Here is a 57,671-nt window from a genome sequence, read left to right on the forward strand (position 1 = left end):
GCTCATTATTGCTTTAAGTTCTTAGAACTTATTGTACTTGACTTAAGTCAAGTGCTGGCTTAAATTCTTACACTGTGTAGTTTTCAAAGATCAAATATTTTGTCCTAAACAAGCGACATCTAATATATTATCACATAATAAGTTTTGTGTCAACTTCTTTTTAAATATTTTAATGAACTATTCTTTATCGTTAAAAAAGCCGAATGAAAAATATTATTTGTTTCTATTCTCCAATAACAGTACATACTATATCATAAATCTCTAAATCATTCAACACTTTTTTAAGCTTCCATTTATAATTATATGTAATTTCCTAAAAAGTATTCCTGTTTTCTCTATTTTTCTATCTTTTTTTGTTAAAAATAAAAACCATAGGAAAATTCCTATGGTTTTTATTTTTTATTTATCAATAGGTTTCATCGTTGGGAAGAAAATAACATCTCTAATGGTTGGCGAATCTGTAAGAAGCATTACAAGTCTGTCAATACCAATTCCGATTCCACCGGTTGGAGGAAGTCCTACTTCAAGAGAATTTAGGAAATCTTCATCCATCATAGCAATTTCATCCTCTCCTAATTCTTGTTTCTTTATTTGCTCTTCAAATCTTTCTTTTTGATCGATTGGATCGTTTAATTCTGAGAATGCATTTGCAATTTCCCAAGTGTTAGCAAACGCCTCAAATCTATGTGTATAATGTGGATTTTCTGGATCTCTCTTAGAAAATGGTGAAATTTCAACTGGATGGTGCGTAACAAAAGTAGGCTGTAATAACTTTTCTTCACAAAATTCTTCAAAGAATAAATTAATTACTTCACCTTTGCTTCTTATTTTATCTACATCTAATCCTTTTTCTTTTGCAATTTTTATTGCTTCTTCATTTGTTTCTATTTCTTCAAAATTTATGCCTGTTTCTTCTGTTACCATATCTACCATTCTTATACGTCTCCATGGCGGTGTAAAATCAACTTCTTTTCCTTGATATGTAAGTTTTGTTGTTCCTGTTGCTGCCATAGCCATTTTCGCTACTACTTCTTCACACATCTGCATCATCACTTCATAATCAGCATAGGCCATATACCATTCAATCGTAGTAAACTCCGGATTATGCTTCGGAGACATTCCTTCATTTCTAAATAATCTTCCAATTTCATATACGCGATCAATACCACCTACAACTAATCTCTTTAAATGTAGTTCTGTTGCAATTCTCATATACATATCAATATCTAAGGTATTATGGTGTGTAATAAATGGCTTTGCAGTAGCGCCTGATGCTACAGTATCAAGTATCGGCGTCTCTACTTCTAAGAAATCTTTATCATCTAAGTATTTTCTCAACGCTTTTATCGCTTTTGTTCTCGCTATGAAAGTTTCTTTTACCTTTGGATTTACAATCAAATCTACATATCTTTGTCTATATCGAAGTTCCTTATCTTTCAGGCCATGCCATTTTTCTGGAAGTGGCTGAAGAGACTTTGAAAGTAACAATATATCTGTAGCTTTCACAGATATTTCTCCTTTTTGCGTTCTAAATACATTTCCTTTAACCCCTACAATATCTCCAATATCATAGGTAACAACGATATCGTATTCTTCTTCCCCTATTGCATCTTTACGAACATAGGATTGAATTCTTCCTTGTTTATCTTGTATATCAAGAAATGCCGCTTTTCCCATTGTACGTTTTGCCATAATTCTTCCTGCAATAGATACAACTTGACCTTCCATCGTTTCAAAATTGTTTTTTATATCTTCGCTAAATGCTGTTTGTTCATATCTTTCGATTTTAAAAGGATCTCGGTTTAAATCTCTAAGCTTTTTAAGCTTATCTCTCCTCACCTGCAGCACTTCACTAAGATTCATTTCTTCACTCATCTTTTGTACACCTCCAAATTTATCTTTTAATTTCTAAAATTTCATATTGAATCGTTCCATCTGGTACTTGTATATCTACGACATCTCCAACTTTATTCCCTAATAATCCTTGTCCAACAGGAGATTCATTTGATATTTTAGCGTCATAAGGGTCTGCTTCCGCAGAACCAACAATCGTATATTCTACAATTTCATCAAATTCTAAATCTTTAACTTTCACAGTAGTTCCGATATTTACAATATCTAACGATATTTGCGTTTCATCAATGATTCTTGCTTTTCGTAGGGTCATCTCGAGCTTTGCAATTCTCTCTTCTACTTGAGCTTGTTCATTTTTAGCTTCATCATACTCTGAGTTTTCACTAAGATCTCCAAAAGCAATTGCTTCCTTTATCCTTCCAGCTACTTCTTTTCTTCTAACTGTCTTTAGTTGTTCATATTCGTCCTCTATCTTCTTTAAACCCTGAGGCGTTAATAGAATTTCCTTCTCACTCATTTTTTTCTCTCCTTTTCCCTATTATTTATGAAAGTTTTGTTAATAATTATATGTCTATCTAGAAAATTTATGCTCGAACGTTCCTGGAAATCATTTCTATTGTACTACAATAAGCACTGCTTATACAGTGCTTTTTATGACACGCAGAAAATTTTAAAAATTTCTTATGCATTTTTCATTATATGCGAAACATTATAATGTAGATGTTTCCTATTGTCAAGTTCTCTTGTACACATTTATTCTTCATTTTCATCCATGAGTCCCTTTAAAAATGTTTCTAGATTTTTTTTTATTTCTTCTTTGCTTTGTATTATATTTATTTGGGCACGAATTTGGGCCGAATTTCTGATCCCCTTTAAATACCATCCTATGTGTTTCCTAATTTCTCTGATGGCAATATATTCCCCTTTATTCTCAATAAGCATATCTAGATGCCTAATAGCTGTCTGGATTTTTTCTGATATACTAGGCTCTGAAAGTATCCTCCCTGTTTTCATATAATGCGCAACTCTTTTAAATATCCAAGGGTTGCCTTGTGCCCCTCTCCCAATCATAATCCCATCACAATTTGTAATTTTTTTCATCTTTATGGCATCTTCCATAGTAAAAATATCACCATTTCCAATAACAGGAATAGATACACCTTCTTTTACATCTTTAATAATCTGCCAATCTGCCTTGCCACTATAAAATTGTTCCCGTGTTCTTCCATGGACAGCAATAGCTTTTGCACCATTTTCCTCTGCAATCTTGGCAATATCTACTGCATTTACATGTTCTTCATTCCAACCTTTTCTGATTTTTACAGTCACAGGCTTGTCTGTAGCAGCTACTACAGCCTTCACAATTGTCCCTACTAACTTTGGATTTTTCATAAGCGCTGAACCATCCCCATTTTTAACAATTTTAGGCGTGGGGCATCCCATATTAATATCGAGTATGTCATTGTCATATCCATTCAATTTTTCAGCAGCTTTTGCCATAATATCAGGATCTGAACCAAAAATCTGTAATGCTACAGGTTTTTCACTTTTATCAATCTGCAGTAATTTTTCTGTCTTTTTATCATTATAATATAATCCTTTTGCGCTAACCATCTCTGTGTAGACTAACCCAACACCTTGTTCCTTACACAAAAGTCGAAATGTTAAATCTGTCACACCTGCCATAGGACCCAGAGATACATTATTCTCCAAATTTATGTTTCCTATTCTCATTCTTGTCACCACCTATTTTGTTATTAATCTATTAAATCTACTTAACTCTTTTATATTAATAGACAACACCAACCTTTGATTATGAAATATAAAAAGATAAGAAAATGACTTTGATAACTTTTATAAAAAAACTTACTGAATGGAATGAAAAAAACGTTAAGAACTTTCACTGTTTGAGCGTAGCGAGTTTTGAAAGTTTAGTTTTTTTCATGTAATGAAGTTTAGTTTTTTCAAAAGTTATCAGGCATGAACGTTCTTTTTATATTTCATTTTTTGATTATCCCTAATAGTATAATTAGGGTCATTCTTAGAAATTATTCTAAAAAATGACCCTAACTATATTATGCTTTATTTCTATCGTATATAATTCTTAGACCTTCAAGGGTAAGCAACTTATCAATCTCATCAATGGTTTGCGCTTCACTCATAATAAGACCAGCAAGTCCTCCTGTAGCAATTACTTTAGTATTGGGACATCCTAATTCTTCTTTCATTCGATGCACAATATAATCCACCAACCCAACATATCCATAAATCATACCTGATTGCATACTATTTACTGTGTTTTTACAGATAACCTTCCCAGGTTTTACAAGCTCTACTCTCGGTAGTTTGGCAGCATGATGAAATAATGCTTCACTAGATATTTTAATTCCTGGAGCAATGGTGCCTCCTAAATATTCTCCTTTTTTTGAAATGGCACAAAAAGTTGTAGCTGTTCCAAAATCTACAATCACCAAAGGGCCTCCATACTTTTCATATGCGGCAACCGCATTTACAATTCTATCTGCACCTACTTGCTTTGGATTATCATATTTTATATTCATCCCCGTTTTGATACCAGGCCCTATTACAATCGCTTCTTTATTAAAGTATTTAAATGATGTATGCTCTAATGTATACATAATAGGCGGTACAACAGATGAAATAATGACATCCTCCACATCTTTAATACACAAACCCTCATACTCAAATAATTGATGGATTAACATACCATATTCATCTGAGCTTTTAGATTTATCTGTTGCAAATCTCCAAGAATTCAATAATTTTTTTCCTTTATATGCACCTAAAACAATATTCGTATTCCCTACATCAAATGCCAATAACATATCTTCGCTCAACCTTTCTCTCTTGTTCTTTGAGTGTTGGATAGAAACTAACTTTTTTTCCTTATCTATGTTATCATCTGCGTATTCATTTTGCAATATAAAAGTAAAGTTTATACATAATCCGTTAACCCTCTTACAGATACTTCTCCAGATAAAACTTTTTCAATCTCTCCCAATTCATTTTTAATGAGAAGTTGTCCATCTTCTGTTAAATCTATTGCCTGCGCGATTATTTCTTTGTTTCTATTCTTTATCTTTACCTGGTTCCCCAAAGTTACTGAATATTTTTTGCAAATATTCATGCTCTTTTCGATATTCTTATGCACTACAAAATCTAAATATAGTTCCTCAAATTTATGCAATATCTCCGTAACAATTTTTTTCCTAGAAACACTTTCTCCAACACAACTCTTAATAGATGTTGCAATAGGCCTTATTTCTTCTGGAAAATCTAATAAATTCATGTTTACATTAATACCGATCCCTACAATAATATAATTTACGCAGTTCAATTCAGCACTCATTTCTGTAAGTATTCCACACACTTTCTTCTTATTAATGATAATGTCATTTGGCCATTTTATCCCCACATCGCACCCGGTCACCTTTTTAATAGCAAGGGCAACCGCTGCTGCTGTAATCTGTGTAATTTTAGTGGCTTCCATCGGTTCAATATTGGGTCTTAAAATCATAGACATCCAAATCCCCGTACCATTAGGGGATACCCAATTTCTCCCAAGCCTACCTCTTGCACCACTCTGTTCTTCTGCAATAATAATTGTCCCCTCAATAGCTCCCTCTGTTGCTAGTTTCTTTGCTATTGTATTTGTAGAATCAATAGATTCAAAATGATAGATCTTATTGCCAATATGTTTACTTGCTACTTCTATTTCAAGGACATTTGCATCTAATGTGTCCGGCTCTGTAGTCAACCGATATCCTTTTCTTGAAACCGATTCTATTTCATATCCCTCTTCTTTTAATTGTTTTATATTCTTCCATACAGCAGTTCTTGTTACCCCTATTTTCTTACTTAACTCTTCTCCTGATATAAAAACATCTTTATTGTTTTTAAGTGCCTCTAAAACATCTTTTTTCATTAATCCACAGCCCCTTAATCCTTACATTTTAATAAGAATATTATACTATATATACAGCCAATACCAAAATTCAAATAAAAAATAGAAGCATATTTTTAAATATGCTTCTATTTTTCATTTAAATGGATTTATTTTTTATGAAACCAAACCTGCTAGCACAGAGGCACGAACAGTAATTCCTAAAAGCTTTTCATTTTTATCTACAACAGCAATAGGATATTTTGTATCTGTAGCCATAGGAATCAAGTCTTGTATATATGTATCAGGATCCGTCTTAAAATAATCCTGCTTAATAATATCCTCTAACTTTCTATTTTCATGTATAGCTTTAATGGTATCATCTATCGTAATGATTCCTTGCAATATTCGTTCCTTATTCACAACAAATATACTAGATATACCATTAGACTTCATTTCTTTTATAGCTACCTTTAAACCATCTTTATTGAACAATAATGGTGATGGCTTAAACATTACATGCTTTGCTTGAACAACCTTTGAACGGTCAATATCTTGGATAAATTCTTCAATATATTCATTCGCTGGCTCTGCTAAAATTTCTTCTGGTGTACCGATTTGTTCAACTTGCCCATCTTTCATGACTGCTACACGATCTCCTAGTTTAAAGGCTTCATTGACATCATGCGTAATAAAAATAATGGTTTTTTTTACCTTTGCCTGAATGTCTAAAAGTTCAAGCTGCATATCCCTGCGAATAAGTGGATCTAGCGCACTAAATGGTTCATCCATCAATAAAATATCTGGATCATTGGCAAGCGCTCTAGCTAATCCTACCCTTTGCTGCATACCACCACTAAGCTCATGTGGCATTTTTTCTCCCCAGCCTCCCAAACCTACTGTTTCTAATATATCATTAGAAATTTTTAGTCGTTCTTCTTTGGCTATCCCCTTTACTTCGAGACCATATGCTGCATTTTCAACAACTGTTTTATGACTGAATAGTCCAAAATGTTGAAATACCATAGCAATATTGTTTTGCCTAAAAGTTCTTAATTCTTGTTTATTAAACTTTACAATATCTTTTCCCTCAAAAAATATTTGTCCACTAGTAGGTTTATTCAATAGATTCAAACATCGAATCAATGTAGATTTACCACTACCTGATAATCCCATGATTACAAATATTTCGCCTTCATTGACTTCAAAAGATACATCATTTATACCCACTGCATGTCCTGTTTTTTCTAATATTTCTTCTTTAGATATTCCTTTTTGTAATTTTTTCAATACACCCTTTGGATTACGTCCAAATATTTTTGTTAGTTTTTCAACTTTTATTTTGACTGCCATATCAAACGCCTACTTTCCTTTATTCAGGTATTTTAAACCGCTCTGCAATACCTTGTGTAATTCTATCAATAATAATAGCAATAACCACAATCGCTAGCCCTGCTTCTGTTCCTTTTGCAATATCAATTCTATTAATCGCAATCAATACTTCTGCACCTAATCCTTTTGCACCAATCATAGAAGCAACAACCACCATTGACATGGCCATCATAGTCGTTTGATTGACACCTGTCATGATTGTCGGCAATGCCTGTGGCAATTCTACCTTTAGAAGGGTTTGCCAAGGACTAGAACCAAAGGAGTGCGCGGCTTCTACCATTTCTTTTGATACATTACGAATTGCTAGATTTGTTAATCGAATCACTGGAGGTACAGCATAAATCGTTGTAGCAAACACCCCTGGTACCTTTCCAAGTCCAAATAACATAATAGCTGGTATCAAATATACAAAACTTGGCATAGTCTGCATGGCATCTAAAACTGGCTTCATAAATGTCTCTATTTTTCTACTATAAGCCATCACTATTCCTATTGGTATTCCTATAAGTAAAGATATAACCACAGAAGTTAAAACTACTGCTAATGTTGACATCATTAATGCCCAAAGACCAAAAGTCCCTATAAAAAACAACATGATCCCATAAGTAATCCCTGATGAAAGTTGTTTTTTAACACGCCATCCTACTAAAAAAACAACCGCTATTGCAACCCACCATGGAATCCACTGTAAAAAACTTTCTACGGTCACTAAAAACCATAAAATTCCTGACTTCATAGCATCAAATATCTCACCATAATTTGCGGTAAGATATTTAACAAACATCTCTACATATTTTCCTAGCTCAATGCGTAATGTTTCTGGAAATTGATTCATATTTTTTCTGGTTGCTATAGAACATATGGCAACCAGCATCACCTCGTTCCTATTCTGATTTTATTCTCATCTATTGAAGTGCATCTTTTACTTTTTGTGCTACATCCTTCTCTACCCACTTTGTCCATAAATCTTGATGCGATTTTAAAAACCATTGTGCAGCTTCTGATGGTTCCACTTCATTCTTTTGCATATAGGCTAATGCATCACTCGTAAGCTTACTACTTGTTTTATATTGCTTTAAAAATTCTACTACATCTGGAGCCTTCTCCGCCATGCCTTTGTTTACTACTACCTCAACAGGTACAGTCGCAAACTCACAAGCATATCCATTATTCCATAATTCTTCATTATAAGGTTCATCTGAAAGCAAAGTCATGTCATACTGTCCTATAATCCATGTAGGCTCCCAATAATAACCTAACCAAGGATCTCCTTTTTCATAAGCCCCTGCTATGGAAGATGCAAGTGCTGCATCAGAACCTGGACTAAAATAATTGAATTTTTTATCTAACCCATACGTTTTCACTTTTGTTGCTAATATAGTATCTACTTCCCAACCTGGTATGGCCCCATAAATTCGTCCTTTACTTGGATCTTCTTCATCTTTAAAGATTTCCCAATATTTTTCTAAATCTTTAACTGTTTTTAAATCAGGTGCCATAGGTTCAACCCCTCGTTTAGGATCTCCTTTAATCACATAAGTTGGTACATACAATCCTTGTGCATTGTCTCCATAGTTTAATGAAAGTTTCACCACATCTCCACGCGCGAGATCTTCCTCATATCCTGTGATATTAGTGCCCCATGTTTCCATATAAATATCAATATCGCCATTTTTAAGTCCTGTATATGTTATAGGCGTCGAGCCCGTTGTTACCTCTGTATTATATCCATATCCATTTTCAATGATAAATTTTGCTACTTCATTGTGAAAAGTAAAGCTATCCCACCCTGCATTTCCAAGGATCAATTTTGGTTTTGATGTAGCTGCTTGACCTTCTTTTCCCCCACAAGCAGTTAGTCCAAGCATACAAACTGCTACCAACAATATAAGAAGCAGTTTCATCATTCTGTTTTTCTGAAAAACATTCATTTTTCAATTTCCTCCTTAATAATAGTCCAATAAAAATTGTTCTTTTATTGTAATATTGTTTGATGTACACAAAAAAGTATACGCTAAAAAAACAAATCCATTTCCCTGCGTTGTTGTCTATATATTTTAGACAACACAAATAAATGTTAGAGAAATTTTCTAACATATGTAATGCAAAACTTAAAGTATAAACTACCATCTCCTTTGTTTAAAATCATTAAAATCCACTTATACACGAGGGCATGCTAAAGAATTAATACTTTATAGATTTTTCATAATAGGTTTTATAAGAAGGTTTTATAATCTTTATTTCAAAATAGAAAAGTATATGATTTGAAAAAGTTAAACAGAAGAAAAATCTGAAGTGTTAAAATATCAAAGAAATCATTAACGGATCATTTATGGGATCATTATGATAAGTTAGTAAAGGCTATCTTATAGATAATTAGATGCAAAATAAAAAAGTATTTGACAACACAAAAGAATGTATCCCATATACCCTTCATTCATGATTGCTTTTATATATTGGGATTTAACAGTTATAAGATTATACCCCCTCATGTTTTTTAGTATATCATATAAGTCCATCTTTGTCAAAATATTCATACTCTCCATCAGAACAGTCATCCATTGAATCTATATATAATTAGGCTCCTTTTCTATTTAAATTTTCATAATAAAAAAACAGGCAGAGCTCTCTGCCTGTTTTTTTATTTAGGTCCGAACAATGAAAGCATAACCCCTGCTGCAACAGCTGAACCGATAACCCCTGCAACGTTAGGTCCCATTGCATGCATAAGTAAAAAGTTTGAAGGATTTTCTTTTTGTCCAACAGTTTGAGAAACTCTCGCTGCCATCGGAACAGCTGAAACACCTGCTGAACCAATCAGTGGATTAATTTTACCACCTGATAGTTTGTTCATAACTTTTGCAAGAAGAACCCCTGCTGCTGTACCTACACCAAAAGCAATTACTCCTAATACGATGATTTTAATTGTTTCCCATCTTAGGAATGCACTTGCTTCTGCAGTAGCCCCTACTGAAAGTCCTAGTAAGATTGTTACGATGTTGATTAATGCATTTTGTGCAACATCTGAAAGTCTTCCTGTATGACCACTTTCTTTAAATAAATTTCCAAGCATCAACATTCCGATTAATGTAGCTGCCGGCGGTAACATTAATGAAACGACTAATGTAACCATAATAGGGAATAAAATCTTTTCTGTTTTCGAAACGTTTCTTAACTGATCCATTTTGATCATACGTTCTTCTTTTGTTGTAAGCGCCTTCATAATTGGCGGCTGAATAATCGGTACTAAAGCCATGTATGAATAGGCAGCAACCGCAATGGCTCCTAATAGTTCTGGTGCCAATCTTGAAGCTAGGAATATTGCTGTAGGACCATCTGCTCCTCCGATAATTCCAATCGCAGCTGCTTGCTGTCCTGTAAAATCTAAAAGGATTGCGCCTATAAAAGTTGTAAAAATCCCAAACTGAGCTGCTGCTCCTAATAGTAAGGCTCTTGGATTAGCAATAAGTGGACCAAAGTCTGTCATTGCCCCTACACCCATAAATATAATCGGTGGGAAAATTCCTAATTCATCTCCTTGGAAGAAATACCACAAAAGTCCCCCAGGCTGCCCATGTCCCCCATGTGGTGTCATCATCCCTGCAAGAGGTAAATTTGTTAAGAACATACCAAATGCAATCGGTATTAACAATAATGGTTCAAAGCCTTTTTTGATGGCTAAGTATAAAAGTAAAAAAGAAACTAGGATCATAATAACATTTAAAGGAGCATCTCTAAATCCATAGAATCCTGTGCTTTTTAAAAAGTCTATGATAGTCTGTACCATTCGTATATCTCCTTTCTTTTGAGTTTAAAGGGTACTAGAAACTATCCTAATACTATTAGTACATCTCCTGCACTTACAGAAGCACCCTTGCTTGTATGAATAGAAACTACCTTGCCACCTGCAGGTGCCATGATTTCATTCTCCATTTTCATCGCTTCTAGAATTAATAATACTTGACCACTCTCTACAGTATCTCCTTCGTTTACTTTAATATCTAAAATGGTTCCTGGCATTGGTGCAGTAACACTATTTCCACCTGCTGGTGCTGCTACTTTTGGCGCTGCCTTTTTGGGTGCTGCTTTTGGCGCTGCTGCTCTTGGTGCAACTGCCGGTCTAGCTACAGGTGCGGGTGCTGAAGCGCCTCCAATTTCTTCTACTTCTACTTCATATGCATTTCCATTTACCGTTATATTAAATTTTTTCATTTTTATAATCCTCCTTCATGATCTTTTTAGATGATTTCACAGTATCAATGATTAAAATCTACTATTCATCTGCTCCACTCTACCTGTTCTTCCCCACGTCGGTGTAGCATCTATGACTCTCGTAATATTTCTAACGACAATATTATGCGTAGAAGTTTGTAGACTTGCAGCAATAGCCGCAGTGATTACCGCTACTAATTCCTCTTGGTTATCTTCTTCCACTGCTACACTTGGTACAGCAACCTCTACTGGTGTTTTAACAACTTTTGTAGCTTCCGTTGGTGTACCATTGATCATTTTCGTCATGATTACAATTAATCCCCATAAAATACATAATGCTACGAACGTTACACCCATCCCTAAAATCATTATCTGTAAAGAAGCTACCATCTTATCTCCTAGCGATAAACTTCCTATGATCTCAGGATCTTTAAATTTATCTAACAATGATAATTTATCCATATTCTCACCTCTCTTTTTAAGCGTCTAAAACATTATAGTATAGGATACTTAGTTCATTACTTTGCTAAGTGAGTGATAAACCCCCAACTAAAATTTAGTCTACTTATAGAGGAATATTTCCATGTTTCTTAGCAGGTCTTACTTCTCTCTTTGACGCAAGCATATTAAATGCATCTACAAGTCTAGGTCTTGACGCATTTGGCTCTATAACATCGTCAACATATCCTCTTTCTGCAGCTTTATAAGGTGTAGCAAATTCAGCTGTATATTCTGCAATTTTCTTTGCTCTTTCTTCTGCAGGATTTTGCGCATTTTTAATATCATTTCTAAAGATAATATTCGCAGCCCCTTGTGGTCCCATAACAGCAATCTCAGCACTTGGCCATGCCATTACAATATCTGCCCCTAATTCTTTTGAACACATCGCAAGGTAAGATCCACCATACGCTTTTCTTACAATCAATGTAACCTTAGGAACAGTTGCTTCACTATATGCATAAAGCATTTTTGCACCATGTCTAATGATTCCACCATACTCTTGATTTGTTCCTGGTAAGAATCCTGGAACATCTACAATGTTAAGTAGCGGGATATTATAAGCATCACATGTTCTTATGAATCTAGCTGATTTATCAGAAGCACTAATATCTAAACATCCTGCCAAGAATTTAGGTTGGTTTGCAATAATACCAACACTTTCACCATTTATTCTTGCAAAACATGTAATGATATTTTTTGCAAAGTGAGGTTGTACTTCATAGAAATCTCCATCATCAACAATTTTTCCAATCACATCAAGCATATCATATGGCTTGTTTGGATTATCTGGTAATATATCATCAAGTTCTGGAATCAATCTATTTACATCGTCTTCTGTTTCAAAAGCAGGCGCCGTTTCCATATTATTTGATGGTAAAAAGCTTAATAATCTTCTGATTTGTGCAATACACTCTTCATCATTTGCATCTATAAATTGTGCACAACCACTTACTGAGTTGTGTGTCATTGCGCCACCTAGCGCTTCTGCTGTAACTTCTTCCCCTGTAACTGTTTTAATCACTTGAGGGCCTGTAATAAACATTTGACTTGTTTTATCTACCATGTAGATAAAATCTGTTAATGCAGGTGAATATACTGCGCCACCCGCACATGGTCCCATAATTACAGAAATTTGTGGGATTACACCAGATGCAATCGTATTATTATAGAATATTCTTCCATATCCTGAAAGCGCATCTACAGCTTCTTGGATTCTTGCACCCCCTGAATCATTCATTCCAACAATTGGTGCGCCTACTTTCAAAGCATTTTCTTGTACTTTACAAATTTTCGCAGCATGCATTTCCCCTAAAGAACCACCTACTACTGTAAAATCTTGTGCAAATGCGTAAACCAATCTTCCATCCACCATACCATATCCAGTAACAACACCTTCTCCTGGATTGTCTTGTTTCTCCATGCCAAAGTTTGTGCATCTATGTTTAACAAAAGCATCCAATTCAACAAAAGTACCTTCGTCAAATAATAAATTCATTCTTTCTCTAGCTGTTAACTTTCCATTTGCATGTTGTTTTTCAATTCTTTTTACGCCACCGCCCATATTAATTGTTTCTCTGCGTTTACGCAAATCTTCTATTTTGTTATTTGCCATTTGTCCAACCTCCTATCGCTTATGAAACTGCCAATCTTAGGCAGTTTTACCTCTATACTCTTTCGCTTAGCTCTAATAAAACGCCGTTTGTACTCTTTGGATGACAAAATGCAATCTTCGCTCCACCAGCACCATATCTAGGTTTTTCATCAATCATTTTAACACCTTTTTCTATCATTTCCGCAATCGCTTCTTCAATGTTTTCTACTCTTAATGCAACATGTTGAAGACCTGCTCCTTTTTTCTCGATAAACTTTGCAATCGGTCCATCTGGATCTGTTGATTCTAAAAGTTCAAGTTCACTATCCCCTACAGGTAAAAATGCTACTTTTACTTTTTGTTCTTCCACAACTTCAGTTCCTTGTAAGTCTAGTCCAAGCATATCTTGGTAGAATTTTAAACTTTCATCAAGACTTTTAACAGCGATACCAATATGGTCAACCTTTAATACTTTCATTTTTGTCCTCCTTAATATATTTAAGTTTGTTCTTAATATTGTTAATATATTTAAAGTCATTTTTAAATGTACTTAATATATTCAAAGTTATTCATTTAAAGTACTTAAACTACTACGCAACTATAATACACTTTTATTTTCAAATTTGCAATACAAATTTCTTTTTTCTTTATTTTCCGATTTCTTTCTACGGTTTCATTATTTTATTCTATCTAATATAGATTCTGCCGCAGAATATGGATCACAATTTCTCAGTGCAACTTCCTCTGCTAATTGATTCACCTTTTCTTCTTTACTAGATTTATCCAATATCATTTCCATGAGGTTTTGCTGAATTAAATCAATAATTTCAATTTTGCTGTTTTCGGTTCTTCTTTTTTGAAGTTTCCCTGTATCTTTTAAATGATTCATATGTGTCCTTATATGGTCAAGTAATTCATCAATGCCTTTGTTATCTACCGCGATTACTTTTTGTACAGGAGGTCTCCAGTCCGTTTTATTAAAATCAAGCATCATTTCAATTTCTGTTGCAGTTCTTTTTGCCCCATCTCGATCCGCCTTATTTACTGCAAATACATCTCCAATTTCCATGATACCAGCCTTTATTGCCTGAATATCGTCTCCGAGCCCTGGTACCATCACCATAAGCGTTGTGTCCGCATTTCTAGCAATATCTACTTCTGACTGTCCTACCCCTACTGTTTCAATAAATATATAATCAACACCATAAATATCTAAAATTTTAACAGCAGCAGCCGTTGCCTTAGAAAGTCCTCCTAAGTGTCCCCTTGTTCCCATACTTCTTATAAAAACCCCTGGATCTGTACTCAATTCATTCATTCTTACACGATCTCCAAGAATAGACCCCCCAGTAAAAGGACTTGTTGGATCAACAGCAATAACACCAACCGTTTTCCCTTCTCTTCTTAAAGCTTTTACAAGTTTATCAGTTAAAGTGCTTTTTCCTGCTCCAGGAGGTCCTGTAATCCCAACAACATGAGCATTTCCTGTTTTTTTATAAAGTCTTTTTAATATATCAATCGCTTCCGTATCATGATTCTCAGCCATTGAAATCAGTCTTGCCGCAGCGCGCTTTTCTCCTTGCAATAACCTTTCTTCTAAAACCACTTTTCTCACCACCTATTTAAACAATAGACCATAAGCACAGAAACAAACCAAAATATCTGTATCTGCACTTATAGTCTAGATTTTATTTGTCTCTTTTAAGGTTTTCTTTTATATAATCAATTGTTACTGTAGTTGGTGTTCCAGGAGTGAAAATTTCTGCAATTCCTTTTTCTTTTAGGAAAGGAATGTCCTCATCTGGAATAACCCCTCCACCAATTACTAAAATATCCTCTACTTTTTCTGCTTTAAGAAGTTCAGCAACTTTTGGAAGTAATGTATTATGCGCTCCAGATAAAATACTCATAGAGATGCAATCTACATCTTCTTGAATCGCAGCATTTACGATTTGCTCTGGTGTTTGTCTAAGTCCAGTATAAATCACCTCCATACCTGCATCTCTTAGTGCTCTTGCGATTACTTTTGCTCCCCTATCATGACCATCAAGGCCTGGCTTTGCAACTAATACTCTAATTGGTCTATCCATAAATTTTTCCTCCCTCATTTAATCTTTCCTCAAGCTTTATCTATTTCAAAATATATCGTTTTTTTCTAATTTTTATAATTGTACACTTTGTTGATATTCACCAAATACTTCTCTCATTACACCACAGATTTCTCCTAAAGTACCATACGCTCTTACAGCATCTAATATCAGTGGCATTAAGTTTACTTCTGTTTGACAAGCAGCTCTTAGTGCCTCTAATTTTTCTGTTACGAGTGCATTATCTCTTTTTCCTTTTAAGGCTTGAATCTTCGCCTTTTGTAATTCCCCAACTGAAGGATCTACTCTTAATAATCCTTTAGGCGCTTCTTCTTCAATTTGGAATTTGTTCATACCAACAATAACTCTCTTACCTGATTCAATATCTTTTTGGTAGTTATATGCTGCATCCATAATCTCTTGTTGGATATATCCATTATCAATCGCTCTTGGTGCGCCACCAATTTCATCAATCTTTTTGATGTATTCCATTGCTTCTTCTTCAATTGCTTTTGTTTTTGCTTCTATATAGTATGAACCTGCTAATGGATCTACTGTATCCGCAGCACCACTCTCATGTGCTACAATTTGTTGTGTTCTAAGTGCTACACGAACTGAATCTTCTGTAGGAAGTGCTAATGCTTCGTCTTTTGAGTTTGTGTGTAATGATTGTGTGCCACCTAAAACAGCTGCAAGTGTTTGAATTGCAACACGAACAATATTGTTTTCTGGTTGTTGTGCTGTAAGCGTTGACCCACCTGTTTGTGTATGGAATTTAAGTGCCATTGACTTCGCTTTTTTTGCGCCAAATCTTTCTTTCATAATTCTTGCCCAGAGTCTTCTTGCTGCTCTATATTTCGCAACTTCTTCTAAAATATCATTGTGTGCATTGAAGAAGAATGATAGTCTTGGTGCAAATGTATCAACATCTAATCCCGCTTTAATGGCAGCATCTACATAAGCAATCCCATCAGAAAGTGTAAACCCTACTTCTTGCGCAGCAGTAGAACCTGCTTCTCTGATGTGGTATCCAGAAATTGAGATTGTATTCCATAGTGGTACCTCTTTTGAACAGTATTCAAATATATTTGTAATTAAACGCATAGATGCTTCTGTTGGGAAGATATATGTTCCACGCGCAATGTATTCTTTTAAGATATCATTTTGTATCGTTCCTCTTAGTTTATCAGCACTTACACCTTGTTTTTCTCCAACTGCAATGTACATCGCTAAAAGTACAGATGCGGGTGCATTAATTGTCATACTCGTTGAAACCTTGTCTAGTGGAATCCCATCAAATAAGATTTCCATATCTGCTAATGAGTCAATCGCAACACCAACTTTTCCAACTTCACCTTCTGATAATGCATGATCTGAGTCATACCCAATTTGTGTTGGAAGGTCAAATGCAACAGAAAGACCCATTGATCCTTGTTCAATTAAGAATTTATAACGTTTATTGGACTCTTCTGCTGTAGCAAATCCTGCATACATACGCATTGTCCAAAATCTACCTCTATACATATTCGGTTGAACCCCTCTAGTATAAGGGAAACTTCCTGGCAACCCTAAATCTGTTTCATAATCAAAATCTTCAATATCGACAGGTGTATAAAGTCTATTTACAACTGCTCCTGAACCAGTTTCAAATACTTCTTTTCTTTCAGGTCTTTTTTGTAACCCCTCTACTGTTTTTGAATCAAAAGCATTAAAATTCTCTTTGATTTTGTCTAGCTTGTCTTTTTCAAACATTTTTCTCCTCCTCATAAACAATAAATAATTATCTATTATTATATTTTATAGAATACCATAAATCGAAAACTTTTGTATGCAGTTTTCGGAAGTATATGTGTATACATTCTGTACTATAACATACATGTAGATCAATATAATCTATTTTTTGTAATTATTTCATTTTCATACTTCCTGTTTCTAGGAATCTTTCATGCCAAGAAAGGGCTTCTCCAATTACATGTGGCTGATGCTTTGTCTTTTTCTCAAGTGCTTTTTCTAAATAAGCATGTAGCATCGGCCTATAATCTGGATGTGCACAATTATCAATAATTTTTCTCGCCTTTTCAGTTGGCGCTAATCCTCTTAAGTCAGCAATCCCCTGTTCTGTAACAACTACCATCACATCATGCTCTGTATGATCTACGTGAGACACCATAGGCACAATAGAAGAAATATCTCCATTTTTTGCAGTTGAAACAGATGTATAGATTGAAAGATAAGCATTCCTAGTGAAATCCCCTGATCCCCCTAAACCATTCATCATGCGCGATCCCATTATATTCGTTGAATTCACATGGCCATAAATATCTACTTCTATCGCAGTATTCATCGCAATTACACCCAATCTTCTTGCAACTTCTGGATTATTACTGATTTCCATAGGTCTTAATACACAATGCTTTGCATAGTGCTCCATATTATCAAGTAGTCTTACAAGTCCCTCTTCTGATGGTGTAAAAGATGTCCCTGAAGCAACGGTTACTTTTCCTGCATCTATAAGGTCAAACATAGAATCTTGAATCACTTCTGTATAACAAGTTAAATTTTCAAACTTAGAATCAACAAGACCTCCAAGTACTGCATTCGCAACAGAACCTACACCTGATTGAAGTGGCAATAGATTTTGAGGAAGTCTTCCCATTTTCACTTCATTCTCTAAAAACTTGATGATATGTTCTGATATCTTCTTAGAATTTTCATCAATTGCACCGAGCGGTCTCACTTTGTCTGGTTTGTCCGTAACAACAATTGCTACTATTTTTTCAGGATCACAAGGTATATATGTCGTTCCTATACGGTCTCCTGAATTTTCAATTGGAATCGGTTTTCTATGTGGGGGTTTCTCTGTCATGTATATATCGTGTACGCCTTCTAATGCCATTGGTTGACTCGTATTAATCTCAATAATTACTTTATCTGCATTTTTTACAGCCTGTGGTGAAATCCCTACGGATGTAGTAGGAATAATTCCCCCATCTTCTGTTATTGCTAAAGCTTCAATAATTGCTACATCTATTTTTCCAAAAAATCCATAATCAATATATTGTGACACATGACTTAAATGCATATCTTGATACATAACAGTCCCGTTATTTATAGCATTTCTAGAATCTTTATTTGTTTGATAAGGGAATCTTCTTTTTAAAACGCCTGCTCTTGTTAAAGCACCATCTAATTCATCTCCTACAGACGCACCCGTTATAAGTGTAATCCCTATTTTTTCTCCATCTTCTGCTCTTTTCGCAAGCGCTAGTGGCACTGCTTTAGGATACCCCGATGGCGTAAACCCACTCGTTGCAATAGTCATTTCATCCTCGATAAATAGTGCTGCTTCTGCAGCTGACATAATTTTTCCTTTTAAATCTTCTCTTCTAATTCTATTTTCTAACATGTCGGTTGTTCCTCCTTTTATTTATAAAATGCGTCATATCAGTAATAAAAACAAAAACGACTAGATATAGGGTACAAATATCCAAAGTTTATTCATACCATACACCTAGCCGGAATTTATCTGTTGTAGGTTGACAAAAGGTCATTTTGCCATCACAGATAATAGGCTTCTCTATTTTTATTTACTCAACGTCTTCAACACCCGCTACAATCTGTTCATACTTTTCATAGCATGTTCTTAAAGCAGATATAATGGCTTTTCTTGCAGATCCAAAATAATTTTCTTTAAACATTTTTTCGATTTCATCAAAATTATTTAAGTTTTTACCCACAAGATGGTTCCTAAAGAAATCTTTAGCTACACTAGTTACCAATGAAGCTTCCGCCTCAAAAACTTCCCCCGTGTATCTATTTACTAAAACACCAACTGCTATAACACTATAAAGTTCAGTCGATGTAATCCCTTTAGGTAGCTTTGCATATCCGCTTATAAAGATTTTTTCGGGTAACAACACACCCACCTCCAAAATGGATTGCTTTTCTTCTTTTTTCGACAGTTAGTATTCGCTTTATAGAAAATTATATCCTTAATAGATTCAGATGTAAAGTATATAATTCTACATTTTATTTTAATATAACAAATACCTTTACCCATCGAAATATATTTGGAAAAACATGAGTGGTCGAAGTGTTTAGCGAGTAAATAATCATGCGATGTTTGCTATAAAAACAAAATATTTACATTGGTAAATTATGCAATATTATTGTAAACAACACCATTCCTAAAAGTGCCGCTGGATAAGTTGCGCCATATCCTGCAGCAGGGTCATCGCTACCAATCGCATCAACAGCAGCGCCAAGACCTGGTGTAGATGTCATTCCTCCACAAATCGCCCCTGATAACATAATCCAGTTAATTTTCAATACATATCTACCTATAAAGAAACCTACTGTCATTGCAACCACACCTACTACTAATGATACAATTGCTAAATACCATCCAGTACCAAGTAATGCATCAAATACTTTAAATCCATATCTAAGTCCTACGATTGCTAAGAAAAATGCAAGAGATAATTGTCTAACAACCCCTAATATCTTGTTGTTCATTCTAAAGTTGAGTGCTCCTATTTTTCCAATATGTCCAAGTATAAGTGAACCGATTAAAACACCCCCTGTAGCACCTAGACTAAAATCGCCTAAGTATGGCAACTTAATTTTAAACAATCCTATGGTGTATCCAAAGAAACAAGCGATTGCAAATGCAGTAAGATCAAAAGAAGTCTCTTCAATTTCTTTTCCACCTGATGACGCTTTTGCTTCTGCCATTTCTTGTCTAAACATTTTTTGCTCTTCCTCTACATTCATACCAAATAGTTTTGGAAAGAAATTTACGCAAAGGATTACGATTAATACTCCAAACGGATAACCAATGGCATGCCCTACACCGATTCCTGCTTCAGCATTTTTTATTAGTTCTGCTTTTTGGGCATTGGATAATATTGGTGTATTTTCTGGTGTTAAGCCTCCAGTTGCATCTAATACAAACAAAACTTTTGCTTTTTCATCATCACTTAATGTTTCATAGATCTCAGCCTTATGTGTAGAGTGTCCTTTTGCTGTTTCAATAGCCGCTGCAAGTCCTGGTGAACTCGTAAGTGCCCCTGTATAAACGCCTGATATTTCATATGGATTAGAACTTAACCCTAAGGCTGGACTTAAAAGCGTCATGCCATAGGTTGCTGTTGCTCCTAAAAATGTAATTAAGAATCCTAAGATAACAAATTTTGCCCCATATTTTTTTAGTACTGCACCCATATCTTTCGCTGCTAATAGTCCTACTGCCGCAACAAATAGTATCAGGAATAATGAGAAAAAGCTTTTATCAATAACGCCAGCTTTTATAAGTTTTTCAGCAGCCTTATATGCTGCATCTCCTTCTCCAAATCCTTTTCCATATCCAAGTACCCACCAACCTATTAAGAGTCCAGTAAATAAAGTACCCGATACACCAAAATTAAACTTTCCAAATCTTATTTTTCCAAACAACATTCCTGTAAACACTGCGACAAACATCAATATGAACGGATTCATAAGCCAAGCAGCCACATCAAATTTCATAGTTTTTCCTCCCTTTATAAGTTTCTCTTTACGCCTATTTATTTATAATAATGATTGCAATCGTTTTCTTTTTTTTAAAACACCTCCCCTTGTTTTAGACTCACCAGCAAATAGTGAATAAATACTTGAAAATTTATTCGTATTTATTTCTAAATTTATATCTCTTTATAAAGTTTATTGCAAAATCCATTCCAATCTTTATAAACTTTTATAAACTTTTATAAATTTTTAACAATGTATAAATCGAACGATCCCATAATTCATATCTTTCTAAAGAATCTACACTTCCTTATTCATGTAATATTAACCCTCAAATACAGTATTAGCAATTTATTCATATTTATTTATCCGTGAATTTGCAAGTCGTATCATTATTTATTTCAAAACTCGCTCTAACTTTTATAAATTTTTAACAATGTTAGAGATTCCATTTTTCATGATTTAGGATAGTAAAAAAAAGACCATAAGTGGTAAAATATTTACCACTTATGGTTCAGATGTTTCCAATTCTATTTTTGTATACTATATTTTTCAATCTTCCGTCTCAATGTTACACGGGAAATGCCTAGATTTTTTGCTGTTTTTGAAATATTCCAGTTATTTTGTTGCAGCACTTTATTAATGGCTTCCATTTCAATATTTTCAAGATTGGTATTTAATAGAGTACCGGTTTTCTCTATACTCTGTTGGCTAATAATATTTTGGGGTAAGTTTTCAACATCTATCCAGTCATCCTCTTGAAAAATCATCACTCTTTCCAATAAATTTTTTAATTCTCTTACATTTCCTTTCCATTCATAGTTTGTACATATTTCTAGTGCTTCTTTTGTCATACCCTTCACGCTTTTATCGAGGGTAACATTGTATTGATTAACAAAATAATCAATCAATACTTCTATATCCTCTTTTCTTTCGCGGAGTGGCGTCGTATATATAGGAATTACATTGAGCCGATAATATAAATCTTCTCTAAAGTTTCCATTTTCTATCGCCTTTACCAAATCCTTATTGGTTGCAGCAATTATATTTGTTGAAAAAGAAATCTCCTCAACACCTCCAACACGTCGAAATTTTTTTTCTTGTAAAACCCTTAAAACTTTTGCTTGAAGTAATAGATCCATATCTCCAATCTCATCTAAAAATAGTGTTCCTCCATTGGCTTCTTCAATTAATCCTTTTTTTAATTTCTTTGCATCAGAAAAAGCGCCTTTTTCATGTCCAAACAATTCACTTTCCTGTAAATTTTTAGGAATAGCCGCACAGTTTAGCGCAATATAAGGTGCCTCTTTTCTAATCCCATTAAAATGAATAGCTTTTGCAATAATCTCTTTCCCTGTTCCACTCTCACCTTGCACAAGAATAAATGTATCATAGGGCATATTTCCTACTTTTTTCGCAATATCCTTCACTTCTTGTATCGATTTACTAATTCCAATTACTTCTGTGATTTTTTTTTCTTTCTTTGTAGATAATTCTTGTACTTTTTTTATATATTTCAGATTATCATCAATACTGTCTTTAATCTCTTCAATACTAAAAGGTTTTGTAAAATAATCATTTGCACCTAATTTCATGGCTTCAACAGCTAGTTTTACTTCACTAATATAGGTAATCATAATCACAATACTATTTTTATCTTTTTTTCTTATTTCCTTTAAGACATCTATGCCACTCATCCCTGGTAAATTTATATCCACTATGGATAAATGTGGTTTTTCTTTATCAAAAATTTCAATACCTGCTTCTCCAGAATCTACTGTAAAGATTTTCACCCCTAACTTACTCAATCCTACACGTAAAGATAAACGAATGCTTTTTTCATCATCAATAATCAATACTTTCATTTGCTCGATCTCCCTTAAAAGATAATATGAATTCTGTATATTTTCCTAATTCACTTTTTACGGTAATGCTTCCCCCACTATCTGTTATAATTTTATGCACAATGGAAAGTCCCAATCCGGTTCCATCTTCTTTCGTTGTAAAAAAAGGATTGAAAATTCTATCCATCATCTCTTCATTCATTCCTGCGCCATTATCTTTTATCGAAACAATCAATTCTTTTTCATCCGCATCAAGGATTTGTACGTTTAGCTCAATCATTCCAAATTTACCAACTGCTTCAATGCTATTTTTTAATATATTTACCAAAGCTTGCCTCATAGCTGGCGGATCTACTCTAATAGAAGGAATTTCCCGCGGAAATTTTTTTATAATACGAATATTTTTATATCTCATCTTAGGTTTTAAAATATTTAACGCACTATCTAGCACATGCAATATATTAATATCTGTTTTTTTATTATTATGCATACGTGTAAATTCTAAGAAATTAATTACAATCTGATTGAGCATCCCCACTTCTTCTCTTATAGCAAAAATTAATTCATCTCTTAAATCTTCATCCGCTATATTATCTTTTAGGACTTCCAAAAGATTTGTCATTCCTGCTAAAGGATTTCCAATTTCATGTATAATAGAAGAAGATAGTTCTCCAATTGTTTTTAATCGATCCTCTCTTTTAATCTGTTGCTCTAACATTTTAATCTGCGATAAATCTTTCATCAAACAAACTAATCCAATAATATTAGATGCATCATCATATATAGGAGAGATCATCATACTTATAGGAACCTCTACCCCATCATTTTTTTTGATTTTATATTCTTCCTCAACCATCATGCTTGCTTTCAAATTTTTGTTGAAAATGGTTTTAGGTAAATTTATAGATTTTATAAGTGCATAGACATTTTCTCCAATAAATTCGTCTTCTTTTATGCCAGTAATCTTTTCAGCTGCTTTATTAAAAATAATAATCTTATCTTTATCATCTATTACAATAATTCCCGTTCCAGCACTTCTTAATATATTGTTTAAATATTTTTTTGTATCTTTTTCTCTTTTATGAGAACATTTTAAATCTGCTATCTTTTTACTAAGTTCCTGGCTCATTCCCGAAAAAGCAAGTTCTAATTCCCCAATCTCATTATCCTTTGTAACCTTAAACCCTTCCATTCCTTGATGAATGTCTTTACTCATTTTTCTTGCATAAATCACTAATTTTTCAATAGGATCTGTAATCGTATACGCAAAGGAAATACTAAGCAATAAAACGATAACAATAATGAGAAGCACCCAAGGCAATAATTCTCTTTGAATTCGTTTGATCTCTTTTCCTATATATTCTTCATCTCGCTCAACAATAATCAACCCTTCATAATTTTCAATTTTACTGAAGGACACATAAACAGTCTGTGGACCATTTTTATACTCTCCAACACCCTTTGCGTAGTTTTCAAAAATTTCTTCTAAATCCATTGTTTTTCCATCGATTTGAATACGCCTTTCTAACAGGATTTTTTTTGACAATCCTTTGTAATCTGGACTTACTAATGTTTTTCGTTCACTATCAATCACATAAATTTTTCCATCGTAAGACTGCTGTGTCTTTTGTACAATCTCTTGAATAGATTCTAAAGGAACACCGCCTCCTATAATCCCTTTAACTTGCCCTGTAGTTTCATCCAAAATAGGCGAAACAATAATAATATGTGGTTGATTAAGTAAACTACTTATAAAAACTTTGCTAATATACGTACTTTTATTTTCCATCAAATATTTATAATATCCTCTTTCTACATAATTTCGCTGATAAATAACATCGTTATGTGGTTGGCTATAAGTAATCGTTCCTTCAGGTGTCATGTAAAACATTACATCTACCCATCGATAACTATTATATACTTTATTAATTTCTTTTTTGATTTTTTCCATATCCGCTACATCACTATTTTTCGCCACATATTCAACTGTATTTTGTGCATCCAATAAGTACTGACTCACTTGATCCGAAATCATATTTGCAATAATTTCGTTTTTATTAATGATGTGTTGTTTTACTTCTTTACTAGCTACATTATAAGATACATACGCACTAAAGATCGTAGCAAATATAACTAAAGCAATAATCAATACAGGTATTTTTATTTTTAAGCTTTTCATATTTCCCTCCTCCCAAAAGTTTCTTTATATGTATTGTACATAACATTAAGATAATTTTCTATTGAAAAAGAACCTAAATAGGCTCTTTTATAAAAAATTTAACTGAATTTTTACCACAGTAAATAGAATCGCAGAAGCATCTTCAATCCTTTTTACATCTGCCTTGCGAATAATTTTCTCCTTCTGCCTCAGTTTTCTTAAACATTTTATATATTCCCCATTATACCCTAAATAAATGTGAAACAAAACATAAAAGCAACGGTTTTCGATTTTTTACATCATTTTATTATTTCCCAGGAAATAAATTGTCATTTTCTATAATTTAAAACCCCTTCGCATAGCAAAGGGGCTTATTGTTATTATTTTTTCAAATCAATCTCATCATTTTTTTTATCATCTGTTTTTTCTAATTGGATGTTATTATGCTCATCCATAAAAAGTTTCCCAAAATCTTCCGCATTCAATGTTTCAACTTCTAGTAACGTTTTTGCAACAATGTGTAGTTTATCCATATTTTCTACTAATAGTTTTTCAGCTGCTTCATATCCTGTTTCAATGATTTCTCGTACTTCTTTATCAATTGTAGCAGCAATCTCTTCAGAATAATTATTCTTTGTAGAAAAATCTCTTCCAATGAATACTTCATCGTCTGAGCTATAAGAAATCGGTCCTAATTTGTCACTCATTCCATATTTCGTAACCATAGCCTTAGCAATACTTGTTGCTCTTTCTAAATCGTTGCTTGCCCCTGTGCTAATATCATCTAATACCAATTTTTCTGCAACTCTACCACCTAGTAATTGAATGATTCTTTCTTTCATTTCTGTCTTAGTAGTATAAGATTTTTCTTCTTTAGGCAGATACATAGTAAATCCGCCAGCTCGACCTCTAGGAATAATGGTCACTTGATGTACCGGATCTGCATTCGGTAGCATCTTTGCTACAACTGCATGACCCGCTTCATGATAAGCTGTAAGCTTCTTATCTTTTTCACCAATCACACGGCTTCTCTTTTCGGGTCCTGCAATCACCTTTGTAATCGCTTCTTCTATTGTAGGCATATCAATTGTTTTGTCATTCTTTCTAGCCGTAAGCAGTGCAGCTTCATTCATTAAGTTCTCGATATCTGCTGGTGTAAAACCTGGCGTTCTCTTCGCTAGCACCTTTAAATTTACATCCTCTGCTAATGGTTTATTTTTCGAATGCACTTTCAAAATTTCTTCTCTACCTTTAATATCTGGCACGCCTACCATTACTTGTCTGTCAAATCTACCCGGACGAAGTAATGCAGGGTCTAAAATATCAGGTCTATTGGTTGCTGCAATAATGATAACGCCTTCGTTTATACCAAATCCATCCATTTCTACAAGGAGTTGATTTAATGTTTGTTCTCTTTCATCATGCCCGCCGCCAAGACCTGCGCCTCTTTTTCTTCCTACCGCATCAATTTCATCGATAAACACGATACACGGAGAACTTTTCTTTGCTTGTTCAAAAAGGTCACGTACACGTGATGCACCAACCCCTACAAACATCTCCACGAAGTCTGAACCACTAATACTAAAAAATGGTACGCCTGCTTCTCCTGAAGTAGCTCGAGAAAGATAGGTTTTCCCTGTTCCTGGAGGTCCAACCATTAAAATTCCCTTTGGAATCCTAGCACCTAGCTCCATATATTTTTTAGGATTTTTCAAGAAATCAACCACTTCTTGTAGCTCTTCTTTTTCTTCATCAAGTCCTGCTACATCATCAAAAGTAACCTTTTTCCCTTCATCTTCCTTATGCAGCTTTGCTTTACTTTTCCCAAAGGACATCACCTTACCGCCTCCACCTTGGGATTGCTGCATAAAAACAAACCAAAATACAACAAATATTAAAACCATGAATATAGAAGGGAGTATCTCAAAGAACCAAGGTGTTTTTGCAGGAGGTTCTCCCGCCACCTTTAAAATACCACTCTCCATTTGAGGAAGTATATATTTTTCCGTCAATACTTCTGTTCGGATCACAGGTGGTATATATGTTTCAAAGGTTTGTCCATTGCTTTTTAACTTACCTTTTACTGTATTTTCCACAATATAAATTTCTTTTACATTTTGTTTTTGCAATTCAACAACCAGATCTGACATTCCTAATGGTAGACTTTCTTGTGTAGGCTTTCCATAAAATTGTACAATCATGATGATAATGATAAATATGAGTATATAGAAGCTAGCGCCTCTAAAAAATTTCTTCAACAATAGTCCTCCTCCCAATGCAATTATTTCCTTGCGTTAACATCTTTATAATTCTACCATATTTTTTTATGTAAAACAATGAATTTGCTAAAGCTTCAATCACTAAATATTTTTAATTCTTTTTCATTCCATTTTTTTCATATAAGTTAGCACTAATTTTTCTTGCGTATCTTCATCCACTTTATAGTTTTCACTCATTCTATATCCTATGATCCATATAATTTCATCACCATCACAAACAAGAGGAATTTGATCTCTTATATCTCTAGGAATTTTTTCATCAATAAAAAAATCCTTAAGCTTCTTACTCCCCTGCATTCCTAAAGGTATAAATCTATCCCCTGCTCTTCTGTTTCTTAGAATGAGATTATTTTTAAATTTACACCAATCGAAAGATTGCTTATATTCTTTTTTTTCAATTATTTTTGAATCTCCTTGCTCTACAATTGTAGCTTTTATGTCTGCATTTAATTCTTTAATATTTAATGTTTCCCCAACATTTATATTGTACTCAAAATCTTTTCTTTCTATTTCTCTTTTTCTTTTGCTTATGCAAAAATTTGTATATGCACGTATAGCAACAAGTCCTTTTGGCAAATCTAAAGACGCACCCACATGTCCATTTTGTATTAATTTTATTAATCCTTCAATATGCTTATTTTGTACATTTTTTAAATCTCCTGAAAGTTCAAGAATAGCCTCCCGTAATATTCTTTTTTGAATCGCTCGATGCTTCTTTAAAAATTCACCTTTATCCATTCGAATTTCTGATATTGTTTTCTTTGCTATACTTTCATACTCTTGCTTTACAGCCAAGTTTATAAAATCCTTATCTTCTTTTAATAAATTTGCTGTTCTAGCTAGAGTTTCTTTAATATTTACATTAAAATGCTTTTCTATATAGGGAATCAATTCTAATCTTATACGATTTCTCGTATACACAGCTTCTAAATTGGTCTTATCCGTTCTTGGATATAGACTATTTTCTTCACAATAAGCTTCAATCTCCTGTCTCGAAATATTGAGAAGGGGACGAATAATTTTTTCATCTCGGACATAATCAATAGCACCTAATCCCTCAAGTCCTGCACCTCTCATTAACCGCATTAATACAGTTTCTGCTTGATCATCCATATTTTGAGCAACTGCAATCTTTTTAGATTTTGTTTCTTTCATAACTTGGTCAAATAAATGATATCTTATTTCTCTTCCTGCTTCTTCAAAGGTAATAGCCTTCTCTTTACTATATTTCAATACATTTTTACTAAAGATAAAAGATTTTATGCCTAATTTTTCACAAAATATTTTCACATAATCTGCATCCGAATCCGCTTCTTTTCCTCTGAATTGATGATTCAAATGTACTACATATAAATTCACCCTATATGTTTCTTTTATTCTCCACAAAAGATGTAGCAATGAAATAGAATCTGGTCCTCCCGAAACCCCAATTACAATCCCTTCCCCTTTTTCTATCATTCTATTTTTCTCAATGGTTTCTAAAAATTTTTCAAGCATCGGTCTACTCCTATTATCTTTATATCTTCTTAATCATAAAATATGAACCTTTGAATGGATCATTTCCACTATGTTCCTTCAAAAATGCATCTTTTATTTTTTTTGCATGATAGACTGTATTCTATTTCTATATGTTACCCATAAAAACCTCCTAAAAACAGATATTTTTTTAAAAACACTTATATAAAATCCCTACAAACAATAATATACTACTAATAAATATTACATTTACAGTTCTATTTTTCTTATCAAATGTATATTTTTTATTTTTTTTCCATTGATATAAATCTTTTCTATATAACTTTTCTAAATGTATTAAAAATTCTTCAAAAGAAATATCTTTTTGTTTGAATCCCTTGTGGATTAACTCCACCAATTTTGAAAAAATGTGCATATCTTTCATCTTTTTTATTAGTTTATCAACAGTCATTTCCTGTGGACTACATTGTTCCTGCAAAAGCAATGTGGTAATTAACATACTTAAACTAAACAAGTCATATTTTTCATCTCCTCGTCTTAAGCCCATATTCCAGCTTGCCCGATCATAAAGCGGTGTAAATTCTTTGATACTAGAACCAATAGCCGTAACCCCTCCTAAATCAATAATTTTTATCACATTATTTTTTTGATCGATCATCAAATTCTCAAGTTTTAAGTCCCCAAAGATAAACCCATTTTTATGCAATATACGAAACGCTTTACCTATAATCATCGTAAGTCCAATAGTAGCTTTTATGTTGACAGGCTTTTTCATTATATACTCTTTTAAATTTTTTCCTTCTATACATTCCATTGCAATATAATATAATCGATCATTCCTATAATAAAAATCATCTATTTCATATACTTTCGGAACCAATCCTATATAGTCAAATTTATTTAACATTTCATATTCTTTTGTAATACTTTGCATCTCTTTACTTATTTTTAATGCGCAAATCTGGTTAGTTTTTATATCCTGTACCTTAAAAACTTTTCCTATGCCACCCATTCCTAATAAATGGATGATTTTATAGCCATTTTTATTCCATTTCCCCCACAATATATCCCCCGGATATAATTTTATCCCATTCATTTGTGCATCCTCCTATGATTTTGTGTCATAAGCAAAAAACGACTATCGCTAGTCGCTTTTTATACCATACTTTCTTTTAGCAATGGTTCGCTATTTCGAACAACATCTTCAAGCTCCTCATGATTTATTCCTTTTATTAAAGTTACTGCGCTATTAATAGCTGCTGCCGTAGGTGTTGTCCCTCCCGCTTTTAATCCAAATACTTTATCCTTAAGGGCTCCTATATTCTCTGTAAAATCACTAATAAGTGCTGTAAATTCTCCATTTTGTCCTGGATAACTAATAACTGCTACTTGATTCTTTCCCTTTCTTCCTTTAAGCGAATGCATCAATTCTATAATACTTTGTCTTGCAGTACTCATTTTATTTTTCATACTCCCACTACAATCCATTAATATACAACATTTAATATTTACCTCTTCTCCTAACTGCTCCATATAATCAATCACTTTACTTCTTACTTTAGGTGGCATATCTTCAAGATCCTTGCCCATAATTGCTTTCAATTGTTTTCCTACAATGGTTTCAATGGTTTTATTCACTGTCTTTTGGGTAACCACATGCATGGTTTGTCCTAGATTTTGAATTATTGTATTCTCCCAAATACCGCCACCCATCTGTGCGATTTTTTCTACTTCACACAGAGAATCATCATCACTTCCTCTATCATCCATAATTCCAATAGCATTGACGATCACGTTTTCCCTATAAGCCTCTGCCGCTGCCGTCACCGGGTTGCCCCCTACATTTGACTTTCCGTCCGTAACCACAATAATCTGCCGAATCTCCACTTTAACCATCCGCTCCTCTATTTTTTACTTTTTCTAGATTATTGTCCTATAGTTTTTTTTCTATACCTTCTTTTTTGTATATATAGCTGTATTAAGTTTAAAATAAGTATTTACAAATAGAAAAAAGAGTCTAAAGAAGGCTCTCTTATCGACTCTCCCATATTTTTGAAACCATTACTGTCATATCATCCGCTATCTTGTTTCCGTATTTTTCTATAGCTATATCCAAAAGTTTATCTGCAATACCTTGTGGATTTTTGCTATTTAACTTCTTGAGGGTATCCGTAACCCACTTTTCCTTTTCTTCAATATTTTGATCCGCATCTAGTACCCCATCAGACATGATAATGACACAATCATCTTTATTTAGTCGCTGTCCAAAACTCTCGATATCTATATTGTTAAGAATCCCAATAGGAAGAGATGTGGATCGAATGACTTCTATTTCTCCATTCGCTCGCTTAATAAAGCTAGACGCGGCACCAATTTTCACAAATTCTACCTTTCCCGTATACATATCGATCATAGATAAATCCATTGTTGAAAATGTCTCTTCAGAAGATTTCGAAACAAGTATAGAGTTGATCGTTTTTATAGCAATATCCTTTTTAAATCCCGCTTCCATTAATTGCTCGAGTATTGAAACTGTTGTTTGACTTTCTTTTGCAGCCCGCTCACCTGAACCCATCCCATCACTCAGTGCCATCATATATTGGCCATCTAGTAGCTCAATAAAAGAATAGCTATCTCCACAAATTCCTCTATCATCCTTCGATATCCTGGCAACGCCTGTTGCTACTTTATATTTTTTTGCTTCTACGAATGTAAATAGACACATTCCTTTCTTTTCATCTGTTTTACAATGCTGATTTTTTCTCACAACCTCTCTCCCTATAGTCTTAGACACAATAGGCGCAATTTTTTCATCACATTGTTTTCTATCAAAACAAGATCTTTTTTCTATTTCTATTTCAAATTTCCCACTTTCCATCTCCAAAACAGTAACCTGCTCAATAGCAATTCCTTCTTTGTCAAACGCCACGTACAAAGCATCTTCTACTTCTGTTCTAAAATCAACTTTCATATTTATTTCTTTCGATAAATCGTCAATAATATTAGATACCTCTTCAAATTGTTCTGCAATTAATTGCCTGCTTTCAAATAATTTTTTTTGCCACTCATAATGGATTTTATACACTTCAAAACGGTCGTTGATCATACGAATAAGTGTATCTAATTTAATACACCGTTTTTTCAAGTTATTAGGAATTTTATTCGATTCCATTCTTCCATAATTCTCTAAACACGTAATGACATCTACCACATCATTGTATGTACCATAAAAATTATTATGCCAACAACTTCTGCACATACCACAATTATGACATACTTTATCCGCTACCTCATCAATCATGTTGGCAATATCGTTTTGATCAACCATTTTGTTTTTTTCTGCAATATTTCCATAGGTAACTGCCAATTGAGAAAAAGCTTGTGCATATTCCTTTAATCTGTGGTATGCGATCTTTTGAATTCTATTACTATATGTTTTGTCTGATTGAAGATCATTAAAATTTAAAAATTTTTCCATATGCTGCATCATCCCTTTTGGCATAACCATGAAAATAACAAAAGAAGTGATAATTTCTTCAAATTGTATTAAAACTTCTGTAGAGCCATTGATATAGAAAGTCAGTATTGCATTGCCTAGAATCATCCCTATAGCTGAACCTATTTTCCCTAGATCTTTAAATATCCCAGCAAGGAGTCCAGAAAATCCATATATAGAAATAACAATAGGTGTCCCTATACTTGACATACTCGTAATAATACCAATGGTTATTCCTACACTCGCCCCTACGCTAGGACCTCCATTATAAGCGAATATTAAGGTTAGCAATATACCAAATACATTTTCTATTTTATATCCTGCCACAACCACATTAGACAGACCAGATACAACAACAGCAGCCAAAATCGCCACACATATCAATTCTTCATTTGATAAGATCTTTCTATTTGTTTTCTGTATCACAACAGGAATCGCGTAAGAAAGTATATACACAAACACAAAAACCACAAGAGCTTCAAAGCCTTCCATAAATAAATCATACATATAAAAATCTGTAGCTAAAATATAAATAAGACCTGATAAAAACATAGTTAAGCTTGATATGGTTGCTATACTAAAAATATGAAATCTTATTTTACTGCGTATATAACTAAAAATCATAAAAGATAATGCCAAAGCAATACAATATTTTGATATATTCGCATTCTCAGCAACTGTTATATTTCCAAAAAGTACGAAAAAACCTAAATAGCCATATTTTCTGTCTTTCATAATTAAAGAGATATAAAAAGCAATCCCAAAAGGTGCAAGTCCACCTAATATACTTGCTCTTCCCAATAATAAAGCCATTACAATCAATAGGATTGTATTTTTAGAAATACGCAAATTCCCAAGCTTTTTCTTTTCCCTTCCATTGATTTTAGCTTGTCCACTATACGCTCTTGTATAAGTGATCGCATTTATTTTATCTACCATTTCAACACCACCCATTTCTTTTTCTTAGGAAAATTATATCAATAGATGGATAAAAGATTTGTCAAGTTGCCTGTCTCAATATCAAGAAATTTCAGACAGTTCATGATGCCTTTTTACAAATTTTCATAAATATAATGTTCATTATCCAACAATTATGTAAAACGATCAAAATCCTAAAGACTTTTACTGTTACACTTTGCCGATATGACAGAAAGTTTAGGGATAAAAAAATGGAATAGTTTTTTTAAAAAAAGAATAGAATAACTTGTTTAGCAAAATCAAGCTGGATTACGCGTTTATTTCGATATAAAAAAACAACTTATTTTTAAAAATAAGTTGTCTATTTATTCTCTAACTGTTCAAAAACGAGTCCTTCTAAATTATCATATTCACTAATAATCATATCCTCAACACCAAGGTTTGTTAATATTCTATCTAAAATAATGGTTCCTGACGTAATGATATCTGCTCTCTTAGGCTGCAATCCTTTTATTCGTTTTCTCTCTTCTAAGTTTTTTGATAAAAATGTATTGCATATATCTTTCACTTGTTCATGGCTTAAATGCACATGGTGAATCATATCTTTATCATAAATTTCTAGTTCCTTTGATACAGCAGCAATCGTTGTAGCTGTACCGCCAATCCCTATGACTTTATCTATTTTGAGATTACAAAGGTAATTGATTGTACTTTTCATCATTTCATCTATGTTCTTTACCAACTCTTCTATTTCAACTTTACAAATAGGATCTGTCGTTACAAACCGCTCTGTCATCCTCACTGCACCTACATTTATACTTATAAGATACTTTATTCCTTCCTTATTTCCAAAGATAAACTCTGTACTTCCTCCACCAATATCAATGACTAAAATATTTTTATCCTTTTCTTTTAATCCTCTTAAAACCCCTGTAAACCCAAGCTGCGCTTCCTTTTCCCCAGTAATAATATCAATATGCGCATCTATTTCTTCTTTTGCTTGCTTTATAAGCACTTCTCTATTTTTTGCATCTCTTACTGCACTCGTAGCGATAATAGGGATTTGTGTTATACCTTCTTTTTGCGCAATATTTATAAATTCCTTTAAGGCTTGAATATTTCTCTGTATTGCAAGAACTGATAGTTGTCCTGTTTTATCTACATGTTCACCAATTCTTGTTGTTCTCAAATCTTTGAAGCTTTCAATAATACATCCATTCTCTACTTGCGCAAGTAAAATACGCATAGAATTTGTTCCAATATCAATCGCACCGACTTTTTTCATAATCTTTCCCCCAAATTTTTATGGATAAGAAAAAATATTTTTAAATAATTCCTCAATATATAAAACCGAGACGCTCGTCTCGGTTAATAATTTATCTCGCTATTTCTTTTCTACTAAATCCATTGCCTCTTCTAGAATCTTTCATATGTTTTTTCATTTGCTGTTGTTTTTCATCACTATCTTTAAGAAATTGTGATAATTGATCTTCAAAAGCTACTTTTGGAACATACTCTTTTTTCTTCCAATCACTTTGTACCGGTGGATTACTCTTTTTAGGAGGCTTTATTTCTGCCTTTCTAATAGAAAGACTTATTTTCCCCTTCGCATCAATAGAAATAATCTTTACCTTTACCTTCTGTTGTTCTTTGAGATAAGTAGCAATATTTTTTACATAATCGTCAGCTACCTCTGAAATGTGACATAGACCTGTTTTTCCTTCTGGTAGTTGAATAAAAGCACCAAAATTTGTAATGCCAGTTACAGTGCCCTCTACAACTTTTCCTATTTCAACGGGCATAAATTTAATATTCCTCCTTTTAAATAATGACAATGTTATTTGCATTCATTATAAATTATATTTATAATTATGTCAATATACTCCTAATTATCTTTATCATTTTTATTGACTCTATTTTGCTTTATTCATATCAACATAAATGATCTCATTTGATTTCACCATTTTTAGCTTCTCTCTTGCTACTTTTTCAATAAACTTAGGATCATTCCCTAAACTTTTTTCTTTTTCTAAACGCGCTATTTCTTTTTTGAATGCTACGATCTTTTGATTTAATACTTCTTCTTGTTTATATAATTTTTTCAATTCTATCTGTTGATTCATAAAAATCCAACCTACATACAATCCAAGCACTAGCAAACATATGTAAAAAAATTTTTTTTTCTTTTTCATGTTTTTATTTTTATATTGATTCATTCTTTTCATCCCTTATGCTAACTTATATTTGTTTTATATAGTTCTATATGAAACATGAAATTCCTTCTATTTTTTCTTTCTTATAAATTTTATATATTTTTTCATCTCGTTATATACTATTTTGGGTAATAAACAAATTCTCTTACATCGAAAATAATGTTGTGTTATTTTCTTTTTCAACCATCTCCATGGCTTTAAAAATAATTTTCTTAAAACCCTTAACGGATATAATATAATTTTTACTATTTTAAGAATTATTTTTCGGATCATCCGAAGTAAAAGAATCATGCTTTTTATTACAAATTTGCTTAAAATGCGATTATAAAGAATACTTCCTATCATAAATCCCAAAAATGTATAAAATCTTACTTGCCCTTCATTACTAAAAAGTAATACTGTAATAGCTGCAATCGAAATAACAATCCAAAAAATAAGATCTTCTATAATCGTAGCAATCTTTTTAGGTTTAAATATACACCTAAAAATTCTATATAAATCGTAAATAAATCCAATGAAAATACCTCCATACAAGGTGGCTAGAAAAACATATAGCTGCTCTGATACATAACTTACCATACAATCACCTCGGTTTTTAATACTTGTCTAATTTATAAAAAAATAACCGCACTGCGGTTATTTAAACATTTTCCCTAAAAATCCTATACCCTTGCTTCCCATACTATCTCGATCACTATACATCATAGCCTCGATCTCTCCTTCCACAACAACATTCCCATCATCTAGATTTAATTTGTTCATATCCAAATGATTCCCTTTTATCGTTAACACGCCCTTAATTGTTTCCAAGATAATTGTATTTTCATCAAAGCTTGTTACATGTTCTACTCCTGATATACTCAATTTCTCTCTATTCTCAAGAATAATATTCTGACTCTTGCTCTTTGTACTTCTTCTCTCCTCCATTTAACCTCACCCTCTTTTACATAATCTTCCTGTTTTAAAGATATGCTTGTATCTATTTGTTTATGCCTAGTTTTTTCATAAGAAAAAAATAGCACCTAAAATTTAGGTACTATTCGATGACTTTATACATTTCTTTTGAAGATTCTTTCGTAACATGTTCTGCTAAAGACGTTATCTCCACTGTTGTACTTTTTGCCCCAAAGGCAATCTTAATTTTATTTCCTACTTGCACTTCTGTAGAAGCTTTTGCAACCTTTTCATTCACATAGATACGACCTTGGTCACAAGCTTCTTTTGCGATGGTTCTTCTTTTTATCAATCTGGAATTTTTTAGAAATTTATCTAACCGCATGCTTTAATCTCTCCCATAAAATGAAAAAAGCAGACAAGCTGCTTTTTTTCTTCATTAAGCGTTCACGATATCTTTAAGTGCTTTTCCAGCTTTAAATACAGGTGCTTTTGAAGCAGGAATATCAATCACTTGCTCAGGATTTCTTGGATTTCTTCCTTGTCTTGCTTTTCTTTCTCTTACATCAAAAGTACCAAATCCAACTAATTGTACTTTGTCATCCTTTACAAGCGCTTCTTCTACACTTTTAATGAATGCATTTAATGCAGCTTCTGCATCTTTTTTTGTAAGTCCTGATTTTTCTGCCATGCTCGCAACTAATTCAGCTTTATTCACAATCATTACCTCCTTGATATTTAGAATACGTATTAGCATATTCTATCTTTTATTGAGAAATCCTTCTTTATTAGTAATATTTTTTATCTTTTTTTTATTTTTTATGTATTTTTGCCATATTCCACAGTTCATCCATCTCTTTTAAAGACATTTCTTCCAATTTTTCCCCATTTTTTTCTGCCGTTGTTTCAATAAATTCAAATCTATGGATAAATTTTTTGATTGTAACATTTAACGCCAATTCTGGATCTACTTTTAAAAATCTTGCTACATTTACAACAGAAAAAATGAGATCTCCTAGTTCTTCTTTTATTTTGACACGTTCCCCTGTATTATATACCTCTAGAAGTTCACCTAGCTCTTCTCTTACCTTTTCTATTGCATCCTCTACATGGTCCCAATCAAACCCAACTTCAGCCGCCTTAGCCTGTATTTTATAGCTTTTCATCAATGCTGGCAAATGCTTGGGAACCCTTTTAAGTCCTTCTGTATAAGTTTTTACATTTTTTTCTTCTCTTTTTACGGCTTCCCAACTCTTTACTGCACCAGCCGCTGAATCCACCGTTATCTCTCCAAATACATGTGGATGTCTGTCTACAAGCTTTTTACATATGCCTTTTACAACATCTTTCATACTAAATTTATCCCGTTCTGAGGCAAGTAGTGCATGAAATACAATTTGTAATAATAAGTCTCCCAATTCTTCTTCAAGTAAAGTCATGTCCATCTCATCAAGGGCTTCTAAAACTTCATACGTTTCTTCGATTAGATGTGGTTTCAAACTTTCATGAGTTTGCTTCGCATCCCATGGGCATCCACCTTTTCCTCTTAATTTTTTCATAATCTTTATTAAATCATTCATACTATAACTTGCTATCATATCCTCACCAAATTTAGGTATATATATACTTGTTAAATAGTCTAACCATTCTACACGATCTAATTCATAAAGTTTCATTGCTTGTACCTTTTCTACATGTGGAATCCCCGCCCCTCTTATGACCACAATAGGATATTCATCAGGATAATATTCCATTAGCTTTAGCTTCATCTCCGATGCAACAAACTTGTTATACACCTGGGTGACAATCACATCTGTTTCTACATCAGGAGCCTGCTTGTCCAATTGAAGTCCATCAATGATTTTTAATCCTCCTATAGGATCTTTCTTTAGGGTATGAAATATTGCCTCTATGAAACTCACAGAAGGAACAAACTCTAAAATAAACCCTTGTGTCTTTGCACGATCAATCAATATTTGTACCGTTACTTCTGCCACGAATGGACTTCCAGGAACAGCATATACTACATCTTCTGATTCTACCATCGTTAAAAGATTTTCTACAATGGCTTTATACACTTCATCAAAATTTTCTTTTTGCTCATAGATTGCATCAAAGCTTTCATATGAAATTTCTTGTTCTTTCAAATAGTCTACTACAGGATGCTTTTCTGTTCTTAGAAAAACTTTCTTACTCACTTTCATCTTTTCAAAAGCACCGATGGTTAAATACTCTTTGCTTCCTGGTCCTAGACCGATTACTGTAAGTTTGTGTTTCATCTATTCATCTCCTTAAGGAATTCTTCAAGTTCACCTTTTATTTATTATTTCCTCAGTAGCCCCATCATACCCAACACTTTTGCCATCTTTCTTCCCCCTGGAATCATTTCAAAATCTTCTTTTGTAATCCCTCCTGTTGTAAGAAGCATCAGTCCATAAATAAGGGCACCCACACCTATGGCTACTACAGTTGTCAATTTGTTCCCAAAAACATCTACAAATCGTGTATACACAAAAAGTACAGATATACTCATGGCACTCACAGCAATAACTGGCTTTATGACAAAGTTTGTAACACTAAATTTAGTTTTTGTTAACCGTTTTACTGCAAAGAAGTTGAGTATCGCAGCGATTGCATAGGCAGTAACTGTACCAATGGCAGCACCTTTTACATTTAACGAAGGTATTCCTGTTAAAAAATAGGTAGCTAATATTTTAAAAATAGACCCTATAAATAAATTGATTACAGGAACCGTAGGTCTTCCTAATCCTTGCAATATCCCTGTAAATGTCTGCACCAATGATAAAAAGATCACCCCAATGCCAAGAATAGCTAATGAACCTGCTGCACCAATAGCACTTTCTGGTTTAAGTGGAAATAGTAAGATCATAATAGGCTTTGCTAAAATTACTAGCCCCATAGCTGCTGGAAGTCCAATTAGGACTGCGATCCTTGTTCCCATTTGAACAGTACTTCTTACAGTCTTCATATCTCTTCTTTGACTTGCTTCAGATATTGCAGGAACTAAGCTTACAGCCAAACCTACTGTAAGCATTTGCGGAAAGTTAATAAGCGGTGCAGCAAAACCTGTCAATTGTCCGTATAATCCATTTGCTTCATCAGGAGAAAATCCTATAGCCTGAAGCCTTCTCATAACAATTGTCGCATCAATCATATTCATAATAGGTAAAATTGCAGCCCCAATTGTTATCGGAATCGCAATATATAAAATTCTAGTAAGGATTTTTCCAGCAGGCTCTTGTTTTTGAATCGGTCTTAGGCCAATTTCTTTTAAAATCTTTTTACGTCGCATATAATAAATAAGGATAATCATGAGCGTTCCTGTAATGGCTCCTGCTGCTGCACCAAAAGAAGCGCCTGCCGCTGCAATTTCTAATCCTTTATTTAATTTATTCAAAAGATAATAAGCCAATAAAAACCCTACAACAGTTCTTCCAAATTGTTCAATAATCTGTGATATAGCTGTAGGTACCATATCCTGAAGTCCTTGAAAATATCCTCGAAAAGCTGCCATAATCGGTACAAATAATAATGCTGGTGCAATGGCAACCATAGAAGCACGCGCACCTTCATTCTTCATGAACTTCACAATCATTCCTGATCCAAAAAACAAAATAGCAGATGTAACAATTCCAATTATAAATAACAATGCAAAAGAAACCTTAAAAATCCTATGCGCACCATATCTATCTCCCACTGCATTTTTCTCCGAAACAAGTTTTGATATAGCCGTTGGAATACCTGCCGTTGATATGGTTAAAAGGGCAACATAAATAGGATATGAAGTTTGATAATATCCCATTCCTTCACTACCAATCATATTTCCAAGAGGAATTCTAAAGAAAGCCCCCATTATTTTTACAATAATGCCTGCCGCCGCCAGAATGGCCGCACCTTTCAAAAATGACTTACTGCTCATTTATTTTCCTCCAATATTCATCTAATTTAAAGTTACTAAACAAATCTATTATATCAAACTATATACCATTTGTGCGATTTTATTCCAACTTCATAATTGTAGCGCATTTTGTTATATATAATATGTTTGTTGATTGATCGATAATATTCAAACTTAATTGTGCTACATTTTTTCCACATAACACAAAAGTAGTAGCCAGTGGCTACTACTAATATCATATGTATTATTCCTGATTTTATTGTTCCATTTGTTTTCCCAAGAAATTCGCAGCTGTTTCTGCTACTTTTAGTTCTAACTCGCCCACTGGTTTTTCATCATCTTTTGATAAAATTGCAACAACACCAATAGCATCTCCTTGTGAAACAATGGGTACAATCACTTGAGAATAATATTTCTCTTCATCTGATCCATCAGATGTTAATGGGTACATATTTTCTTTTTCATGAATGCTTAATGCTTTTTTTCCCTCCATTGCCTTCTCTAAAGATTTACTTACTCTTTTTTCTAAAAATTCCTTTTTAGATCCTCCTGCTACAGCAATAATTGTGTCTCTATCTGCTACAACAGCTACATGCCCAAGCGCATCACTTAAAGACTGCGCATATTCCGTTGCAAATTCACTTAATTCTCCAATTGGAGAATATTTCTTTAGAATTACTTCTCCATCTCTATCGGTAAAGATCTCTAATGGATCCCCTTCTCTAATTCTTAGTGTACGTCTTATTTCTTTTGGAATTACTACTCTACCTAAATCGTCAATTCTTCTTACTATTCCTGTTGCTTTCAAAGTTTCTCCCTCCTAAATATAATCTACTATTTTCAAAATAATTATTGTAGACTTATTATTTTACTTATATACTTTTTTTATACATGCATGGTAAATTTTCTAAAACTATTTTATAAAAAAAACAATCTGTGCTGTGCACAGATTGTTACTTTATTTTTTCAGGAAACTTTTCAATTTTTAGATCTTTTTTTATTGCATCTAATTGATCCACAATTTTCTTTTGAATCATATCCATTCTTATTTTTTCTTTTACATCTTCAAATTTTATTGTATCCCCTTTAATAATATGATAGCCAAATTGTGTTTTTACTGGATCACTTACTTCTCCTGGCTTTAAAGAAAAAGCAACTGCTTCAAATTCTGGTACCATCATACCTTTTCCAAAAATGCCTAAATCCCCACCATTCATAGCAGAACCTGGATCTTTTGAAAATTCCTTTGCAAGTTTTCCGAAATCTTCTCCTGATTTGATTCTTTTTAACAGATCTTTTGCTGTTTTTTCATCCTCTACCAAAATATGACTTGCTTTTGTTTGATCTTTTGTATAAACAGCCTCATTTTTCTTATAGTCCGCTTCTAATTTTTTGTCTGTTAGCTTTAAATCTTCTATCATTTTCTGTTGGAACTTATTTACATACATATCTGTTTTTATCTGATTTTTGACAAAACTTTCATCTATGCCATTTTCTTCTAAAAACTTCTTGGCTTCTGTTTGATCTTTCATACTTTCTTTATAATTTTCATATTGTTTTTCAATTTCTTTATCACTCACTACAATTTTCTTATCTTGCATATATTTCACAATGGCTTCTTCATCAATCATCTGGTCTAAAACTTTTTCTTGAACTGCTTGCAAATACGTCTTACCATTCATGTCCATACTCCAGATCTTTTCTCCGTATTGCTCCTCAATATTCTTTTTGATTAAAATCAATTTTTTATTATATGCCTCTAACCCAATTACTTGCTCCCCCACTTTAGCAACTACATCTTTTTCATTCATACTTGTAGCTTTGTTCGTACATCCTACTGCAAAAATCATTACGAATACGAGTACTACAACTATAAAAATTTTTGATTTTATAAATTTCATCATATCCTCTCCCTTGTGTGTCCAAATTTATTCCTAAGCTTTATTATATCTGAAATCTCTACTTATTGGAACCGCTAATTTTTTCTAAGCATCCTCGGATTTCTTTTATGCGTTGATTCTCAAAATAGTATTTCAATGTTATATGTGGATTGATACCCACACTCACTTGTATCCGCTTGCCATAAAATGCAATTACTTCACTAATGACCATAGGATTCATCCTATTTGCTTTATCAAATTCTAATTTCGCATGGGTTTTTGTTTCTGTTATACGAACAACACCAAGATTTTGCGCCATTGCCTTAATATAAGCAATAGAAATTAAGTTCATCACAGCTTCTGGTAAATTACCAAATCGATCTTCAATCTCTTCTTCTAAATCATAAACATCTTGCCCATCTCGAATAGAAGCCATTTTTTTATAAATTTCTAGTCGATGAGTTTCATTCACAATATATTTTGCAGGAATAAAGGCATTTATATGAATCTCTATAGATGTTTCTATAATTTCCTCTATTTTTTCCCCCTTCATTTCTCTTACCGTGTCTTCTAAAAGTTTACAATATAAATCATATCCAATAGCAGCCATATGCCCATGTTGTTGGCTTCCTAGAAGATTTCCCGCTCCTCTGATTTCTAAGTCGCGCATAGCGATCTTAAACCCTGATCCAAACTCAGTGAATTCCTTAATGGCTTTTAACCTTTTTTCTGCAATTTCTGTTAAAATCTTATCCTTTTGATACGTGAGATAAGCATAAGCTAACCGATTAGATCTACCCACTCTACCTCTTAGCTGATACAGTTGAGAAAGTCCCATTTTATCTGAATCATATATGATGATCGTATTCACATTAGATATATCTAATCCTGTTTCAATAATCGTTGTACAAATTAAAATATCATATTCTCCATTCATAAAATCTAACATGATATTTTCTAGTTCCCGTTCACTCATTTGTCCATGCCCAACAGCAATTTTTGCTTCTGGTACTAGTTTTCTTATTTTCGAAGCCATCTGCTCGATTCCTTTTACCCGATTAAATACAAAATAAACTTGACCCCCTCTACTCATCTCTTTGATAATTGCATCGCTTATAATTTCATCATTATATTCTAAAACGTAAGTCTGTACTGGATATCTTTCCTCTGGCGGATCTTCAATCACACTCATATCCCTAAGCCCGATAAGTGACATATGCAGTGTCCTAGGAATAGGTGTCGCTGTTAAGGTAAGCACATCTACATTTTTCCGAAGTTGCTTCAATGACTCTTTATGCTGCACCCCAAATCTTTGTTCCTCATCAATAATCAATAATCCTAGATCTTTAAAAGTTACATCTTTAGAAATAATGCGATGCGTTCCTATGAGAATATCTACCGCCCCTGCACGAGCCTTTTTTAAAATTTCATTCTGCTCCTTTTCTGTTTTAAATCTGCTTAACATTTCTATTGTAATTGGAAATTGTGCAAATCTTTGCATGAAGGTATTGTAATGCTGCTGTGCAAGAATAGTGGTAGGTACTAAGATGGCTGCTTGCTTTCCCTCCATTACACATTTAAAAACACCTCTTATGGCAACTTCTGTTTTTCCATACCCCACATCCCCACAGAGCAATCGATCCATAGGAACAGATCTTTCCATATCTTCTTTTAATTCTTTTATACATCTAATCTGATCGGGTGTTTCTTCATAAGGAAAATCATCTTCAAACTGCGCCTGCCAAGGTGTATCTTTTCCAAAAACATATCCTTTTGTCGTTTGTCTTATTGCATTTAATCGAAGTAGCTCTTTCGCCATATCTACAATGGCACCCTTCACCTTTGCCTTTGTTTTCTTCCATTCCGTTCCACCTAATTTGTTTAATTTTGTAGTTCCCCCATCAGACCCAATGTATTTTTGTACCAGATCCATTTGTTCAATCGGTACGTATAATAAATCCGCTCCTGAATATTTTAATTTTAAGTAATCTTTTTTAGCCCTTTCTAATTTTAGTTGTTCTACCCCTATGTATTTCCCTACACCATGATTTTCATGCACAACATAATCCCCAACCTTTAAGTCCATAAAAGATTTAATAGGCCGCCCATCTTTTCTCCTTTTGTTCACTTTTTTCTTTTTATATGTTCCAAAAATTTCATTCTCTGCAATAACCAAAAATTTGTTCGAAATATATTCAAAACCCTTCATAAGATTTCCTTGAAGAATAAAAATTTGCCCTGATTGAATTTTTTCATCCATGTTCTGCAAATAATTACATTCAATTTTTTCTTCTTTTAAACTTTCTTCTAATCTTTTTGCTCTTTCTTTTGTACCACAAAGAAGAATGGTTTTATATCCTCTGTATTTAAAGTTTTTTAACTCTGCTGCAAATAAATCTATTTTCCCATGGAAAGTTTGTGCCATTCTAGACGAAAAATTAACAATATGCTTCGGTGTAAAGGATGGATTATTTTTGGGTAAACTACTTAAGGCAAAAACATGTCGTTTCTTAATTTTAAGTAAAAATGTTTCATAATCGAGCATCAAATTTATTTGTGATGGAAGCACTTCTCCCTTTTCTAGTAGTCCTTTGAAAGTTTGTCCAATTTCTTTAAATGCTGTATCTGCCCTTTCTTTTACCCGAGATGGTTCGTCCATAAAAACAAGTGCATCCTCTTCTAAATAATCTATCAGATCTTCTAGTTTTTCGTAATAATAATTTAAATAATTTTCAAATCCTTTAGGATAATTTTGATTCTCTAGTTCCTCAATAAATAGATTTAAATTTTCTTTTAATCTCGTTAAGCTTTCTCCTTTTAATTTTTTTGCATGTTTTTGTAAATCCTGTTTTATTTTTTCTATGGCTTTTTTCTTTAACTTTCCATAAAATAATATTTCTTTCGCTGGATATACATCTACTTCTCTTAATTTCTCCAAGGATAATTGAGAATAAATATCGAAGCTTCTAATAGAATCTATCTCATTGTCAAAAAGTTCTATTCGGTAAGGGTTTTCAGAAGTAACAGGAAAGAAATCTATAATGCCTCCCCTAATACTGAATTGCCCCTTTGCTTCTACCATATCTACTCTTTCATATCCTGATAAAATAAAATTATTTACTATTTTCTCTAGTTCAACCGTTTCGCCATAGCTTAACTTTGTAAAGTTTTCACAAAAATAAGCTTTTGGCATTTTTTTATATAATAAGCTATCAATAGAAGCCACTACAATACATTTTTCCCCTTTAGCCATTTGAATGGTTGTATTTAATCTCTCTTCAAGTCCTTGATGGCTATACGCATCATAATTATAAAAAACCAATTCTGCTGCAGGATATTGATAATTTTTATTTTTCATAAAAAGCTTTAGATCTTCATAAATTTTTTTGGATTGATACGCATTATAAGTCACAATGAGACACTGTTTATGCGCCGACTGATTCAAGGCAAATACAATATGCGCAATCTGGGAATCTAATAGTCCATGAATCATTGTAGGACTCAAGTTCTTTTCCAAGCTATATTTTATTTGTTCATATTCTTTTGAACCTACCAATCCTTGTACAAATATATTTGTCTGCAAAACACTCACACCCTTCAATTACTTACAACACCACAAGCCCAGATGCATGGTCTGGGCTATTTGAAAGTTCTATTTATTTTCTTATTAACCATTATATCTATTCATCGCGATTTCTATTCCTGCCTTTATGAGTACCTCTACAGCTTCTGCTGCATTCTTTATAGTTTGGTCAACAAATGCTCTTTCTTCCTTTTCAAATTTGCCCAATACATAGTCTGCTAAATTCCCATGTTTCTGCTTTCCTATGCCGATTCTTACCCTTGGAAATTGATCGGATACAATTTCATAAAGAATAGATTTCATCCCATTATGCGTTCCAGCACTTCCTTTTTTTCTAATCCTCAATTTTCCTACCTCTGTATCTATGTCATCATAGATCACGATCAAATCATCCATATCTAGCTTATAAAAGTTTACAATTTCACGTATACTTCGCCCGCTTAAATTCATATATGTTTGTGGCTTTACCAATAAAACTTTTTCATTATGAATGGTACCTTCACCGATTACTGCTTTATATTTTACTTTATTCATAGAAATATCATTTTTATAAGCCAAACAATCTATCGTGTCAAATCCCACATTATGTCTTGTTCCCACATATTCTCTTCCTGGATTTCCCAGACCTACAATTACAAACATTTCATGCATCCTTTCCCATTTATACAATTTCTATACAGATAAAAAAATTCATACGCTGCTACTATATAGCTTCTCAAAAAAGTTCAAACCAGCTATTGCTATTTCCTAACTTTTTTCATAATCTCTAGATTATTATAACATATATTAAATTATGTTATTATAAAAAAAAAGTGGAGAAGTTCTCCACTTTTTTTAATCAAATAATCTACTTACAGATATATTCTCATAGATTCTTCTAATTGCTTCTGCAAAAATAGAAGCTACTGATAGCGTTTTAATATTCTCTATCTTTTTCTCCTCTGGTAAAAGAATTGTATCTAGGACAATAAGCTCTTTTATAACCGAGTTTTCAATACGTTCCATAGCAGGTCCTGATAAAACCGGATGGGTACAACATGCATATACTTCTTTTGCACCAAAGTCTTTTAACGCTTTTGCCCCATTTGTAATGGTTCCAGCTGTATCGATCATATCATCTATCAATATAACATTTTTTCCTTCTATATCTCCAATGATATTCATTACTTCTGAAACATTTGCTTTTGGTCTTCTCTTATCAATAATCGCAATTTGTGTATCTAATATATTTGCAAAATTTCTAGCTCTTGTAACACTTCCAAGGTCAGGGGACACAATTACCAGATCTTCTAATTGAAGCTCCTTAAAGTATTTTGCCAAAATAGGCACCCCTAAAAGATGATCTACTGGAATATTGAAATATCCTTGAATTTGTGCAGCATGTAGATCCATTGTCAGTACACGATCTGCTCCTGCAGAAGTAATAAGGTCTGCCACAAGCTTTGCAGTAATTGGATCTCTAGCTTTTGCTTTTCTATCTTGTCTTGCATAACCATAATAAGGAATAACTGCTGTTATTCTACCTGCAGAAGCACGTTTTAATGCATCAATCATAATCAGTAATTCCATAAGATTTCTATTTACTGGCGCGCAAGTAGATTGCACAACAAATACATCTGCACCTCTAACTGTTTCTTTAATATTAACAGCAATTTCTCCATCACTAAAAGAACCTACTTCAGCATCTCCTAAAGTTACACCTAAATCCTCACAGATCTTAAGCGCTAGGTCTTTACTTGAATTTCCAGCAAAAACCTTTATCTCTTGTCCATTAATATTCATTTGTAAGCCTCCCTAAATTAATCTTTTTTTAGTAATCCTTTTCTATCTACCCAGCCAGATATATTTTTCTGTCTTTCTCTCGCTACAGACAATGCGCCCTCTGGAACTTCCTTTGTAATGGTAGATCCTGTTGCTACATAGCCTCTTTCGCGAATAATCACAGGCGCAACTAAATTCACATTACTTCCTACAAAAGCACCATCTTCCACAATGGATTTATTCTTATTTTTACCATCATAATTCACAAAAACTACACCACAACCTATATTTACATCTTTTCCAATTTCCGCATCCCCTATATATGCTAAATGTGATGCCTTAGACCTGTCATTTATAGTCGAATTTTTCACTTCAACAAAGTCACCAATTTTCACTTTTTTTCCAAGGTTACTATTAGGTCTTAAATAAGCATAGGGTCCTATGGTACAATCATTATCAATAAAGCTATCTATAATGGTTGAACTTTGAATTTGTACCCCTTCTTTAATGGTTGAATTTTCAATGCGGCAATTATGTCCTATGATACAATCTTCTCCAATTTGAGTATTCCCTTTTAGAATAACCCCCGGATAAAGAACTGTATCCATACCAATCTTCACATCTTTCTCTACATAGGTATTTTTTGGATCAACGACGCTCACCCCATCTTGCATAAGCTTTGTAAGTATCCTTTTTTGCATCACTTCCTCTGCTGCTGCCAACTGCACTCTTGAATTAACGCCCATTATATCCTTTTCATCATCTATCTTGTAAGCGCCTACTTTATATCCTTCTTTATTAAATATTTCAACGACATCCGTAATATAGTATTCTTTTTGTTCATTTTTATTTGTCAATTGCTTCAATGCTTTTTTTAATAATTTGGCATCATAGCAATAAATTCCCGAATTAATTTCTGTAATATTTTTTTCTACCGCATTTGTATCCTTCTCTTCTACAATCTTTATTACATTTTTATTCTCATCTCGAATGATTCTTCCATACCCTTTAGGATTTTTAAATTCTGCCGTCAAAATCGTTCCTTTGAAATTTCCTTTTATATGAAAATCAATTAGACTTTTTACTGTATTGGTTTGTATTAAAGGTGTATCTCCATATAACAATAATACATATCCTTCATTTGGAATATACGGTTCTGCCTGCATGACTGCATGTCCAGTTCCTAATTGTTCTTTTTGTAGAACAAATTCAACATTTCTATGTTTTACTGTTTTTTTTACTTCATCTGCGCCATTGCCCACTACAACAATTGTATTTTTAGTATTTACATCTTCTGTTATGTCAATTACATGTTCTACCATTGGTTTTCCACAAACTTTGTGAATAACTTTTGGCATTTTGGATTTCATTCTTGTTCCTGCCCCTGCTGCTAGTATTAAAGACATTATATGATTCATGCGTATCCCTCCCCATTATACATTATTTTTATAGGTTATTGGTTACAAATTTTGAACTTTTCCTATTTATTGTGACAACGTTTTGTTATTTCATCCTTCATCGTATTATATCATTGTCCGTCATTCAGTATATCATTTTTGCCAATAGACTAAAAGTGTTCACAAAAAGAAAAACCCCTTGTCAAAATAGATTAATTTCCATACTATTTTGGCAAAGTGTTTTTTGTTTTTTATACTTCCTGATCCTGTTTTACTTTTTCATATTGCGCAAATATCTGATCTTGTAGCTTAGATCTTGTTTCTGAATTAATAGGATGTGCAATATCTCTAAAATCTCCTTCGCCTATCTTTCTACTTGGCATAGCAATAAATAGTCCATTTTGTCCTTCAATGATTTTTATGTCATGTACCACAAATTCGTTGTCAAAAGTTACTGACACAATCGCTTTCATTTTTCCTTCATCATTAATCTTACGCACACGTACATCTGTAACGTGCATATTTATCCCCACCTTCCTAAGTCTAACTTATAAGTTGAATAATATATTCTCCAAATTCTTTGAATCTCCTTCTTTTCCGTTGTAAAAATTTAGAATTTTTACAACAATGCATCATTTGGATAGATATGCACCGTTCCATTTATTTCATCTACTTTGTCTAATATGAGCAGTGGAACATAGTCTTTTACTACTTTATTCTCTGGTTCTTTTGTTGCAATCACGACCCCTATACCCGCTACCTTTGCTTCAAATTCATTCATCATATCGATCATTCCTTTAGCTGTTCCTCCAGCTTTCATAAAGTCATCAATAATAATCACATTGGCCCCACTTTGTATAGCTCTTTTAGATATGGACATGGTTTGTATCTTTCCATTCGAACCCGATAAATAGTTAATGCTTACAGTAGAGCCTTCTGTAACTTTGCTATCTCTTCTTAATATAATGAGGGGTACATTTAGTGCATTTGCTGTCATAAGCGCAATTGGAATTCCTTTTGTTTCAACCGTTACCACATAATCTACCTTTTGACCTACAAATTGTGTAGCAAATATTTCTCCTAGTTTTCGAACTACTCTAGGATCATAAATAACATCTGCCATGTAAAGATACGCCCCCGGAATAATTCTATTTGTTTTGGAAAGTTTTTTACATACATCTTCTAATATCTCCTTGTTTTCCGCTTCACTTGTTAATGGAATATATTTTACCCCACCTGCGGCCCCGGAAATCGTCTCTATTTTCCCTAATTTTAAATCCTCCATCAACTTTTTTGCTACTACAATGTCTTCACTCACACTGGATTTAGCTGCATTAAATTTATTTGTAAAGTAGCTTAATGTAAAAATCTTATTCGGATGATCACAAAGAATTTTAATTAAAGCCCCAATTCTTCCATTTCTCTTTATTTTCATTTTATTACGCTCCATTCCGAATGTTTTATTGTTTGATATTAATTTTATTCGGTTATTACAAATTATTCAACTAATATTTTTTCTTTTTCTTTTTCTGAAAAAACTTTTTATGGTATAATTTTACTAGCTTTTTATTATACTTTTTAAAATTTCAAGATATATCTATACTATTGCATGAATATGGTAATAATAATAAAAATCACGTACTAATTGGAGGAGACGTTTTTATGATTGATTTTGACTTAGACAAACACGATATAAATCATGTTCACTTTATCGGTATCGGCGGAATAAGCATGAGTGGCATCGCCGAAGTACTGCTTACTTTTGATTATAACATCTCAGGTTCTGATATGAATGCTTCTAAAATTACAGAAAAATTGATGAAAAAAGGGGCACATATTTCTATCGGTCATCACGAAGATAATTTAAATCATTGTGACTTAGTCGTTTATACAGCTGCAGTAAAAGAAGATAATCCCGAGCTAATAAAAGCACACAAACTAAATATTCCAATCATTTCCAGAGCTGAAATGCTCGGACTTTTAATGAAAAAATTTAAAACTAGTATTGCTGTTTCAGGCACACATGGGAAAACAACTACAACGAGTATGGTTTCTATTATTTTAGAGTTTAGCAATTTTAACCCCACGATTCTCGTGGGTGGAGAATTAGACCAAATTGGTGGAAATGTAAAAGTGGGTGGGCGTGACTATTTTGTTACAGAAGCTTGTGAATATGTAGGCAGTTTTCTAAAGTTCTTCCCTCAAATGGGCATCATTTTAAATATTGATGAAGATCACCTTGATTATTTTAAAGATTTAGATCATATTATCAAAACTTTTGAAGCTTTTGCTAAATTAATTCCACAAAATGGTTCTTTGATTGCTTTTAAAGATGATCCACATATTGAAAAAATATTGCAAAACATAAATTGCAATGTTATTACTTATGGTTCAAATAATGGTTGTGAATACTGGTGTAATAACATAAAATTCGATTCCCTAGGGCATCCTTCCTTCGATGTATTTCACAAAGATCTGCATTTAGGAAATTTCCAATTAAACGTACCTGGTAAACATAATGTATATAATGCTTTAGCTGCTATCGTCTGCTGTCGTACATTAGGTGTTCCTATAGAAAAAATAGTGAAAAATCTTAAATCCTTTCATGGAACCCATAGAAGATTTGATTTAATGGGTACATTTGATGAGATCACCATTGTTGATGATTATGCCCATCATCCTACAGAAATAAAAGCGACCTTAGAAGCCGCATCTCAAGTACCACATAATCACTTGTGGTGTATATTCCAACCCCACACCTATACCCGGACAAAAGCGCTTCTTAATGATTTTGCTTCTTCCTTTGGTGGTGCAGATAAAATCATTATTACAGACATCTATGCAGCGCGCGAAAAAGATACAGGTGAAATTCATTCTTTAGATTTAGTACAAGAAATGCAATCTCTCCATGAAAATGTAACCTATATAGATAATTTTGAAAAAATCGCAACCTATATCAAAGAAAATGCACAGCCCAAAGATTTGATATTAACCATGGGGGCAGGAGATATCTATAAGGTTGGAAAGATGCTATTAGATCAATAAGAATCTAAGTAAAAGTAAAAAACTCCCTGTATGAAATCTTAATGTTACAGGGAGTTTTATTTTAAATCCAATAATTTCTATACGCTTAATCCACTTTTTATAATTTCTCCAATCTTTTCACTATAATAGTTTTTTCCTTTATAAATAATATAATTTTCATAAATCTTTGCTTCGATCATTTCTCCATCCATCATAAATTTTATATGATACATCAAGTCCTCTTCGTCTGTAATGTCTTCAACTTGTTTCTTATTTATCTGTATAATCCATCTTGGTATTTCCACATTATAATAAGTATCATCTTCAAAATCAAATTGATCATCTAGATCATCTACTATAATCTTTGAAGTCTTTAATAAAACCTTAAATTCATCAGCATCATCCTTAAGCTTTATAGGATATGTATCATGAATATATTTCCATAATTTAGGATCGCATCGGTAATATGCATAACTGTCTGCTGTATCTAAACTCACGGTTTCTTCATTCATAAGATGCACTTTATAGTTTTTTTCATTCGTTTCTATGTTTATATCATAATCTGGATATTGACTTACAACACCAATCATATCCTTTTCATCTACTGGCGCAATCAATTCTATGTTCCGTAGTAATTTCTCGATTCCCAATTCTTCCACTACCCATTTTTGCTGTTCATCCTTCGCTTCAATCCATAGACTTTTAACATCTTTAAATAATTCTAAAGCACTATATTTACTCATATAGATAGCTTTTATTTCTTCATTTAACCGATTTAACTGATCCGTATCCCCTTCAAAGAACTGGGTTCCTCCTTGTATATCCTCTATAATTACATATTTTTCATTTACTTTTATTTTTATATTTTTATTTTTAATGTGAATACCATATGAACATTTATTATATCCTTCTATATCTTCAACAAGCTTGTCTGATTTCATCAATAACTTTAAATCTAAACTCTTTAGTTGGGCAACAATAATGCCTAAATCTTTATCATTTATTTCCACAATATTGCTGGCTCCTAAATACGATTCTAAATAAGCTTCATCTACCTGATCTAGTATTTCTTTCATTCCCATAACAGGATTCTCTTCTCTATCATCTTTTATATTTTGATTCATCAACTGTTCTGCTTTCTTTTCATTTTTGCTTTGCTGCTGAGATAGCATAAAAAAAGTGACAGCGCCACTGATTAGTGCAACAATCATAAAACCACCAAAAATAACACCTATATTTCTTTTTTTCATTTCGCTCCACTCCTATTCCACGCCTATTCCACTCCTATGTTATATCTATATTAGCTATTATTATTCTATATATCACAAAGAAAACCCTTCTCGCGCGCTATACTTTTTATAATTTCCATATAATCATATTTTATCTATATAATCCATTTTTATACAATCATAAGAGTAGTATCCTACCATACTACTCTTTCCCACTTCTATATATTTCTTTCATTAGATTTTCTACCGCATCTTGATCGTGTAAAAAATAGGAAGCATGGTTTTGTGTCGTTGATTTTCCTGGAAGAGAATATGTTTTCAAATTCCCCTTCGTCATACCTATTGCATTCTTTGCCATTACTCCAATATCTGATAAATCCATATTTGTTTTTACATACTTAATAACTGTATTTGCAACAACTGGAAGCTTAAAGCTTAAAACCTTTCCAAGGGAAGCTTTCATAAACTGCTGTTGTGCCTTTATTCGTCCTAAATCGCCGTCTGGATAACCGCCACCATTATTGCTTTTTCGAAATCTTAAAAATTGTAGTGCATGCTTGCCATCAAGAACTTGTTCTCCTTTTTTTAGATGTATGTGTAGTGGTGGCTCTGCATAAGGATCATCATAGTCCATATCTATGGGTATATTTACATTAACACCGCCTAGTGAATTTACAATTCTCTCTACCCCGCTGTAGGTTATCTTTACATAATAATCGATTGGTACACCTTCTAATACATCGCTAATCGCCCGGATGGTTCCGTCTGTTCCTTCATCTCCATATACAGCATTTATTTTTTTCTTATCCGCAGCACTATGTCCTTTTCGACTGTAATACGTATCTCTTGGTATAGATACTAAATCTAAGTTTTTGCTTTCTGGATCGAAGCTTGCAAACATAATCGTATCTGTTCTTGCCCCCTCCATTCCTAATAGCAACATATTCTTCCGTTTACTATTTTCAATTAGTTTTTCTAACTCACTTTTCGCCTCTGTTTCTAGCTCTTTATTGCTATCTACAATACTCATAGATTCCTTTTTCCCTTCGTCACTTACTACCACATCCGTAGATGGATTATAAAATTTAGAAAAAGCCCATAATCCTGCGCCGATAGCTACAACAAAACAGACAAAAGCAATTGAAAATATTTTAAGAAAACTTTTCATGATTTTCTCCTTTCAGAGGTTTTTCTGAACTTATTGTATCATATACCATTTTATTTTCTAAATTAAAATTATATTACAAAACCGTGTTGAAACAGTTCATTATTTTTTCTACTTCATTTACAATTTGATGACTAACAACCAACTTACAACGTTCATACATATCAATATAAAATACTTTATCATCTGCAACTGCTCACTATCTCCAACAATATATGAAAATATCTATTTCATTATGCTTATATTTCTCTTGTGCATGATCGTATCACATAACGCTTCCTTCAGAATCACTCATAAAATTCTCAATTAAAAAAGACTATATCACATCAAATTTATCAAATGCAATATAGTCCGCTATTTTATTAATTAATTTTTATAACAATTTCTATTTATTATAATCATAGAATCCTTTACCCGTTTTTCTTCCTAATAAGTTCGCCCTAACCATTTTTCTAAGTAATGGATGTGGTCTATATTTAGAATCACCAAATTCTTCATATAATACTTCCATGATTGCTAGGTTTACATCATTTCCAATGAGATCTGCTAACGCTAGTGGGCCAATTGGATGGTTTGCACCTAGTTTCATTGCTTCATCAATATCTTCAGCTTTTGCTACGCCATCTGCTAAGATCCCTACAGCTTCATTAATCATAGGAATTAAAATTCTATTTACAACAAATCCTGGCGCTTCCTCAACTTCTACTGGCGTTTTTCCAATTTCTTTTGTAAGTTCCACAATACTACTTCTTGTTTCTTCTGAAGTTGCAAGACCTTTAATGATCTCAACAAGCTTCATTACTGGCACAGGATTAAAGAAATGCATACCAATTACCTTATCTGGTCTATTTGTTGCTGCTGCAATTTCTGTAATGGAAAGAGAAGACGTATTTGTAGCAAGAATCACTTCAGGTTTACAAAGCTGATCTAATTCAGCAAATAATTTTTTCTTTGCTTCCATATTCTCTGTCGCTGCCTCTATAATCAAATCACAATCTTTGATAATTTCAAGTTCTGTAGAACCATGAATTCTTGATAAAACTTCAAGTTTTTGTTCTTCTGTCATTTTACCTTTTTTAACACTTCTATCTAAATTTTTTGTAACCGTTTTAATGCCTCGCGCTACAGACTCTTCTCTTCTCGCGCGCATGCAAACTTCATAACCCTTTTCTGCAAAAACCTGAATAATTCCAGCACCCATCGTCCCTGTTCCTAAAACGCCAATCTTTTTCATATAATTACCCCCTCTATGTAAATATTTATTATAAAAATAACACATTTATCTATAACTCTAAATTTATGATCATAAATTTATTATTCGCTTTTAAATATCGCTTTTCTTTTTTCTATAAAAGCATTCATGCCTTCTTTTTGATCTTTAGTTGCGAAACATAATCCAAATAAATCAGCTTCTATTTCAATGCCTGTTTCAATATCTGTTTCAATGCCTCTATTTATAGCAACATTTGCATATCTTACAGCTAACTGTGCATTTTTAGCAATTCTTTTTGCTAAATTTATTGCTTCATCCATTAATGATTCAGCATCTACTACTTTGTTTACAAGACCGATCTTTTCAGCTTCTTCTGCTTTAATAATATCTGCTGTAAATATTAATTCCTTGGCTTTCCCTATCCCTACAAGTCTTGCTAATCTTTGTGTTCCTGAAAATCCTGGGATAATTCCTAATCCGACTTCTGGTTGTCCAAATTTCGCTTTCATACTAGCAACACGCATATCACAACACATTGCCAATTCACATCCACCGCCTAATGCAAATCCATTGACTGCAGCAATAACTGGTTTTTCCATCTTTTCAATTTTTCTAAATACATTCTGTCCTAAATTTCCAAATCTTCGCCCTGCTTCTGCACCTAGATCTTTCATTTCCGAAATATCTGCTCCTGCAACAAATGCTTTTCCTTCTCCTGTTATAATAATAACATCTATATTCTCATCTGATCCTAACCGATCTACGGCGCAATTTAATTCTTTTAATAATTCAGAATTTAATGCATTTAATGCCTTTGGTCTATTTAGCTTCAATATAGCTATTCTTTCTTGTTGCTCAATTTTGATAGATTCATAAGACATTTCTGCCCCCCCTTATATTCATCTTCTCTATCTCAGATTATACACCTTATAAAAAAAAATTGAAACCCTTTTCATGTTAAATTTTTAGCAATTTGAGAATAAATTCCTTTTCTATAAATAAAACGTTCATAATGAAAAATAACTGCTTGTCCTATATAGGACAAGCAGTTATTTTATATACTTATAAATCAAATTCTTTTGCCACCTCTTCAATGGCTCTTTGGGCATCCTTTGTTGCAATTGTATAGGATATTCTAATCTCAGAAGTAGTAACTTGCTTAAAGCCAATATTGTGATCAGCAAATATCTTAAACATTTTTGCTGCCACTCCTGATTGACTTCTCATGCCTATACCCACAACAGATAATTTTGTAATATCCCTTTCTATATCAATCTCAATATCCTTAAAGTTTTCCTTTAGCGTTTCCATAATCTCTAAAACAATATCCTCATCGGTCTTTGTTGCTGTAAAAGATACATTCACCATTCCATGTGAAGGTGCTGTTTGACTGATCATATCAATATTCACGTCTTTTTTCGCCAATTCTTGAAAGATCATAGATATGTTTTGACTATTATAAGGTACATGATTCACCGTTACCATTAAATCCTTATCACTTACAGATAAACCTGTAATTGCTTTGCTTTCCATCGTCACATCAAACTCCTTTATATAAGTTCCTGGCCACTTTCCACTACTTAACGCTACATACATAGGGACCCCAAATTTTTGTCCGATTTCCACTGCTCTTGTTTCCATAACCCCCGCACCTAAACTTGCCATTTCTAACATTTCTTCATAACTGATTACATCGAGTTTCTTCGCTGTAGGAAATAACCTTGGATCAACAGCATAAATGCCATCTACATCTGTATATATTTCACATACACATTCAAGTTTTGCAGCTAGCGCTACTGCTGTTGTATCCGACCCGCCTCTTCCTAGCGTTGTAATATCTCCATTTTCATTCATTCCTTGAAATCCTGCAACCACTACAATCTTTCCATCGTTTAAATAGTTTTTTACCTTTTCCACATCAATATTTTGTATTTTCGCTTTTGTATGGTACCCTTGTGTCTCTATCCCTGCTTGGAATCCAGTAAGCGCGATAGACTCATAACCCATTTCATTTAAAGCAATAGATAAAAGAGAGATAGAAACTTGTTCTCCCGTTGACATAAGCATATCCAATTCTCTCCTTGTAGGGGTAGCGGATATTTCTTTTGCCATGCTGATTAATTTGTCTGTTGTCTTTCCCATAGCAGATAGTACAACTACTACTTGATCCCCTTTA

At 33.1% G+C, this 57,671-nt stretch carries 49 protein-coding genes (1 of these 49 running past the window's edge); 1 reads left to right on the forward strand and 48 read right to left on the reverse strand.

The window, feature by feature from the left end; all coding sequences use genetic code 11:
- Positions 1-399 precede the first annotated feature (399 nt).
- The 43 genes from lysS to purR form a co-directional block, all read right to left on the reverse strand.
- On the reverse strand, positions 400-1,875 hold the full coding sequence (lysS, locus tag EV214_RS13400; RefSeq protein ID WP_132246625.1) for a lysine--tRNA ligase: 1,476 nt from the start codon (positions 1,873-1,875) through the stop codon (positions 400-402).
- Between the two features lie 19 nt (positions 1,876-1,894).
- Positions 1,895-2,371: a transcription elongation factor GreA gene (greA, locus tag EV214_RS13405; RefSeq protein WP_132246627.1), complete on the reverse strand. Its 477-nt coding sequence runs from the start codon at positions 2,369-2,371 to the stop codon at positions 1,895-1,897.
- A gap of 236 nt (positions 2,372-2,607) precedes the next feature.
- Entirely contained in the window at positions 2,608-3,588 is a 981-nt protein-coding gene (gene dusB, locus EV214_RS13410) for a tRNA dihydrouridine synthase DusB (protein ID WP_132246629.1), read from the reverse strand.
- 341 nt (positions 3,589-3,929) lie between these two features.
- The gene (locus tag EV214_RS13415) at positions 3,930-4,700 is read right to left on the reverse strand and encodes a type III pantothenate kinase (RefSeq protein ID WP_132246733.1); all 771 of its coding nucleotides are present in this window, start codon (positions 4,698-4,700) and stop codon (positions 3,930-3,932) included.
- Between the two features lie 110 nt (positions 4,701-4,810).
- On the reverse strand, positions 4,811-5,800 hold the full coding sequence (locus EV214_RS13420; RefSeq protein ID WP_132246631.1) for a biotin--[acetyl-CoA-carboxylase] ligase: 990 nt from the start codon (positions 5,798-5,800) through the stop codon (positions 4,811-4,813).
- A 135-nt stretch (positions 5,801-5,935) separates the two neighbouring features.
- Positions 5,936-7,111, reverse strand: coding sequence for a quaternary amine ABC transporter ATP-binding protein (locus EV214_RS13425; RefSeq protein WP_132246633.1), 1,176 nt, complete (start codon positions 7,109-7,111; stop codon positions 5,936-5,938).
- Positions 7,112-7,130: 19 nt separating this feature from the next.
- Positions 7,131-8,024, reverse strand: a complete 894-nt coding sequence (locus tag EV214_RS13430; protein WP_243116668.1) for an ABC transporter permease — start codon at positions 8,022-8,024, stop codon at positions 7,131-7,133.
- Between the two features lie 31 nt (positions 8,025-8,055).
- The gene (locus EV214_RS13435) at positions 8,056-9,081 is read right to left on the reverse strand and encodes an ABC transporter substrate-binding protein (protein ID WP_132246635.1); all 1,026 of its coding nucleotides are present in this window, start codon (positions 9,079-9,081) and stop codon (positions 8,056-8,058) included.
- Between the two features lie 710 nt (positions 9,082-9,791).
- Positions 9,792-10,937: a sodium ion-translocating decarboxylase subunit beta gene (locus tag EV214_RS13440; protein ID WP_132246637.1), complete on the reverse strand. Its 1,146-nt coding sequence runs from the start codon at positions 10,935-10,937 to the stop codon at positions 9,792-9,794.
- 41 nt (positions 10,938-10,978) lie between these two features.
- A complete protein-coding gene (locus EV214_RS13445; RefSeq protein WP_132246639.1) occupies positions 10,979-11,362 on the reverse strand; it encodes a biotin/lipoyl-containing protein in 384 nt (127 codons plus the stop codon).
- A gap of 51 nt (positions 11,363-11,413) precedes the next feature.
- Entirely contained in the window at positions 11,414-11,824 is a 411-nt protein-coding gene (locus EV214_RS13450) for an OadG family protein (protein WP_132246641.1), read from the reverse strand.
- 103 nt (positions 11,825-11,927) lie between these two features.
- Complete coding sequence (mmdA, locus tag EV214_RS13455; protein WP_132246643.1) at positions 11,928-13,475, reverse strand: methylmalonyl-CoA decarboxylase subunit alpha; 1,548 nt, start codon at positions 13,473-13,475, stop codon at positions 11,928-11,930.
- A gap of 52 nt (positions 13,476-13,527) precedes the next feature.
- Positions 13,528-13,932 carry a methylmalonyl-CoA epimerase gene (mce, locus tag EV214_RS13460; protein WP_132246645.1) on the reverse strand — a complete coding sequence of 135 codons (405 nt, stop codon included), beginning with the start codon at positions 13,930-13,932 and terminating at the stop codon, positions 13,528-13,530.
- A gap of 198 nt (positions 13,933-14,130) precedes the next feature.
- The gene (gene meaB, locus EV214_RS13465) at positions 14,131-15,060 is read right to left on the reverse strand and encodes a methylmalonyl Co-A mutase-associated GTPase MeaB (protein WP_132246647.1); all 930 of its coding nucleotides are present in this window, start codon (positions 15,058-15,060) and stop codon (positions 14,131-14,133) included.
- A gap of 82 nt (positions 15,061-15,142) precedes the next feature.
- Positions 15,143-15,544 carry a cobalamin B12-binding domain-containing protein gene (locus EV214_RS13470; protein WP_132246649.1) on the reverse strand — a complete coding sequence of 134 codons (402 nt, stop codon included), beginning with the start codon at positions 15,542-15,544 and terminating at the stop codon, positions 15,143-15,145.
- A gap of 72 nt (positions 15,545-15,616) precedes the next feature.
- On the reverse strand, positions 15,617-17,293 hold the full coding sequence (locus EV214_RS13475) for an acyl-CoA mutase large subunit family protein (RefSeq protein ID WP_132246651.1): 1,677 nt from the start codon (positions 17,291-17,293) through the stop codon (positions 15,617-15,619).
- 154 nt (positions 17,294-17,447) lie between these two features.
- Positions 17,448-18,947, reverse strand: coding sequence for an acetyl-CoA hydrolase/transferase family protein (locus EV214_RS13480; protein ID WP_132246653.1), 1,500 nt, complete (start codon positions 18,945-18,947; stop codon positions 17,448-17,450).
- A gap of 181 nt (positions 18,948-19,128) precedes the next feature.
- Positions 19,129-19,458 carry a DUF3870 domain-containing protein gene (locus EV214_RS13485; RefSeq protein WP_165916370.1) on the reverse strand — a complete coding sequence of 110 codons (330 nt, stop codon included), beginning with the start codon at positions 19,456-19,458 and terminating at the stop codon, positions 19,129-19,131.
- Between the two features lie 226 nt (positions 19,459-19,684).
- Entirely contained in the window at positions 19,685-21,067 is a 1,383-nt protein-coding gene (locus EV214_RS13490; RefSeq protein WP_132246657.1) for an aspartate-alanine antiporter-like transporter, read from the reverse strand.
- 509 nt (positions 21,068-21,576) lie between these two features.
- Positions 21,577-22,911 (reverse strand): sigma-54-dependent transcriptional regulator, encoded by a 1,335-nt coding sequence (locus tag EV214_RS13495; protein WP_132246659.1) that lies wholly within the window; start codon positions 22,909-22,911, stop codon positions 21,577-21,579.
- Complete coding sequence (locus EV214_RS13500; protein WP_132246661.1) at positions 22,892-25,069, reverse strand: sensor histidine kinase; 2,178 nt, start codon at positions 25,067-25,069, stop codon at positions 22,892-22,894. Before EV214_RS13500 ends, EV214_RS13495 begins: the two co-directional genes overlap by 20 nt.
- Before the next feature lie 359 nt (positions 25,070-25,428).
- Entirely contained in the window at positions 25,429-27,306 is a 1,878-nt protein-coding gene (gene ftsH, locus EV214_RS13505) for an ATP-dependent zinc metalloprotease FtsH (protein WP_132246663.1), read from the reverse strand.
- A 123-nt stretch (positions 27,307-27,429) separates the two neighbouring features.
- A complete protein-coding gene (gene tilS, locus EV214_RS13510) occupies positions 27,430-28,824 on the reverse strand; it encodes a tRNA lysidine(34) synthetase TilS (protein ID WP_132246665.1) in 1,395 nt (464 codons plus the stop codon).
- A 169-nt stretch (positions 28,825-28,993) separates the two neighbouring features.
- Positions 28,994-29,899: a serine/threonine protein kinase gene (locus EV214_RS13515; RefSeq protein WP_132246667.1), complete on the reverse strand. Its 906-nt coding sequence runs from the start codon at positions 29,897-29,899 to the stop codon at positions 28,994-28,996.
- Positions 29,900-29,958: 59 nt separating this feature from the next.
- Positions 29,959-30,699, reverse strand: coding sequence for a vWA domain-containing protein (locus tag EV214_RS13520; protein WP_132246669.1), 741 nt, complete (start codon positions 30,697-30,699; stop codon positions 29,959-29,961).
- Positions 30,700-30,835: 136 nt separating this feature from the next.
- On the reverse strand, positions 30,836-33,238 hold the full coding sequence (gene spoIIE / locus EV214_RS13525) for a stage II sporulation protein E (RefSeq protein WP_165916371.1): 2,403 nt from the start codon (positions 33,236-33,238) through the stop codon (positions 30,836-30,838).
- Between the two features lie 340 nt (positions 33,239-33,578).
- Positions 33,579-34,502 (reverse strand): Ppx/GppA phosphatase family protein, encoded by a 924-nt coding sequence (locus EV214_RS13530; RefSeq protein ID WP_132246673.1) that lies wholly within the window; start codon positions 34,500-34,502, stop codon positions 33,579-33,581.
- 91 nt (positions 34,503-34,593) lie between these two features.
- Complete coding sequence (locus tag EV214_RS13535) at positions 34,594-35,019, reverse strand: S1 domain-containing RNA-binding protein (protein ID WP_132246675.1); 426 nt, start codon at positions 35,017-35,019, stop codon at positions 34,594-34,596.
- A 111-nt stretch (positions 35,020-35,130) separates the two neighbouring features.
- A complete protein-coding gene (locus EV214_RS13540; protein ID WP_132246677.1) occupies positions 35,131-35,442 on the reverse strand; it encodes an FtsB family cell division protein in 312 nt (103 codons plus the stop codon).
- Between the two features lie 57 nt (positions 35,443-35,499).
- Positions 35,500-36,009: a spore cortex biosynthesis protein YabQ gene (gene yabQ / locus EV214_RS13545; protein WP_132246679.1), complete on the reverse strand. Its 510-nt coding sequence runs from the start codon at positions 36,007-36,009 to the stop codon at positions 35,500-35,502.
- Positions 36,010-36,066: 57 nt separating this feature from the next.
- Positions 36,067-36,357, reverse strand: a complete 291-nt coding sequence (gene yabP / locus EV214_RS13550; RefSeq protein ID WP_132246681.1) for a sporulation protein YabP — start codon at positions 36,355-36,357, stop codon at positions 36,067-36,069.
- A gap of 109 nt (positions 36,358-36,466) precedes the next feature.
- Positions 36,467-36,709, reverse strand: a complete 243-nt coding sequence (locus EV214_RS13555; protein WP_132246683.1) for an RNA-binding S4 domain-containing protein — start codon at positions 36,707-36,709, stop codon at positions 36,467-36,469.
- 54 nt (positions 36,710-36,763) lie between these two features.
- Complete coding sequence (locus tag EV214_RS13560) at positions 36,764-37,042, reverse strand: HU family DNA-binding protein (protein ID WP_132246685.1); 279 nt, start codon at positions 37,040-37,042, stop codon at positions 36,764-36,766.
- Between the two features lie 94 nt (positions 37,043-37,136).
- On the reverse strand, positions 37,137-38,603 hold the full coding sequence (yabN, locus tag EV214_RS13565) for a bifunctional methyltransferase/pyrophosphohydrolase YabN (RefSeq protein WP_132246687.1): 1,467 nt from the start codon (positions 38,601-38,603) through the stop codon (positions 37,137-37,139).
- A gap of 44 nt (positions 38,604-38,647) precedes the next feature.
- On the reverse strand, positions 38,648-40,264 hold the full coding sequence (locus tag EV214_RS13570; protein ID WP_132246689.1) for a putative polysaccharide biosynthesis protein: 1,617 nt from the start codon (positions 40,262-40,264) through the stop codon (positions 38,648-38,650).
- Between the two features lie 235 nt (positions 40,265-40,499).
- A complete protein-coding gene (gene spoVT / locus EV214_RS13575; RefSeq protein ID WP_132246691.1) occupies positions 40,500-41,051 on the reverse strand; it encodes a stage V sporulation protein T in 552 nt (183 codons plus the stop codon).
- A gap of 145 nt (positions 41,052-41,196) precedes the next feature.
- Positions 41,197-42,144, reverse strand: a complete 948-nt coding sequence (locus EV214_RS13580; protein ID WP_165916373.1) for a peptidylprolyl isomerase — start codon at positions 42,142-42,144, stop codon at positions 41,197-41,199.
- 58 nt (positions 42,145-42,202) lie between these two features.
- A complete protein-coding gene (mfd, locus tag EV214_RS13585) occupies positions 42,203-45,706 on the reverse strand; it encodes a transcription-repair coupling factor (RefSeq protein WP_243116669.1) in 3,504 nt (1,167 codons plus the stop codon).
- Between the two features lie 84 nt (positions 45,707-45,790).
- A complete protein-coding gene (pth, locus tag EV214_RS13590) occupies positions 45,791-46,348 on the reverse strand; it encodes an aminoacyl-tRNA hydrolase (RefSeq protein ID WP_132246695.1) in 558 nt (185 codons plus the stop codon).
- A 192-nt stretch (positions 46,349-46,540) separates the two neighbouring features.
- On the reverse strand, positions 46,541-47,488 hold the full coding sequence (locus tag EV214_RS13595) for a ribose-phosphate diphosphokinase (RefSeq protein WP_132246697.1): 948 nt from the start codon (positions 47,486-47,488) through the stop codon (positions 46,541-46,543).
- Positions 47,489-47,505: 17 nt separating this feature from the next.
- On the reverse strand, positions 47,506-48,885 hold the full coding sequence (gene glmU, locus EV214_RS13600; protein WP_132246699.1) for a bifunctional UDP-N-acetylglucosamine diphosphorylase/glucosamine-1-phosphate N-acetyltransferase GlmU: 1,380 nt from the start codon (positions 48,883-48,885) through the stop codon (positions 47,506-47,508).
- 230 nt (positions 48,886-49,115) lie between these two features.
- Positions 49,116-49,385, reverse strand: coding sequence for a septation regulator SpoVG (gene spoVG / locus EV214_RS13605; RefSeq protein ID WP_132246701.1), 270 nt, complete (start codon positions 49,383-49,385; stop codon positions 49,116-49,118).
- A gap of 98 nt (positions 49,386-49,483) precedes the next feature.
- Positions 49,484-50,299: a pur operon repressor gene (gene purR, locus EV214_RS13610; protein WP_132246703.1), complete on the reverse strand. Its 816-nt coding sequence runs from the start codon at positions 50,297-50,299 to the stop codon at positions 49,484-49,486.
- 227 nt (positions 50,300-50,526) lie between these two features.
- Here purR and murC point away from each other — a divergent pair, with 227 nt between their 5' ends.
- Entirely contained in the window at positions 50,527-51,909 is a 1,383-nt protein-coding gene (murC, locus tag EV214_RS13615; protein ID WP_132246705.1) for a UDP-N-acetylmuramate--L-alanine ligase, read from the forward strand.
- 77 nt (positions 51,910-51,986) lie between these two features.
- On the opposite strand, the gene EV214_RS13620 is transcribed toward murC, so the two are convergent.
- The 5 genes from EV214_RS13620 to EV214_RS13640 all read right to left on the reverse strand — a co-directional run.
- Complete coding sequence (locus tag EV214_RS13620; protein WP_132246707.1) at positions 51,987-53,138, reverse strand: hypothetical protein; 1,152 nt, start codon at positions 53,136-53,138, stop codon at positions 51,987-51,989.
- 181 nt (positions 53,139-53,319) lie between these two features.
- The gene (locus EV214_RS13625; protein WP_132246709.1) at positions 53,320-54,285 is read right to left on the reverse strand and encodes an LCP family protein; all 966 of its coding nucleotides are present in this window, start codon (positions 54,283-54,285) and stop codon (positions 53,320-53,322) included.
- A gap of 382 nt (positions 54,286-54,667) precedes the next feature.
- A complete protein-coding gene (locus EV214_RS13630) occupies positions 54,668-55,516 on the reverse strand; it encodes a 3-hydroxybutyryl-CoA dehydrogenase (protein ID WP_132246711.1) in 849 nt (282 codons plus the stop codon).
- Between the two features lie 80 nt (positions 55,517-55,596).
- Complete coding sequence (locus EV214_RS13635) at positions 55,597-56,376, reverse strand: short-chain-enoyl-CoA hydratase (RefSeq protein ID WP_132246713.1); 780 nt, start codon at positions 56,374-56,376, stop codon at positions 55,597-55,599.
- Between the two features lie 181 nt (positions 56,377-56,557).
- Positions 56,558-57,671 carry the 3' portion of an aspartate kinase gene (locus EV214_RS13640; protein WP_132246715.1) on the reverse strand. 92 nt of this gene lie beyond the right edge of the window, so the window shows 1,114 of its 1,206 coding nt (coding positions 93-1,206); its start codon lies off the right edge, out of view — the gene reads right to left on this strand; the stop codon is at positions 56,558-56,560.

The sequence above is a fragment of the Marinisporobacter balticus genome (assembly GCF_004345705.1).
Taxonomy (GTDB): domain Bacteria; phylum Bacillota; class Clostridia; order Peptostreptococcales; family Thermotaleaceae; genus Marinisporobacter; species Marinisporobacter balticus.

Excerpts from the sequence above, each read along its gene's own strand:
- lysS (WP_132246625.1), bottom strand. The coding sequence starts at position 1,875 with ATGAGTGAAGAAATGAATCTTAGTGAAGTGCTGCAGGTGAGGAGAGAT.
- greA (WP_132246627.1), bottom strand. The coding sequence starts at position 2,371 with ATGAGTGAGAAGGAAATTCTATTAACGCCTCAGGGTTTAAAGAAGATA.
- dusB (WP_132246629.1), bottom strand. The coding sequence starts at position 3,588 with ATGAGAATAGGAAACATAAATTTGGAGAATAATGTATCTCTGGGTCCT.
- EV214_RS13415 (WP_132246733.1), bottom strand. The coding sequence starts at position 4,700 with ATGTTATTGGCATTTGATGTAGGGAATACGAATATTGTTTTAGGTGCA.
- EV214_RS13420 (WP_132246631.1), bottom strand. The coding sequence starts at position 5,800 with ATGAAAAAAGATGTTTTAGAGGCACTTAAAAACAATAAAGATGTTTTT.
- EV214_RS13425 (WP_132246633.1), bottom strand. The coding sequence starts at position 7,111 with ATGGCAGTCAAAATAAAAGTTGAAAAACTAACAAAAATATTTGGACGT.
- EV214_RS13430 (WP_243116668.1), bottom strand. The coding sequence starts at position 8,024 with ATGCTGGTTGCCATATGTTCTATAGCAACCAGAAAAAATATGAATCAA.
- EV214_RS13435 (WP_132246635.1), bottom strand. The coding sequence starts at position 9,081 with ATGAATGTTTTTCAGAAAAACAGAATGATGAAACTGCTTCTTATATTG.
- EV214_RS13440 (WP_132246637.1), bottom strand. The coding sequence starts at position 10,937 with ATGGTACAGACTATCATAGACTTTTTAAAAAGCACAGGATTCTATGGA.
- EV214_RS13445 (WP_132246639.1), bottom strand. The coding sequence starts at position 11,362 with ATGAAAAAATTTAATATAACGGTAAATGGAAATGCATATGAAGTAGAA.
- EV214_RS13450 (WP_132246641.1), bottom strand. The coding sequence starts at position 11,824 with ATGGATAAATTATCATTGTTAGATAAATTTAAAGATCCTGAGATCATA.
- mmdA (WP_132246643.1), bottom strand. The coding sequence starts at position 13,475 with ATGGCAAATAACAAAATAGAAGATTTGCGTAAACGCAGAGAAACAATT.
- mce (WP_132246645.1), bottom strand. The coding sequence starts at position 13,932 with ATGAAAGTATTAAAGGTTGACCATATTGGTATCGCTGTTAAAAGTCTT.
- EV214_RS13470 (WP_132246649.1), bottom strand. The coding sequence starts at position 15,544 with ATGGATAGACCAATTAGAGTATTAGTTGCAAAGCCAGGCCTTGATGGT.
- EV214_RS13475 (WP_132246651.1), bottom strand. The coding sequence starts at position 17,293 with ATGTTTGAAAAAGACAAGCTAGACAAAATCAAAGAGAATTTTAATGCT.
- EV214_RS13480 (WP_132246653.1), bottom strand. The coding sequence starts at position 18,947 with ATGTTAGAAAATAGAATTAGAAGAGAAGATTTAAAAGGAAAAATTATG.
- EV214_RS13490 (WP_132246657.1), bottom strand. The coding sequence starts at position 21,067 with ATGAAATTTGATGTGGCTGCTTGGCTTATGAATCCGTTCATATTGATG.
- EV214_RS13495 (WP_132246659.1), bottom strand. The coding sequence starts at position 22,911 with ATGAAAGTATTGATTATTGATGATGAAAAAAGCATTCGTTTATCTTTA.
- EV214_RS13500 (WP_132246661.1), bottom strand. The coding sequence starts at position 25,069 with ATGAAAAGCTTAAAAATAAAAATACCTGTATTGATTATTGCTTTAGTT.
- tilS (WP_132246665.1), bottom strand. The coding sequence starts at position 28,824 with ATGCTTGAAAAATTTTTAGAAACCATTGAGAAAAATAGAATGATAGAA.
- EV214_RS13515 (WP_132246667.1), bottom strand. The coding sequence starts at position 29,899 with ATGAATGGGATAAAATTATATCCGGGGGATATATTGTGGGGGAAATGG.
- EV214_RS13520 (WP_132246669.1), bottom strand. The coding sequence starts at position 30,699 with ATGGTTAAAGTGGAGATTCGGCAGATTATTGTGGTTACGGACGGAAAG.
- spoIIE (WP_165916371.1), bottom strand. The coding sequence starts at position 33,238 with ATGGTAGATAAAATAAATGCGATCACTTATACAAGAGCGTATAGTGGA.
- EV214_RS13530 (WP_132246673.1), bottom strand. The coding sequence starts at position 34,502 with ATGAAAAAAGTCGGTGCGATTGATATTGGAACAAATTCTATGCGTATT.
- EV214_RS13535 (WP_132246675.1), bottom strand. The coding sequence starts at position 35,019 with ATGCCCGTTGAAATAGGAAAAGTTGTAGAGGGCACTGTAACTGGCATT.
- EV214_RS13540 (WP_132246677.1), bottom strand. The coding sequence starts at position 35,442 with ATGAAAAGAATGAATCAATATAAAAATAAAAACATGAAAAAGAAAAAA.
- yabQ (WP_132246679.1), bottom strand. The coding sequence starts at position 36,009 with ATGGTAAGTTATGTATCAGAGCAGCTATATGTTTTTCTAGCCACCTTG.
- yabP (WP_132246681.1), bottom strand. The coding sequence starts at position 36,357 with ATGGAGGAGAGAAGAAGTACAAAGAGCAAGAGTCAGAATATTATTCTT.
- EV214_RS13555 (WP_132246683.1), bottom strand. The coding sequence starts at position 36,709 with ATGCGGTTAGATAAATTTCTAAAAAATTCCAGATTGATAAAAAGAAGA.
- yabN (WP_132246687.1), bottom strand. The coding sequence starts at position 38,603 with ATGAAACACAAACTTACAGTAATCGGTCTAGGACCAGGAAGCAAAGAG.
- EV214_RS13570 (WP_132246689.1), bottom strand. The coding sequence starts at position 40,264 with ATGAGCAGTAAGTCATTTTTGAAAGGTGCGGCCATTCTGGCGGCGGCA.
- EV214_RS13580 (WP_165916373.1), bottom strand. The coding sequence starts at position 42,144 with ATGAAATTTATAAAATCAAAAATTTTTATAGTTGTAGTACTCGTATTC.
- pth (WP_132246695.1), bottom strand. The coding sequence starts at position 46,348 with ATGTTTGTAATTGTAGGTCTGGGAAATCCAGGAAGAGAATATGTGGGA.
- EV214_RS13595 (WP_132246697.1), bottom strand. The coding sequence starts at position 47,488 with ATGAATATTAATGGACAAGAGATAAAGGTTTTTGCTGGAAATTCAAGT.
- glmU (WP_132246699.1), bottom strand. The coding sequence starts at position 48,885 with ATGAATCATATAATGTCTTTAATACTAGCAGCAGGGGCAGGAACAAGA.
- spoVG (WP_132246701.1), bottom strand. The coding sequence starts at position 49,385 with ATGCACGTTACAGATGTACGTGTGCGTAAGATTAATGATGAAGGAAAA.
- purR (WP_132246703.1), bottom strand. The coding sequence starts at position 50,299 with ATGAAAATAAAGAGAAATGGAAGAATTGGGGCTTTAATTAAAATTCTT.
- murC (WP_132246705.1), top strand. The coding sequence starts at position 50,527 with ATGATTGATTTTGACTTAGACAAACACGATATAAATCATGTTCACTTT.
- EV214_RS13620 (WP_132246707.1), bottom strand. The coding sequence starts at position 53,138 with ATGAAAAAAAGAAATATAGGTGTTATTTTTGGTGGTTTTATGATTGTT.
- EV214_RS13625 (WP_132246709.1), bottom strand. The coding sequence starts at position 54,285 with ATGAAAAGTTTTCTTAAAATATTTTCAATTGCTTTTGTCTGTTTTGTT.
- EV214_RS13630 (WP_132246711.1), bottom strand. The coding sequence starts at position 55,516 with ATGAAAAAGATTGGCGTTTTAGGAACAGGGACGATGGGTGCTGGAATT.
- EV214_RS13635 (WP_132246713.1), bottom strand. The coding sequence starts at position 56,376 with ATGTCTTATGAATCTATCAAAATTGAGCAACAAGAAAGAATAGCTATA.